Source organism: Cetobacterium sp. (assembly GCF_051653945.1).
Lineage (GTDB): Bacteria > Fusobacteriota > Fusobacteriia > Fusobacteriales > Fusobacteriaceae > Cetobacterium_A.
Map to the genome: position 1 here is coordinate 1 of NZ_JBOFXD010000060.1, position 46,497 is coordinate 46,497.

Here is a 46,497-nt window from a genome sequence, read left to right on the forward strand (position 1 = left end):
CAGCCCCCTGGGAGGATAGGAAGTTGCCAATCTTAAAAAAGTGCTTCTTTAGCTCAGTTGGTAGAGCACACGACTGTTAATCGTGTTGTCGCTGGTTCGAGCCCAGCAAGAAGCGCCATTTTTTTATTTTTTGTAAAAATAATTTTAAGGGGAGAATTTAAATGGAGAATACAACTAGACAATTTTTTCAAGAAAATTTAAAAAATCAACAACAAAAAATTAAAAATAGAATAATTAAATTAAAACAAAGACGATTTTCATTGTTCTTTATAATAGTAATATTGATGGTTTTAAGTTCAATTAATATGGTTAGTGCGGCTTTTTATATGAAACCTGAAAATATAAAAAAACACTTTGTATACATATTAATTTTTTTTATAATATATCTTTTTATTGGCAGTGCTGGAAAGATTAAAAAATTAAAATTGACCTATAAAATTTTAAGTAATAGGAAAGTAAATGGATTTATTTTTTTAACAAGTATTTTTATTTTATTAGGAATGTATATTGGAGGAAAAATGAACTTACCATTTATTCCCAAAATAAATGGAGCTTATGGTTGGATAAATTTAGGGCCTGTTTCTATTCAACCAGCAGAAATTTTAAAATGTGCATTTGTTATAAACATGGCAAATTGTTTAGCAAGAGCGGAAGACAATGATTTGAGTGAAAGTGTGATAATAATTAATGCTTTAATATATTTAAGTGTTTATGGTGTTTTAATTTTAGCTCAAAAAGATATGGGAACGGCGATACACTATTTAGCAATTTGGTTATTTATGATATTTATGAGTAAATTAAAAGATAAGTGGATTTTAAGAGTTAGTTGTTTAGGAGGAGTATTTGGTCTAGGTGGATTAGCAGCAGTTTATAAGTATGCTAGTGAAGAAGGAGCATCCTATAAAATAATGAGAATAAAAAGCTATATAGATGGGTTGTTTTTTGGAAATTATTCAGATGATTATGGTTATCAAGTAAAACAATCTGTTTATGCTTTTGGTAGTGGAGGTTTATTTGGAAAAGGGTATGCTAATGGTGTGCAAAAGTATAGTTATCTTCCAGAGATACATACAGACTTTATAATGGCAACTTTTGGAGAAGAGTTTGGAATAATGGGAATGTTTGTAGTTGTTGGATTATTTTTTGCATTATACCACTTTATAATGGTTACAGGAAGAGAGTGTAAAAATTATTTTGGAAAATACTTAGCCTTAGGAATGGGAGCTCAAATAATAACTCAAGTAATAATAAATATATTTGTAGCTGTTGGATTATTACCTGTTTTTGGATTACCAATGCCATTTTTTAGTTATGGAGGAAGTGCTATGGTAACTATGGGGATTGCTTTAGGTTTAATTCATAATATGAATGTTGAATAAATATATTTTGATTTTTATATGTAAAAATGATATACTTTAATGTAAGAATATAGAGGATAAATATAAGGTAAGTAGTAAGAGATTAAAGCTAAAATCTTTAGTTTTAGTTCCTTATTATTTGCTATATTTATCCTCTACCAATTTAAAAGGAGGAAACTTAATGTTTAATGAAGTAAGCTTAAGCTTAGAAATAGGTGGAAGACAATTAACGTTAAAAACTGGTAAAATAGCAAGACAATCAAACGGGGCTGTAATGGTTCAATATGGTGATACAATTTTATTAAGTACAGTTAACAGAAGTAAGAGTGCTAGAGAGGGAATAGATTTCTTTCCTTTAACAGTAGACTATGTAGAAAAATATTATGCAGCTGGGAAATTCCCAGGAGGATTTAATAAAAGAGAAGCTAGACCATCAACAAATGCTACACTGTTAGCTAGATTAATAGATAGACCAATAAGACCAATGTTCCCAGAAGGGTTTCGTTATGATGTTCATATTGTAAATACAACACTTTCTTATGATGGAGTATGTGCTCCTGATTTTATGGGAATTGTTGGATCATCAGTAGCTCTAACAGTATCTGATATTCCATTTATGGGACCAGTAGCTGGAGTAGTAGTTGGAATGATAGATGGAGAGTTCATTTTAAATCCAACACCAGAGCAATTAAAAGTAAGTGAATTAGATTTAACAGTAGCTGGAAGTATGGATGCTATTAACATGGTTGAAGCGGGAGCAAAAGAGATCGATGAGGAAACAATGTTAAAAGCTATAATGTTTGCTCATGATAATATAAAGAAATTATGTCAGTTCCAAATGGAGTTCCAAGCTTTAGTTGGTAAAGAGAAAATAGAATTCCAAGCACCTGAAGTAATGCCAATAGTAAAAGACTTTATTGATCAAAATGGAGCTGCTAAATTAAAAGAAGCTGTTTTAACAACTGGAAAAAAAGCTAGAGAAGACGCTGTAGATCAATTAGAAGAGGTTCTATTTGAAGAGTTTGTAAATGCAAACTTCGGAGAAGAGGAAGTACCTGCAGAAGTAGTTGCAGAGTTTGCAAAATACTATCACGATTTAATGAAAGAGCAAGTTAGAGATGCTATTTTATACAATAAACATAGAGTAGATGGAAGAGCTACAACAGAAATTAGAGATTTAGCAGCAGAAATAGATGTTTTACCAATTGTACATGGATCAGCTCTATTTACAAGAGGAGAAACACAAGCATTAGTTGTAGCTACTTTAGGAACTAAAGAGGATGAGCAGTTAATAGATGGATTAGATGAAGAGTATTTTAAAAAGTTCTACTTACACTATAACTTCCCTCCATACTCAGTTGGAGAAACAGGAAGAATGGGAGCACCAGGAAGAAGAGAGTTAGGACATGGATCTTTAGCAGAGAGAGCACTAAGCTATGTAATGCCTTCAGTAGAAGATTTCCCATATACAGTTAGATTAGTTTCAGAAATAACAGAATCTAACGGATCGTCATCTCAAGCGTCAATCTGTGGAGGATCATTAGCATTAATGCATGCAGGAGTACCTATTAAAGAGCATGTAGCTGGAATTGCAATGGGTCTAATCAAAAAAGATGATGATTATGTTGTATTAACAGATATAATGGGTCTAGAGGATCACTTAGGAGATATGGACTTTAAAGTTGCAGGAACTAAGACTGGAATAACTGCTTTACAAATGGATATGAAAATTGCAGGAATATCAGAGGACATCATGAGAATAGCTTTAAAGCAAGCTTTAGATGCTAGATTACAAATATTAGAGTTAATGAACAGTACAATATTAAATACAAATGAGTTAGCACCAACTGTTCCAAGAATTCACCAAATGGTAATTCCAAAGGATAAAATTGCAGTTTTAATAGGACCTGGTGGAAAAAATATAAAAGGAATCATAGAAGCAACAGGTGCAACTATTGATATAGAAGATGATGGAAGAGTATCTATATTCTGTAAAGGATTAGATGTTTTAGAGGACACTATAAAGTTAGTAAATGGATATGTTAAAGATGTTGAAGTAGGAGAGGTATATTTAGGAAGAGTAGTAAATATAGCTAAGTTCGGAGCTTTCATGGAAATATTACCAGGAAAAGAGGGGCTTCTTCATGTATCAGAGATATCTTTAGAAAGAGTAGCTAATGTTGAAGATGTATTAAAAGTTGGAGACACATTTGAAGTAAAAGTAATTTCTACAGAAAATGGAAAAATCAGTTTAAGTAGAAAAAAATTATTACAAGAAATGGCAGCTGAATAATTTTAAAATTAAGGGGGATAACACAGAGGACTTCAACCTCTGTGTTATTTTTCCGTATAGAAATAGTAACAAAAAATGAAGGATGGTAAAAAATGAAATTAGGTTTAATAAGTTTAGGTTGTAGTAAAAACTTAGTTGACAGTGAGCACTTAATTGGGCTAATGGTAGCTAGAAAAGGATTTGAAATAACAAATGATTTAGAAGAAGCAGATGTTGTTTTAGTAAATACATGTGGTTTTATTGGAGATGCAAAAGAGGAGTCGATTCAAGCAATATTAGAAGTTGCAGAAAAGAAAAACTCTGGAAAAGTAAAAAAGATAATTGTTGCAGGATGTTTAGCACAGAGATATGCAGATGAATTAATTTCAGAAATTCCTGAAATTGACGCTGTAGTTGGTACAGGTGAAATCCACAAAATAGAGGAGATAGTAGACACGATTTTAGAGGATTCTAAAATTGTAAGATGTGATTCTTTTGAATTCTTAGCAGATGCAGGAACAGAAAGAATTTTAACAACAAATCCTCACACTGCTTACTTAAAAATAGCAGAAGGATGCAATAGAAGATGTACTTACTGTATTATACCTCAACTTAGAGGAAATTTAAGAAGTAGAACAATAGAGGATATTGTAGAAGAAGCAAAAGCTTTAGCAGCAAATGGAGTAAGAGAGATAAATCTATTAGCTCAAGAAACAACAGAGTATGGAATTGATTTATATAAGAAAAAAGCTTTACCTGATTTATTAAAAGAGTTAGTAAAAGTAGAGGGGATAGAGTGGATTAGATCATATTATATGTTCCCTAATTCATTGACAGATGAGTTGGTTGAAGTTATAAAAAATGAGCCGAAAGTTTGTAAATATTTTGATATTCCAATTCAACATATCTCAGGAAATATATTACAAAATATGGCTAGAGCAAAATCAGGAGATCACATAAAATCAATTTTAAACAAAATAAGAACTGAAATTCCTGAGGCAACAATTAGAACTACTGTAATTGTTGGATTCCCTGGAGAAACAGAGGAAGATTTTGAAGAGTTAAAAGAGTTTGTAAAAGAGTTCAAATTTGATTATGTAGGTGTATTTAAGTACTCTAGAGAAGAGGGAACTGTTGCACATGATTTAGAGAATCAAGTTCCAGAAGAGATAAAAGAAAAAAGATGGGCAGAGCTAACAAATTTACAAGCTGAAATTGCAGAGATAAAAAATAGAGCAATGATTGGTAAAGTTGTTGAAGTTATGATAGATGGTATTTCTTCAGAGAGTGAGTTTATGTTAGAGGGAAGAACTAGAGGACAGGCCTTAGATATAGATGGAAAAGTTTTAACAAATGACGGAACTGCAAAGCAAGGAGAAATAGTAAAAGTAAGAATAGAACAAAATTTTGAATATGACTATATAGGGGCAATTGTAGAAAACGAAATTAAATAGTCTTAAAATAAGGAGGAGTCAGTCTTGAATTTGCCAAATAAACTTACAGCAATTAGATTAATATTAGCAATACCTTTTATATACTTTTTACAAGAATCAGCAGGAACTACACATCATACTTCATATAGAATGATAGCGTTTGGTATATTTGTTTTTGCATCGCTGACAGATTGGTTAGATGGATATATAGCAAGAAAATATAATTTAATAACTGATTTGGGTAAGATAATGGATCCTTTGGCAGATAAAATACTTGTTATCTCAGCATTGGTAATCTTTGTAAAGTTAGATTATATTCCAGCATGGATGTCTATTGTTGTTATAGCAAGAGAATTTTTAATTAGTGGGATAAGAACTATAGCTGCGGCAAAAGGGGAAGTGATTCCTGCAGGAATTTTAGGGAAATATAAAACAACAACTCAAATGATTGTAATTATAATTATGCTGTTCTTTGGGCTAGGAAATACTCCTGAAAAAGAAACTTTGTATAAAGCAATTTATTTTTATATGACATTAATTCCAGTTATTTTAACAATTTGGTCTGGATGGGAATATTCAGTAAAAGCAAAACATTACTTTTTAGGAGAGAAATAAGGAGAAAATATGGGTTTAATTTACAGAATTATAAATTTAGCTTTTGAAATTATGAATATACTTATATTAATAAGAATAGTAATCTCTTGGTTAGCTCCATATTCAAGAAATGACTTTACAAATCTTGTATATGCTTTAACAGAGCCAATTTTAAAACCTTTTAGGACTTTAATACCTATGGGAAATGTTAGAATGGATTTGTCACCAGTACTGGCTTACTTTGCTTTGAAGATTCTAAGATATATTATTTTTTATTTATTATAATAGAATAGAGAGGCCAATGGCTTCTCTATTTTTTGTAGGAGGAACAAAAATGCACGAGATAGAAAGTGAATACCACATACCAGTTTTATATTATGAAACATTAGAAAATTTAATAACAGATAAAGATGGTATATATGTAGATTGTACTTTAGGAGGAGGAGGACACTCTGAAGGTATATTAAAAGAAATTAGCGATAAAGGAAGATTGATTTCTATAGACCAGGATGACCAAGCAATAGAATTTGCAAAAAAAAGGCTTGATAAATATGGGAAGAAATGGTCTGTATATAAAAGTAACTTTGAAAATATAGAAACAGTTTTATACATGGCTGGAGCTAATGAGGTTACAGGAATTTTAATGGATATTGGAGTTTCATCAACTCAACTGGATGATCCAGAAAGAGGATTTTCATATAGATATGATACAAAACTTGATATGAGAATGAATAGAGAAGAAGCATTGTCAGCTTATGAAGTTGTCAATGAATATGAAGAGGGAGAACTAGTTAGAATTTTCTTTGAATATGGAGAGGATAGATTCTCTAGAAAAGTAGCTAGATTAATTTGTCAAAGAAGAGAGGAAAAACCTATTGAAACAACTGGAGAGCTTGTGGAGATAATAAGAAAAGCTTATCCCCCAAGAAGTGAAAAACATCCAGCTAAAAAAGTTTTCCAAGCTATTAGAATTGAAGTTAATAGAGAGTTAGATGTATTAAAAAATGCGATAACAAAATCGTTCAATAGTTTAGAAAAAGGAGGACGTTTGGCAATAATAACGTTCCATTCTTTAGAAGATAGAATTGTAAAAAATATGTTTAGAGATCTTTGCACAGGATGTAAATGTCCAAAAGAGATTCCAATATGTGTATGTAACGAAAAACCTAAAGGAAAATTGGTGAATAGAAAGCCTATAACTTCAGGACAAGATGAGTTAAAATTTAATAACAGAGCACATTCAGCTAAATTAAGAGTTATCGAAAAATTATAAAAATAAAAGGAGGACCTGATGAAGAGAAAAAAAGTTTTATTGACACTTGTTGGTATAATTTTAATCTGGTCATTTTATGGGTACCTTATAAGAACAATCTCATATTTAGAAAAAAGTAATTTGAAGATTGAAAGAGAGTTAAAAGAGCTTGAAAAAGAGAGAAGTAAAAGAATATACGAATATGACTTACTCATGGATTTAAGTAAAATAGAGAAAGAGATGAATAAACAAAAAAATATGATTATTTCTGAAAAGATAAATTTCTTTAAAATAGATGATAGCTCTTTTTAAAAATAAAGGAGAGTATTTATGAAATTAGAAAAAGGACAAATAGTTGAAATTAAGATAGAAAAAATAGTCTATGGTGGAGAGGGATTGGGTTATTATAATGGCGAGTTTGCTATGTTTGTACCCATGTCTGTGCCTGGCGATATTTTAAGAGTTGAGATAATTTCTTTAAAAAAAAGTTATGGAAGAGCTTTAATAAAGGAGATTATAACTCCTGGAATTGAGAGAATTAAAGATTTAAATCATGTAACTTTTGAAGATTTTCAAGGGTGTGACTTTGGAATGCTAGATTACACTGCTCAGTTAAAATATAAAAAAGAGATGGTAGAAGATGTAGTGAGAAAAATAGGTAAAAATAGTGATGTTTTAATAGAAGATACCTTAGAATCGCCTATAGAAAAAAACTACAGAAATAAAGTTATTGAACCATTTTCTTTTAATGGAAAAGAAATTATAACTGGGTTTTTTAAAAGAAAAAGTCATGATGTATTCCAAGTAGAAGATAATATGTTAAACTCAGTATTAGGAAATAAAATAATTACAGAACTAAAAAATATTTTGAATAAAAATAAAATAACTGTATATGATGAAAAAAAGCATACAGGAATATTAAGACATGTAATGGTTAGAACAAACTCTTTTAATGAGGCTATGTTAGTTTTAATAGTAAATGATACAAAAGCTTCTGAGAAAATTAAAAGTATTTTAAAAGATGTAATGGATAAGTTTAAAGAGATTACATCAGTTTATATTTCGTTAAATGATAGAAAAACGAATGTAGCTTTAGGTCATAAGAATCTATTTGTTTATGGAGAAAAAACAATTAAAGAGGATATTGATAATATTCATTTTAATATATCTCCAACATCTTTTTTTCAAATAAACTTAGAACAAACAAAAAGATTGTATAGTTTAGCTATAAGTATGTTTGAAAATATAGAAAATAAAAAAATTGTAGATGCTTATGCAGGAACTGGAACGATAGGAATGATTCTATCTAAAAAAGCAAAGAAAGTTTATTCAATAGAAATTGTAGAATCAGCCGTAAAAGATGGGATTCAAACTGCAAAAGAAAATAATATAGAAAATGTTCAATTTATATGTGGGGATGTAAATAAAGAACTAGGAAAATTAATAAAAGCAGAAAAAGTGGACTCAATAATTTTAGATCCACCAAGAAAAGGGATTGATGAGGAAAGTTTAATAAATATATCTAAAGTTGGAATAGAAGAGATTGTATATATATCTTGTAATCCATCGACTTTTGCTAGAGATATAGAAATTTTAGAAAGAGAAGGATATAAGTTAGTTAGAGTAAAACCAGTAGATATGTTTCCTCAAACAAGTCATATTGAAGTAGTGGGAAGATTAGTTAAAAAATAAGGAGGACTTTATGATAAAGTTTTTAATATTCGCAGTAATTGCATATGTATTTGGTTCGCTTCCTTGTGGTGTTTGGTTAGGAAAGGGAGTTAAAAATATTGATATAAGAGAGTATGGAAGTAAAAACTCTGGTGCAACAAATGCTTATAGAATTTTGGGACCAAAGTATGGTATAATGGTTCTAATATTAGATGCTTTAAAAGGATATATTCCACTTTATATAGCAAGTTTATTTGATATTGGTGGTATATATATTATATTATTAGGTTTGGTAGCTATATTAGGTCATACTTTTTCATTCTTTTTACAATTTAAGGGTGGAAAAGGGGTAGCAACAAGCTTAGGTGTTTTTCTTTTCTTAATGCCAAAAGTGGTAGGTATTTTGGTATTAGTATTTATACTAGTGGTAGGAATTAGTAAATACATATCTTTAGGATCAGTTATATGTGCAGGATTATTACCAATTTTAGCATATTTTCTGCCTGTAAGAGATGATGTAACTAGAATTCCATTAGTGATAATATCTCTATTAGTTGGAATATTTGTAATTTATAAACATAAAGCAAACATTCAAAGACTTATGGAAGGAAAAGAGAATAAATTTAATTTAAAGTAAGGAGATAAATTAAATGGAAAAAGTAGTTGTAATAGGAGCAGGAAGCTGGGGAACAGCTTTAGGAATGATTTTAGCAAAAAAAGGTTATGAAGTTGTAATGTGGGAGCATAACAAAGAGATTGCTGAAAAATTAAATTTAGAAAAAGAAAATAAGAGATTACTTCCAGGAGTAAAATTTCCTGATAATCTAAAAGTTACATGGGAGTTAGATGGACTTTTGGCTAATGTTAAATATGTCATTTTCTCTGTGCCATCACAAGTATTAAGAGGTGTAATGGCAAGAGTATCTTCACAAATTGAAGAGGGTATGATATTAATAAATACAGCAAAAGGAATAGAAGTTTTAAGTGGAGAAACATTATCTCATGTTATGAAAGATGAGATAAAAGGAAAATACCATAAAAATATAGTGATTTTATCTGGTCCAACTCACGCTGAAGAGGTAGCTCAAGAGCTACCAACAACTATAGTTGCTGCTGGAGAGTTAGAGAAGGCTAAAAAAGTTCAAGAGCTATTCAATACAGAGAACTTTAGAGTTTATGTAAGTGAAGATATAGCAGGTGTAGAACTAGGAGGAGCGGTAAAAAACTGTTTAGCAATAGGAGCAGGAATCGCAGATGGACTAGGTTATGGAGATAATGCAAAAGCTGCCTTAATAACAAGAGGAATCGCAGAGATGATAAGATTTGGAAAAGTTATGGGAGCTGATGAAAGAACGTTTTCAGGATTGACTGGGATTGGGGACCTAGTTGTAACTTGTGCTAGTCAACATAGTAGAAATAGATATGTTGGTGAAAGACTTGGAAAAGGTGAAAAAATAGAGGATATTTTAAATAGCATGGTTATGGTTGCTGAGGGTGTGCCTACAGTTAAGGCTGTATACGCTAAAAAATTGGAATTAGGAATAAGTATGCCAATAGTTGAAGCAATTTATGAGATAATATACGAGGGAGCAGATACAAAAGAAAAGGTTAAAGAGTTGATGACAAGAGAATTAAAAGAGGAATTTTATTAAAAATAAGATTTGTAAGTTATACTTAAATTATTAATTACATTAAAAAAATTCATAAATAAAACAATTAAATAAGCAACACGGAGATTCAAAATAGAAAAAGATAACTAATGAGGGTATGGGGTGTGTATGACAGAAAAAGATTTAGTTTCATTTTATCTAGATGATATAAAAGTGTATGAAGTGTTAGGAAAAGATGAAGAGATATCACTTTTAAGAAAAGCAAAAAATGGTGATATTGAAGCAAGAGAAAGATTAATTTTATGTAATTTGAGATTAGTAGTTAATGTGGCTAAGAAATATGGAAGTAAGGGTATGAGTTTTATAGACTTAATTAGTGAGGGTAACTTTGGTTTGATTCATGCAATCGAAAAGTTTGATGTGGAGAAAGGTTATAGATTCTCAACATATGCTGTGTGGTGGATCAAACAGGCTATAAGTAAAGCTATAATAAGTAAGGGAAGAGAGATAAGAATACCATCGTATAAACATGATATGTTGAATAAAATAAATAAATTTATAATGGATACTGTTATGTTAAAAGGGGATTATCCAAGTATATATGAAATATCAGAGGGATTAAATATAAATTTAGAAAAAGTTCAAGATTTGATGATGGAGTTTCAAGAAACAATCTCTCTTAGCTCTCCAATAGGGGAAGATATATGTTTAGAAGATACTATAGCAAGTGAGATGCACAATGATTTAGAAGATAATCTGATCAGAGAGATGAGTACATCTCAGATAAAAGAGATACTAAATAAGTTAAATGATAGAGAAAAACAGATATTAAAACTTAGATTTGGATTTGATGGAAATCAAATTCATACTTTAGAAGATATTGGGCAAAGTTTTAGTATAACGAGAGAAAGAGTAAGACAGATTGAACAAAAAACATTAGAAAAATTAAGAATACGTTATAGTGACTTACTAAAAGGAAACTATTACTATTAAAAGCAAGGAGGTTAAATTGATTTTAAAAGTTAATAGATTAGAATTTCTAAAAAAGATAAAAATAGTAGAAAAAGCAATCAATGAAAATAAAATTAGACCCATAATCTCTTATGTCTATATGGAAACAAGAGAGAATAGATTATGGTTTTGTGGAACAAATTTAGAGTTAACAATATCAACACATATGGAATGTGATGTGATAGCAGAGGGAAAAGCTGTTTTTCAACATAATTTAGTAGAAGAATATTTAAAAGAAATCAAAGACGAAGAGATTACTTTAAATATAAACGAGGATGTTTTAACAATAGAAACATCTGATTCAGCTTCTGAGTTTATGTTAATGAATGCAGAGGAGTTTCCTAAAATTCAGGAGTCAGAGTTAGAGGATAAAGAGTTTGAATTTAAATTAAAAAAATTAGATTTAGCTGATTATTTTGATAAAGTAAAGTTTTCAGCCTCAATGTCTAGTGATAATCTATCAATAAATTGTATAAGAGTAGAGATTGAAAATAAAAAAATAAAGTTTATATCTACAGATACTTACCGTTTAACGTATTTAGAGCACGATTACTTGGAAAGTGATGGAACTTTTAAAGTTAGTATTCCTATAAATACGATAGACGCAATCTCTAAGTTATTAAGAAATGGTAACGAAGAGGAGATTGCATTTACGCAGAAAAATAAGCAATTATACTTTAAGTTAGGAAATATATCAATAATAAGTAGAGTTATTGATTTACCATTTCCAAACTATAAAACAATATTAGAAGCTAGTGGATATAACAAAAAATTACAAATAAGTAGAGTTGAATTCGAAAAAATGTTAAAAAGAATTCAAATTTTTGTAAAAAATAATTCAGAATCAAAGTTTGGAGCAATATTTACCTTATCTGGAAATGATATTGAAATTGAAGGAATAGGTGAGATTGCAAAGGCTAAAGAGATTGCAAAAGTAAATTATGAAGGAGATAATCTTAAGATTTCTTTAAATGTGAAGTTCTTATTAGAGTTTGTTCAATCAAGTGATAAAGATATTATCACATTGGAGTTTACAACATCAAATAGTGCTGTAAGAACAAGAAATATACAAGAAGATAATTATACTTATATAGTAATGCCTTTAGCTTTGAAAGACTAGATCATAAAAACTAGCTTACAGAGTGAGCTAGTTTTTATTTTGCAAAGATAAATTCTTTATGGTATAATTTGGATAATATTTTTTCATTTAAGGAGAAATAATGAGCAAATTTTATATACTAAAAATTATATATGAACTTCAGTACTTCAGGTATTTACTACTAGAATACATAATTAAAAATCCATATGATAATAATAGTGCAAAAAAATTTATAGATTTTAATAATAAGAGAGTATTAAAAAAAATAAATAGAGAGAAAATAAAAAAAATAGCAATATTATTACCTCATTGTATACAAAAGTATGATTGTAATCTAAAAATAACAAACAATATAGAAAACTGTAAAATGTGTGGATTGTGTGATATATCTGAAATTATAAGATTAAAAGATGAGTTTAATCATATTAGCATAAAAGTAGCTACTGGTGGGACATTGGCTAGATTATACTTAAAAGATGAAAGACCTAACTTAGTAATAGCTGTAGCTTGTAAAAGGGATTTAACTTCTGGAATTAGAGATTCCTTTCCAATATCAGTTTACGGAGTTTTTAATGAAATTATAGATACGCCGTGTAAAGATACTAGGGTAGCTGTGGATGAGATAAGAAAGGTATTGAGAGAGGTGGGGACAACGTGAGAAAATTAAAACTATTTATTGCTGGACTTTTAATATGTTCTGGGTTAATTGCCTCAGAAAAAGAGGATATTAAATTTTTGGATGAGCTATTTATTCAGAGAAAGTATTCTATGGCACTTCAAGAGTCTAATAATTTTATAACAAAATATCCACGTTCTAAATATATAAAAAATATAAAAATAAGAATGGGACAAGTTTATTACGTAGAAGGAAGATATCAGGAAGCAATCAATACTTTAAATGGGTGTTTAAAAGAATTAAAATTAAACCAAAGTGAAAGTAATAATATCTATTTGTATTTAACTAAATCTTATATAGGACTAAAAGACTTTGATACTGCATCTAAAGCAGCAAATCTAATAGTCAAAACTAGTTCCGAAGGAAAAGATGACTATGAAGAAGCTTTGTTGTCAATAGGAAAAGGTTATATGGATAATAAAGATTATATTAGAGCTCAAAGAGAACTTACAAGTGCTTTAAGCGTACAGGGGAAGAACTATGAAGATGTTGTATTAAATCTTTCTCTAGCAGCATACAATAACTCTCAGTATATAAAAACTATAGTTTATTTAGATGAGTATTATAGAGGGGCAAAGGTTGGTACAAATAAAGATTTAGTAAATTATTTATATGGTTCATCTTATTACAAAACAAATGAAACATCAAAAGCTTTAGATTATTTCAAAAAGGTAAAAAATAGCAGCACTAATTCAGAGTATAAAACATTATCAGTTTTAACAATGATAGAGATTTATTTGAAGCAAGGAAATGCTAGAGAGGCAGAAAATATACTATCTAGCTTATCATCAGAACCTAAACTTTATAATACAGCTCTGAAAAGTTTCGGGGATTTTTATTTAGTTAGGGGATCAAATGATGTTGCATTATCTTATTATAATAAGATAACAAATAAAGATGTAGATACATGGTATGGAATAGCCCTATCTCAATATAGATTAAAAGATTATAAAAGTTCTTTAGAAAACTTTAGAAAATTATATCCAACAAAATATAAAAATGAGAGTATTTATTACCAACTGTCTATTGAATATTTAAATAAAAATTATAAATGGGTTTTAAATAATAAAAATTTAGTTGTAGGACTAAATTTAAATAGAGAAGAGGAGATAGCTATAAATAATCTAATTGGAACATCAGCTTTCCAAGAGGGAGATTTTAAAACAGCAGAAGAATACTATGCTAAAAATTATAATATAGCTCCTAATAAAGAATCTCTATATAAAATGATTGTAACACTGAGCAAAACAAAGGATAGAGTAAAACTTAATAATCTGATAAAAGAATATAACACAAAATATCCAAGTGATCAAGAGTATAAGAAAAATATAACTATAATAACTTCAGATAATTTATTGGCAGAAGGAAAAGGAGAACAAGCTATAAATCTTTACAAAGAATATTTAGCAGTAAATAGAGATCCAGAAATTGTGTCTAGTTTAATAGAAGTTATGATAGCACAAAAAAAATACAGTGATGTGATGCAATATTTAAACATTCAAGATGCTTCTTTAGAGAATACATATCAAAAAGGAATAGCAACTATGGGAATGGGAAGATATGATGAAGCAGAAATGTATTTTAATCAAATTTTAAATAGTGGAGACAATGTTGATAAATCTCTTTATGAAAAATCAAAATATAACGTAATAAAAAATTATTTTTTATGGGAAAAATACTCAGATGCAATAAATTCAGGAGAAGCTTATATAGCTGGAGATAATTTGTATGCATTAGAGGATGTTGTTGATAAAGTTGCAATTAGTTACTTTAGATTAGATAATCCAGAAAAAGCAAGAGAGTATTTTGAAAAATTAAAATTAGTTTCAAATATGGGGGATTATGCACAGTTCCAAATAGGAGAAACTTATTATAGTGAAAAGAGATATCAAGATGCAATAGACGCATATAAGATAAGTGCACAAAACTCAAAAAATATAGAGTATAAAGAAAAAGGATTATACTGGGAGATTTCATCTTTATATCTATTAAAAAATACAAATGAGTTTGATGCTAAAAGTAAAGAGTTTTTAGAACTATATCCAAACTCAAAATTAAAAGATAATATTCTTTTAATGGAGGGGGAACTATATGGAATACAAGGAAATAATACAAATAGTTTAAAAACTTATGAAAAATTATATGGGGAAACTAAAGATGATGTTTTAAAAGAAAAATCTATTATGAAAATAATAGAGCTATCTGAAAATACTAAAAATATTCAAAAAGAATTAGAATGGATAAATAAAATAACTAATGATAACAAAAAAAGTTACTATATGGCAAAGCATCTTCAAAGAGAGAAAAAACAAGATGAAGCAAAAGTTGAGTTTGAAAAATTAATAGTAACTGATGATTATAAAGATTTTGGGGCATTAGGATTAGGAGATTATTACTATTCTAAGAAAGACTTTTTAAAAGCAAAAGAATATTATGAAAGTATATTAGTTTTAGAAAATAGTGCATATAAAGATAAAGCACTATATCAAGTGGCTAACATTGAAAAAAACACTGGGTTAATAAAAGAAGCCGTTAGAAACTATACTAAACTTTATGTTTTATATCCTACAAGTGAATATGCATTAGAGTCAAAAATAAGATCAGCAGAGGGATATGAAAATTTAAATAATTTTAAAGATGCGATAGCTCAATATGATGAGCTGTTAAGAACAGAAAGTAAAAATAAAGATTATTTCTTAGAAAAATTAATATTTTTAAATTTAAAAATTGAGAAAAAAGATTTGGCAAAAGTATATTACGAGCAGTTAAAAAGAGAGAATTTAAAACTTTCTGAAAAATATAAAGATTTTTTTTACGGAGGAGAGAATATATGAAGAAATTAGTTATTACAGGTTTAATAGTTTTATCTTTAGGGGTTTTTGCTAATGAGGATGTAGTTATTGATAAGCAAGTAACTGGTGTAAATAAAGAGCAACTAGAGAGTTATCCAAAAGAAAGTAATGTACAATTAGAAAAAAAAGTTATAAAAATTGATGATAAAAATATAACAGCAGATAAATTTAAAGATCAAAAACAAGTTATTCAAATAAATGAAACAAATGATTCAATGAATAAGAGTTTAACTGAAACTGACAGTGGAACTCCAATCTGGAAGTACATAATAGGAGTAGTTGCATTAGTTACATTGGGAATAGCATTATAATTTAAATTACAACACAAAAGATTAGGAGGTATATGGAATGTACTGGTTAGTTAATGGTGGAATACTTATGTATTTTATAGTTTTTATGTCAATATTAGGGCTGTATGTAATAATAGAAAGAGCAATTTACTTTAGAGTGAATGAGAATATAGATATGTCTAGAATAAGACCTATATTACGTAGTGCAATTGAAAAGAATGATATTAAAGGAGCAATTACAACTTTAGGAAATCAAAAAAGTTCAACTGCTAAAGTTATAAAAGAGGTTTTGATCTATTGGTATAAAACAAGAAGTACAAATGTAGAAACATTAGAAGAGAAAGCTAGAGAAGTAGCTTTAGCTCAAATTCCAAAATTAGAAAGAAATATGTGGCTTTTATCAGTAGTTGCTCATACAACACCATTAATAGGTTTACTAGGAACAGTTACAGGTATGATAAAAGCATTCCAAGCTGTATCATTACATGGAACAGGAGATGCTTCTGTATTAGCAAGTGGAATATCTCAAGCTCTATTGACAACTGCAGGAGGATTATTTGTTGCTATTCCATCAATTATTTTATATAACTATTTTAATAAAAAAATTGATGATCAGATCAATGATATGGAAAAGGGTAGTGCAGAGTTAATAAACTACTTTAGAAAATAAAGGAGGGGGAGCATGAAACTTAATAGAATTAAAAGAAGATCAGGTAATTCTTTAATACTTGAATTAACTCCCTTAATAGACGTAGTATTTCTGTTACTAATATTCTTTTTAGTTGCTACAACTTTTGAAGATGTTAATAGTAGTATAAAAATAGATTTACCTACATCTACAGTAAAAAGTACTAAGCCAGTTAATGAGTTACAAGTTATTGTGACTAAAGATAAAGAATTTTTTATAAGTTATAAAGATAAGGGAAAAAGTAAGAGGGAAAAAGTAAGTGCTAAAGATCTAAAAGAGGAACTTGCACAAAAGCTTATTGAATCAGAAGATAAAAATGTTATCATTAGTGCTGACAAAAGTGTTAATCATGGTATAATTGTAGATACGATGACAGCAGCTAAAGAGGCAGGAGCTATTTCTTTAGATATAGATACAGCTTCGCCTGGAAAGTAGGTGCAAATCTATGAATAGACAAAATAGTGATTTAAAAATATTTATAGCATCGGTAATTATAAACCTTCTTATTTTATTTCTAATTCCAGGAATTAAAATAGATGAAATAGTTGATAAAAAGTTAAAGGTTGGTTTAGTTTCTCTTGAAACAAATACTAAAAAAACAACAACAAAGCCAGAGCCAAAGAAAAAAGTTACTCCTGTAAAAGAGGAGAAAAAAGAGGAAAAGAAAGTTGTTAAAAAAGAGGAACCTAAACCAGTAGAACAAAAACAAGAGATAAAAGAAACTAAAAAACTTTCGTTAGATGATTTAGCAAAAAGTATTTCAAAGAGAGAAACAGAGTTCTTAGCCATTGATAAACCTTCAGCTAGAGAGATAGATAGTGATTTAAAAAATGAGTTATTAAATAAAAAAGATTTGCAAGAAGCTGAAAAAAAATCTTCAATAGACCCAACTAAAAATATAACAATATCTAAAGATGATACCATTTTAGATAAGAGTATAGATTATCAGTTAGATGAAAGTAGTAAAGATTTAGCTTTTCAAGGAGAGGGAGAAGAGGAGCTAGGATTTAAAACTATGGTAGAAAAAAATGGAGCTGATGGACTTCCAAGTGGTTATAGATTAGGAGTAGAAGATGGAGATGTAGTTGCTAAATGGGATCAAGGAAATAGAGAACCTAGATATCCAGAAGCTGCTCAGCTAAGAGGGATGCAAGGTAAAGTATTATTAAAAATACAAATAGATGAAACAGGCAAAGTTACATCAGTATTTATAGAAAAGGGTAGTGGAGTTCCAGAAATAAATATGGCTATAGAGGAGATTGCAAGAACTTGGAGAATCTATTTAACAAAAAATGGGTTAAATATAAAAGGGAATGTAAGTTTAGAATATAGTTTTAAACTTTTAGGGGCTTCATAAATAGAAGTAAAAATTAGAGGATGGTGAAGAGATTTGACTCTTTTAGGATTTAGATTAGAAAATGAATTAAAAGATGAGTTAGAAAGTAATTTTGAAAATGAATTAAGGTTTGCAGAAAATATTAGTTCTTTTATGGAGTTATTAAAAGAAAGAAAATACGAAGCTGTTGTAATTGATGAAACAAATTTACAACAAGATGCATTGGTAAACCTTGTTAAAAAAATTACAGAAACACATAAAAGATCAGTAATTATAATAATGGGGGAAACTTCAAATTTGAAATTAGTTGCAGGTGTAATAAAAGCAGGTGCATATGACTATATTTTAAAACCAATTAGTCCAAAAGATGTTAATAAAATCTTAGAAAAAGCGGTAAAAGATCATAAACTTTTAGCTGAAAGAGTAGATAGAAATAAAAATACTGGGGATAAATTAATAGGGCAAACAAAAGAGATTGTAGAAGTGTATAAGATGATTGGTAGAGTTGCAAATAGCAGGATTCCAGTTCTAGTAGTAGGAGAGAAAGGAACTGGAAAAAGTAGTGTGGCAACAGCAATACATCAATTTAGTGATTGGAATACAAAGCCATTTTTAACAGTAAATTGTACATCTTTTCAAAACAATCTCTTAGAAAGAAAGTTGTTTGGTTATGAAAAAGGAGCCTTTGAAGGAGCAGCGTTTCTACAGATAGGAGATTTAGAAAAAGCTAATGGAGGAACGCTACACTTAGGAAATATAGAGTCTTTAAGTTTAGATATGCAATCAAAGATTTTATATTTACTACAAGAGGGAGAATTTTTTAGAATGGGTGGATCTGAACCTATTGAAATGAATATAAGAATAGTGGCTACTACAAGTGAAAATTTGGAAGAATTAATTAATAAAAAACTATTTATTGACGAATTATATAATAAATTGAAAATATTAGAGATTAATATACCGCCATTAAGAGAGAGAAAAGATGATATTCCATTTATAATAGATCATTATTTATCTAGTTGCAATGAGGAGTTACATAAAGCTGTAAAAGGTGTGAGTAAACCTGCGATGAAAAAAATAATGAGATATGATTGGCCAGGAAATGTAAATGAGTTAAAAAATGCTATAAAGTCAGCAGTAGCTCTTTGTAGAGGAAGTTCTATTTTAGTTGAAGAATTACCAGGAAATGTAACAGGAAATAAAATATCTAAAAGAAAGGGAGATAACCAAAGTTGGGTATTAACTGATTGGATAGAGGGAGAGCTTTTAGGATTAAAAAATAATAAACAAAATAACTATTATGGGATAATAATATCAAAAGTTGAAAAAGAGTTAATACGTCAGGTTTTAGAGATAACAAGTGGTAAAAAAGTTGAGACAGCAGAACTACTTGGAATAACAAGAAATACATTGAGAACAAAGATGAATAACTATGGCTTAGAGTAAAACTCTAGGCCTTAGGAGGAAAAAAAATGCACGTAACATTATATAGAAAATATAGACCAAAAGGTTTTGAAGAGATTGCAGGAGAGCAAGAGATTGTTCAGACTTTAAAGAACTCACTAAAATCTAATAGGTTGGCACACGCTTATTTATTTACAGGACCTCGTGGTGTAGGAAAAACATCTATAGCTAGACTTATGGCAAAAGGTTTAAACTGTTTAACAAATGGTATAACAGATACACCTTGCAACATATGTGAAAATTGTAAAGAGATTTCTATGGGAAATTTTTTAGATTTAATTGAAATAGATGCAGCTTCAAATAGAGGGATTGACGAAATAAGACAATTAAAAGAAAAAATAAATTATAGTCCTAGTAAGGGAAGAAAAAAGGTTTACATAATAGATGAAGTTCATATGTTAACCAAGGAAGCTTTTAATGCTCTTTTAAAAACTTTAGAGGAGCCTCCAGAGCATGTTCTATTTATTCTAGCTACAACAGAGCCTGATAAAATTTTACCAACTATCATCTCAAGATGTCAGAGATATGATTTTAAAAGTGTTAATTATAGAGATATGAGAGGGAAACTATTATACATAGTAGATAGCGAAGGATATAAAATAGATGAAGCTAGTTTAGTCGCTATTTATGAAGCCTCTGGTGGAAGTATGAGAGATTCAATATCAATTTTAGAAAGACTTATGATAAATACAGAGGAAAAAAACATTGTAATTGAAAAGACCGAAGATGTATTGGGAATAACGCCTATAAAAACTATAGATTTATTCATAGAAACTATAGAGAATAAAAACCAATCTCAAGGAATTGAACTTTTAGAAGATATCTGGAAAAACTCTATAGATATAGAGTTGTTTTTTAAAGATTTAGCAAAAAGAGCTAAAGATAGAATTATTAAAGGTGACTTAGAAACTGAAAAAGGTCTAGAAATAATTGATACAATTTATGATATTTTATCTAAATTTCGTTATGAAGAGGATAAGCGTCTAATTGGATATGTTATTTTAAATAGATTAACAGAGAGAAAAGAAAAAGAGATTATAGTTGAGAAAATTATAGAAAAAGTTCAAGAAAGTGATAAGGATACATCAGATATTTTAGAAAATAATATTGGGCAAGAGGTTGTATCTAAAGTAACTTATGATGAGGTAAAAAAATCTTGGAATAAAATAATTGAAGAGTCTAAAAAAGTAAAAATGACATTTGGTGCATTTTTAATTAAAGCATATTTCAAAGATTTTTCAAACAACACTTTAACTATTGGGTTTCCAGAAGATCAAGGGTTTGCAAAAAATATGATGGAAACAGAGCCATATAGAACGTTGTTCTTAGATGTAGCAAGAAAAGTTCTTAAATCAAAAATTATGATAAAATATGAATTGCAAGAGGTTAATAAAAATAAAGATAGAGCAGAAAATGAGGATTTTTCAAAAAAAATAATAGATTTTTTTGGAGGAGAAATAATATAACTTAACAAAACTCTACCTTTATGGTATAATTATCCTGATAAAGTTTTAGGAGGATTAATGTTTTTAATAACAGGAATAATAATAGCAGCACTATTTTTAGTTTCTACCTCAATGCCTTTTCTAAGTTGGATTTTACCATATTATAAAATTAAAAAATTAGAAAATGCAGATTTAAAAACTAAAATTATAGCCAATATAGTTGCTTTAGCTGCTATAGGTTGGATAGATATACATTTTTTAGTAACTTATATTGGAGTTTTTGTTTCGATAGAAGTTCTTTACTATGTATTAAAAAAATATGGTAAAAAAATACAATGTTTTGATAGAATATTTATAACAAGTTTATTAGTAGGTATTGGAGTTTGTGTATATATATATTTTAATAGAGTTGGTTTAAATATAGGTTTCGAACAATTAAAGAATTTGTACTTACAAAAAACAACATTTACTCAATATGAAGTTGATATGGCATTTAAGTATATCAAGGACAATTTCACATATTTAGTATTTGCATATTTAAATATGACAGTATTTTTAACATATTACTTTTTAAACAAAGAGGATTTCTTTAAATGGGAAACTTCATATTTATGGTTAATTCCTTATATAGTTGTATTTTTCATAGAGAAATATAGCTCTTTTGGTGGAAATTTAACAAGTAATATATTAGAAATTTTAAAAATAGTTTATATAATGTATTTCATGAAGATAGTTGCAAGTATTTTAAATGAAAAAGTAAAAAAACAATCTTTATGCTTTACAGTAGGAGTATTTTTAGCGTTAATATCTCCAGAGTTTGCATTTATTTTTGGAGCATTAGCAAGTGGAATAAAAATTAAAATAGTAAAATCATAAAATAATTAGGAGGAGTTTTTATGTCAAAAATACAAGTAATTTTAACAGCGGATGTGGCAGGACAAGGAAGAAAAGGAGAGATTGTAAGTGTTTCTGAAGGGTATGCAAAAAACTTCCTATTAAAAAATAACAAGGGAATCATAGCAACTCCAGAGGAGTTAAAAAAGATAGAGAATAAAAAAATAAGAGATAGTAAAAAAGCTGAAGAGGAAAAGAAAAAAGCCATTGAAGTAAAAGCATTATTAGAGAGTAAAAAATTATCAATAGTTGGAAAAACAGGAGATAATGGAAAACTATTTGGAGCAATAACAAACAAAGAGGTTTCATCTGAATTAAAAAAAGAGTTTGGATTAGATATAGATAGAAAAAAAATAGAGTGCACTATTAAAAGCTTAGGAGAACATAAAGTAATTGTAAAGTTACATACAGATGTAAAGGCTGAGGTTTTAGTAGTTATAAAAGGATAGTGAAAAATGGAAGATATAGAAAAACTTAGAAAAATTCCAAGTAGTTTAGAAGCTGAAAGATCAGTTCTAGGTGGTATTTTTTTAAAGCCAGATATTTTTAGTGAGGTAATAGAGATTATTACTTCAAGTGATTTTTATAAAATGGCTCACAAAATAATTTTTGAAGTTATGCAAGAAGTATATGGTTCTGGAGAATCAATAGATCCAATAATAGTTATGGATAGACTTAAAAGAAAAGATAAATTTGATGATATTGGTGGAGAAGCTATATTTTATGAAATTATAGAAGAAGTACCAACAGCAGCAAATATCTTAACTTATGCAAGAATTATAAAAGAGAAAGCAACTTTAAGAAAGCTTGGAGATATAGGAACTAAAATAGTAGAAATGACTTATGAAGGATATGAAGATGTGGATACTATATTAGATAAAGCTGAAGGAATGATATTTAAAGTTGCTGAGAGTAAAGAATCAAAAGACATTGTTAGTTTAAAAGAGGTTGTTACAAATGAATTTGAAAGATTGGAACAACTTTTACAAAATAAAGGTGTAACAACTGGAATATCAAGTGGATTTAAACATTTTGATGAAATGACAAGTGGATTTCATCCATCAGATTTAGTAGTTCTAGCTGCTAGACCATCTATGGGAAAAACAGCCTTTGCCTTAAACTTGGCTTTAAATGCAGCTATGAAGGCTGACAAAGGAGTTTTAGTATTTAGTTTAGAGATGTCAAGCTCACAGTTATTACAAAGACTTTTAGCTATAGAGGCTGGTATAGGATTACAAAAGATTAGAAATGGATTTTTAGGAGAAGATGATTGGGGAAAATTAGGAATTGCCAGTGGTAAATTGGCAAATGCTGAAATAAATATTGCAGATGTTCCCAATGTAAATGTTTTAGAGATTAGATCTATAGCAAGAAGATTAAAAGCGGCTGGAAAATTAGATATGATTTTAATTGACTATTTGCAACTTATAAAAGGAACAAGTGGAAAATCAGATAATAGACAGCAAGAAATCTCAGATATCTCAAGATCATTAAAAGGGATAGCTAGAGAGTTAGATATACCGATAATTGCACTATCACAGCTTTCTCGTGCTCCAGAACAAAGAGCTGATAGAAGACCAATGCTATCAGACTTAAGAGAATCAGGAGCAATTGAGCAAGATGCTGATATGGTTGTATTTTTATATAGAGATGATTATTATAATGATGAATCTGAACAAAAAGGTATAACAGAAGTTATCATAGGAAAGCAAAGAAATGGACCAGTTGGAACTGTAAACTTGAAGTTCTTCCATGAAATTACCAAGTTTGGAGATTACACAACTAAGGTTGAATAGAAAGGTGAGAAAAAATGAAAAGAGCAGAATTATTAGCTCCAGCAGGAAATATGGAAAAGTTAAAAATGGCTTTCCATTATGGAGCAGACGCAGTATTCTTAGGAGGAAAAATGTTTAACCTAAGAGCTGGAAGTCACAACTTTAATGATGAGGAGTTAAAAGAGGCTGTTGAATATGCACATTCAATGGAAAAAAGAGTGTATGTAGCTCTTAATATAATACCTCATAACAATGAATTAGAGTTATTACCAGATTATGTAAAGTATTTAGAAGAGATTGGGGTAGATGGTGTAATAGTTGCTGACTTAGGAGTATTCCAAGTGGTAAGAGAACATACTGACTTAAATATAAGTGTAAGTACTCAAGCAAGTAATACAAACTGGCGTTCAGTAAAAATGTGGAAAGATTTAGGTGCTAAAAGAGTAGTTTTAGCAAGAGAGATATCTTTAGACAATATAGCTGAAATAAGAGCTAAAGTCCCTGATATAGAGTTAGAGGTTTTTGTTCACGGAGCTATGTGTATGTCAGTTTCAGGAAGATGTTTACTAAGTAACTATATGACTGGAAGAGATGCTAATAGAGGCGATTGTGCTCAGTCATGTAGATGGAAGTACAATTTAGTTGAAGAAACAAGACCAAATGAGTATATGCCTGTTTACGAAGATGAAAGAGGAACATATATATTTAACTCAAAGGATTTATGTACAATAGAGATTATAGATAAAATTCTTGATTTAGGAGTAGATTCTTTAAAAATTGAGGGTAGAATGAAAGGTATTTATTATGTTTCAAATGCTGTAAAAGTATATAAAGAGGCAATAAATAAATATTATGCAGGAGAGTATGAGTATGATCCAACTTGGATGGAAGAGATTCAATCAACATCTAATAGATCATATACTCAAGGATTCTATCATGGACAACCAGGAGCGGAAGCTAATAACTATAACGATAGAAACTCTTACAGTCAAACACACCAATTAGTTGCTAAAATAGAGGAGAAAATTGGTGAAAATGAATATGTTTTAGGAATTAGAAATAGAGTTCTAGCAGGAGAATCTTTAGAGGTTATAACTACTTCAGGAAAGCCTAGAGTGATTGTAATGCCTAAGATGACTTTAATAACTAAGGCTGGAGAAGAAGTTGTAGAAGCAGCTAATCCAAATTCAATTGTAAAGGTAGTTTTAGAAGGTGGATTTGAAGCTATGGATATGATTAGAAGAGTTAAGGAAACTCAAGAGTAATAAAAAAAGAGGCATCGCCTCTTTTTTTATTAGTTATTTCTTGAATCTTTTATTTTTTTCTCAGTAGCTCTTATAAATCTAGGAATAAACCACTCTTTTTCTTGCTCTTCTTTTTGATCTTTCTTTGTATAAATTCTTTGAAGTTCATCATAGTATGCTTGAGCTTCTCCACTGAATTCGTTTTTATCCTTTATGGGATATTTTTTTAGATTTGGAAAATTTTGATCTAATGTAGAGTTCCACTCCTCTACTTGTGTTTTATGTAAAGATAAGAATAAATCGACATCTCCAGTAAATTTAATCTCTTTAATAACATCTCCAACTTCTAATTTTTTGATATTATTGAAGTCTTTTTCTTCAATATATTCTCCAAATAGAGTATGTTTATTGTTTAGCCAATCAGCAGGATAAAGAGTAAAGAAGAATTGAGATCCTCCTGTTTCAGGTCCTGTATTTGCCATTGCTAACATTCCTGGTTGATAGAAATCTAGCCATTTAGAGAATTCATCAGGAATAGAATAACCAGGTCCTCCATCTCCTCTTCCAGTCGGGTCTCCACCTTGAACCACAAAATTTTCTACAGCTCTATGAATTTTTGTATTGTCATAGAACCCTCTTTTTGCAAGGTTTATAAAATTAGCTACAGTTACTGGGGAAGCCTCTGGGTATAAATAGAAACTAATATCCCCTTGTGTTGTTACAAAAGTAGCTCTAATATCGTTATATTTTACTGCTTGAGTTTTACTAGTAGATGAACAACTCACCATTACAGCTAACATCACTACTAGAGATAGTAATTTAATGATTTTTTTCATATATGCCCTCCTGTTTTTTCTGCTAGTATTATACTATATAAAAACCTATTTTACAAAGTACTTTTGTAAACTTTTTGTAGATAGGGTTAAGCCTATGGATAAAACAATAAGTAATACAGACAATGCATTTACAACTGGAGAAACCCCTAACCTAATCATAGAGTATATTCTTAATGGTAGTGTAGAAGATCCAGGTCCAGCAACAAAGAATGTTGTAACAAAATCATCAAATGATAAAGTTAAAGCCATTAAAAATCCAGATATTATAGCAGGCATCAACATTGGTAGAATTACCTTTTTTAATGTTTGAAACTCATTGGCACCAAGATCATAAGCAGCCTCAACAATAGAGTAATCAAATTCTCCAAGTCTAGATAAAACAATAAATAAAACAAAAGGTATATTAAATGTTGTATGGGCTATAAAGATACTAGTTAATCCTAATTCTAATTTCATAGTAGCAAACATTATTAAAAGAGAAACTCCTAAAATTATATCAGGAATAACTAAAGGTAAAAAAGTAATAACTTTTAAATAATTTTTATGTTTAAAATTATACCAATGTATTCCAATAGCTCCTAAAGTACCAATCAATGTCGATATTGTGCTAGATAAAATTCCTATTATTAAACTATATTTAAAAGCTTTCCAAATGTTATCAGAATATAAAAATAGCTCTTTATACCATTTCATTGAGAACCCTTGCCAAGTGCTAGATCTACCTTCGTTAAAAGAATACATAACAAGAATTACTAGTGGTAAATAAAAAAATATCATAGAAAGAATAAAGAAAAATAAAGATGTTCTTCTTCTATTCATCACTTACCTCCTTAGATTTTTTTTCAGCTCTCATAAAAATTAATAGAGCAATTGATGTAACTAAGATAAGCATAGCAGATATAGCAGAGGCTAAAGGCCAGTTTCTTGTTACAGTTAAATGCTGAGCAATGATATTTCCAAGCATAGTAGCTTGAGTACCACCCACAAGCTTAGGGATTGCATATGATCCCATAGCAGGAATAAAGGTAAATAAAATAGCTGTAATGATACCAGATTTAATATTTGGTAAAAAAACTTTTCTAAAAGCTTGACTATTAGTAGCTCCCAAATCTCTTGCAGCCTCAACTAGAGAAAAATCAAATTTTTCAATAATTGCATAAAGTGGCAATATAGCAAAGGGTAAACTAGTATAAACAGTTATTAGAATAACCGACCCAGTATTATATAATAGCTTTAATGGAGTTTCTATTATTCCTAATTTAATTAAAAATGTATTTAAAAATCCATTCGAACCTAAGATTGATATCCAAGCATATATTCTAATTAGAAAATTAGTCCAAAATGGAATAATAACAAGGATAAGTAGCTCTTGTCTAAATTTAGACCTAGCAATAAAATATGCAGTAGGGACAGCTAAAAGTACTGTTATAAAAGTTACAGCTATAGATATATATATTGTTCTAAATAATATTTTCAAAAATATAGGCTCAAAAAATACATTGAAATTTTTGAGAGTGAAGATCATTTGAACTCCACCGTAAGTTCCTTTTGTTAAAAAAGCATAACTTAGAACAATAAGCATTGGAATGACAAAGAATACAGACATCCAAAGAGTTAAAGGAATACTGTAAAAACTTCCAGAAGATATTTTTTTCAATTATATCACCTCAACTAAGAAGCTATCATCAGCATGCCAAGATATATAGGCATCTTCATCCCAGTGTATTGTATCATTGTCTTCTTCATCAAAATAAACAGCGTGCTGTTTAAAGGCTTTAAATAGAATATTTTTATCACCATTTACCCAAACAAAATATTTACTTTGGAACCCTGAATAGATAAGTTCATCCACATAAACTTTTAAAGTGTTATGTTTATCCGAAAGTCCTGTGGGTATATGTTTAGAAACTCTAATTTTTTCAGGTCTTATTGAAACTCTGATTTTATCCCCAATTTTAATAGGTTTATCTAATTCAAAAATTAATTCACCTAGAGATTCGCTTTGAATTTTTCCATATGTTTTATCAAAAATTTCAGTCACAACACCTTCAAAGAAATTATTTTCACCGATAAAATCTGCTACAAATGAATCAGCGGGAGCTTCATAAACTTCAGCAGGAGTTCCTACTTGTAAAATTTCGCCCTTATTCATAACTGCAATACGATCAGAAATAGATAGTGCTTCTTGCTGATCATGTGTAATAAAAATAAAAGTTATTCCTACTTCATCATGAATATTATCAAGTTCAATTAAAAGATTTTGTCTTAATTTAGCATCTAATGCTGATAATGGTTCGTCTAACAGTAAAACACCAGGTTTATTGATAAGAGCTCTGGCAATTGAAACTCTTTGTTGCTGTCCACCAGAAAGTTGATTAGGTTTTTTGTACATATGATCTTTTAAATCAACAAGCTCGATGAATTTTCTAACTTCAGCATCAATTGTTTTCTCATCAACTTTTTTTAACCTAAGAGGAAAAGCTACATTTTCATAGACTGTTAAATGAGGAAATAAAGCGTATTTTTGGAAAATTGTATTTACGTTCCTTTTATTTGGGGCTAACTCAACTATATTCTCATCTCCTAAATAGATTGCTCCACTATCAGGAGTTATAAATCCTGCAATCATTCTTAAAAGAGTAGTCTTACCACATCCAGATGGACCCAAAATAGAAAAAAACTCTCCATCTTTAATATTTAAGTTAATATCTTTTAAAACATCAACTCCGTCGAAACTTTTTTTAATATCGACAATTTTAATATCTGTTTTTTTCAATTTTACCTCCTAATATATAATAAATTTGTTCACAATAATAATATTCTATCATATTTAACAAATAAAATAAACCAGTTTATTTGGTATAAATAAAAAAGAATCCTAGCTGTACTAGGATTCTTAAATTTTCTTAGAAATGAGCAGGTTCTACGTGACCGTAATCTCCACTTCTTTTTTTATAAACGATATTCATATCTCCAGTTTCCGAGTTTGTAAAAACGTAGAAATCTTTATTTAAAGCTTCTAATTGTAATATAGCTTCTTCTACATCCATAGGTCGAGGATTAACTGTGATACTCTCAATTTTTTTTGTAGATTCTACAGTAATTGAGTTATCAGAAGATTCGAATGTAATTTTTTTAGCAGTAGGAATATTAGGTGATGAGTGATTATTATCTCTTAATTTTTCCTTGTGCTTTTTAATCTGTTTTGCTAAAATTTCAGTTACACGATCTATTGCATTATAAAGGTCGTCATCTGTATAAACACCCTTAATCACATTTCCGTTCACATGAACTCTGGCATCGACTCTTTGTAGAGGTCCTGTTTTTGATTTTGTAGCGGATAAAGTAACGTTTACAGTTAAGATGTTATCAAAGAATTTTTTTAATTTAAAAAAGTTCTTTTCACAATGACTTTTGATGGCGTCAGTAATAACAAGATCTCCGTTAGTATTATAGTTTATTCTCATACAAACCACCCCTTATGGATATTTATGTAGCTTTCTTACTCTATCTATACCTTTATTCTGAAAGAATTCCTTTTTTTAAGAATAATTTTTTGTTAGATATCTCAGCAAGCTCTCTTGAATGTGTTACTGTTATAATTGTTTGACGTTTTTTGCCGTTAATTTGTTTGAAAATATTAAAAATTTTTTCACTTGTCTCATTATCTAGATTCCCAGTAGGTTCATCTAAAAGTAAAATTTTAGGGTTATTTATTAACGCTCTTGCAATAGCTACTCTTTGTTTTTCTCCACCAGAAAGTTCAGTTGGTTTATGATTAGCTCTATGGTCAACTCCGACCTCTTTAAGAAGTTCAAGAGCTCTTTTCTCAATCTCCTTTTTTTTAGAATAATCTTGAGTTAGAGCTGGAATCATAACATTTTCGAGAGCTGTAAATTCAGGTAAAAGATAATGGAATTGAAAAACAAAACCAATTTTTTTATTTCGTACTAAGTCGATATTAGAGCTATTTACAGATATATTTTCATTATCAATATAAATATTTCCTGAAGTAGGAGAATCTAAAAGACCAATTAAGTTTAATAAAGTAGTTTTCCCAGAACCAGATTGTCCAAGAATAGAGATAAAATCCCCCTCTTCAATTTGTAAATTTAAGTTTTTAATAATCTCTAAAGTTTCTGTCTTAGTCGAATAGTTTTTACAAATATTTTTTAATTCAAGTACAATATTTTTAGTCATGTCTTAAAGCCTCCACAATTTTTAATTTTCCAGCCCTATATGCAGGAAATACACTGGATAAAAATATCAACAGTATATTAGCTCCTACAATAGTTGATAACTCTTTTAATGATAACTCTATTGGAACTTTTGTCAAATAATATATGGAAGATATACCAGGAAGAGAGTATGTTTTAATATACCAAAGTAAAAATAAAGATATAGCAACTCCAAAAATAATTCCAGTTAGCCCCAGCATTATTCCCTGAATTAAAAATATCTTAATAATAGAGCTATGAGATATTCCAACAGATCTCATAATTCCTATATATCTAATCTTCTCTCTCACCATTGTGTTCAAAATTACCCAAACTACAAAACCAGCTATAATAACAATTAATGAAAAACCTATAATCATTACTGTTTTTTCAAGAGTAAGAGCTTTCAAAAGATTTTGATTTAAACTTCCCCAAGTTCGATTGTAAAGGCCTGTATCAGAATAAATTTTATTAGAAATTTTATCAGCATCATATGGGTTTTTCAAAATTAAATCGATTGAACTAATTGTTCCATCTCTTTCTGTTATATATTGGGCAGTTTGAATAGGTAAAATAATCATTGATAGATCATAATCATAATAACCACTTTGAAAAGTTCCCATAATTTCCAATTGTAACTCTTTATTATTTGCAGAGATTATATTAATAGGGTCCCCAATACTACCTCCAATTCTATTTAAAAGTTCCTCTCCAATTAAAACCCCTTTTTTATTTGATAAATCAATACTTCCTCTTTTGATTTTACTTTCTAAATTAAGAGCAGGAATAGCTTTTTTTAAATCTAGTCCATCTAGTTTAACTCCAGAAACATAAGTTCCTAAAATCCCATTATATTTAACAATCCCTTGACTAGAAACTTTAGGAATTACTCCTTTAACTTCTGGGTATTTTTCAAAAGTACTTTCTAGAGAATCATAATTTTTTAAGTTTTCATTACCGATAACAGTAACGTGACTAGATAGAGAAAGAATACTATCAATCATATTTTTATTTAAGCCATTTGAAATACCAATAGATACAGTAAGAACGATAATACCAATGGCAATACCAATAATTCCAATAAAACTTTGTTTTTTATGTTCGAAAATATGTTTTTTAGCTATAAAAAATTCAAATAACATTAATTCACCTCGCAGTTAGTTAGTAAAAAGAGTTTTTATTAAAATCTCTTTCAATTCATCAGTTGTAATTTTAGTATTTAAAGCTTTTTTTAATTCTGTAAGTTGCTTGTCACCTAAATATTTTTCATCAATAATATTGTCTACATAAAGCATATCAATCTCTTGAGGAGAAAGTTTATTAATTGTCTTTAAAAAAAGATCTCCATAATTTTTAAATTTTTGATTACCAATTCCTCTAATTTTTAACATTTCCCAACGATTTTGAGGTTTTTTTTCAGCCATTTCCATAAGAGTTAAATCAGAGAAAATAATATAGGGAGGAACTCCCTCTTTTTGAGCAATCTCTTTTCTTAAATTGTTTAATGTTTCAAAAAGTGGATCTTCAAAATAATCAAATGTTACAGATTCATTTACCCTTCTAAATACAGCTTTGATATTTTTTAAAACTTTAAAGGCTTTAGAAGTTAATTTTAGTGTAGGAAAACTCCCAGCACTTTGTTCTAAATAGTTTTCAGATATAAGATAATATATAAACTCTTCGAGATTAGTTCTATTATAAGAGGACATAATCCCAAATGTAGTAAGTTTAAAATATTCTTTTCTTTCAATTTTTGTATCAATTTTTCCCATTAAAATATTAGTCAGAGTAGAGATACCAATGCTTTCTTTTGTACGACCAATGCAGGAAAAAACTTTCTGTGCGTCTAAAGTAAAAGATTTTACATCTTTAAAATTTTTACAATTACCGCAATTACCACAGTAATTTTTAATTCTTTTATCGCCAAAATATTTTAAAATATACTCTCTATAACAACTTTCTAAGTAAGCATAGTCAATCATTTGATCGAGTTTTTTTCTTTTGGTATTTTTTAAATGTTTTGAACTCTCCTCATTTTGTTCAATTAGAAACTCTTGGGTAGACACATCCTCTTCAAAGAAAAGAAGTATTGCTTCAGAAGGTGCACCATCTCTTCCAGCTCTGCCCGCTTCTTGATAGTAACTTTCCAAATCTTTTGGGATATTTCGATGTATGACATATCGAACATTGGATTTGTCAATACCCATGCCAAAAGCATTAGTAGCAATCATAACCTTAACGTCATCTCTTAAAAATTTATCTTGAAACTCTGTACGTTCTTTTTCATCTAAACCAGCATGATATTTTCCAACACTAAATCCTTTAAGTTGTAAATAACCATATAAATTGTCAACTTCTTTACGGGTAGCAGCATATATTATTCCAGATTTTTTTGAATTTCTTTTTAAATATTCACTGATAAATGCTTCTGGAACAACACCTTTTTCAACTTTAAAAGTAATATTTTCTCTATCGAATCCATCGACAGAAACTTTTGGATTTTGTAAATTAAGTTTTTCAATTATATCTTGTCGAACTTTGCTTGTGGCAGTGGCAGTAAGTGCTAAAATTTGTGGTCGTTGATTGATTTTAGTTAAAAAATCTGGAATCTCCAGATAGCTTTTTCTAAAATCATGTCCCCATTGAGAAATACAGTGAGCTTCATCAACAGCAATCATAGATAGTTGTATATTTTTTATAAAGTTTATAAATTTTTCATTTGCTAGCCTTTCTGGTGCAATATAAAGAATCTTTATACTTTTATTTCTAATTCCCTGAACTAATTTAAGATATTCCTCCTTACTCAATGTAGAATTTAAAAATCCAGCTCTTACACCTAAATATTTTAAAGAATCAACTTGATCTTTCATTAAGGAGATAAGAGGGGAGATAACAATAGTAAGGTGAGGATAAATTAAAGCTGGGATTTGATAACAGATAGATTTTCCTCCACCAGTAGACATAACACCTAAAGTGTCTTTTTTAGAAAGGATATTATTAATAATTATATCTTGTCCTTTTCTAAAATTTTCATATCCATAAATAGTTTTTAGTAACTCTTTTGCTTTTGTTTTCATAACTTCCTTTCTTTTTAAAAGTTAATTTCTGAATAGATTTTATCATAATAAAGATATTTTTTATATAAATAATATTCAATTTTATTAAAAATCATAGTAGAATATAATAAGCATAAAAAATGGAGGAAAAAATGATTTTAGTAAAATATGAGGATTTGTTGAAGGAGAAGAACTACACTTTAATAGATGTAAGAACTCCAAAAGAGTTTAAAGAAGAGCCTATTCCAGGAGCTATAAATATACCATTACTTTTAGATGAAGAGAGAGTTGATGTTGGAACTGCTTATAAACAGGTTTCACCTGAAAAAGCTAAAGAGTTAGGTGTTGAAGCTATTGCTAAAAGATTACCCGATATATTTAGAGAGGTTCAAAAACATGCTAAAGGTAGATTAGCATTTTATTGTGCTCGTGGTGGAATGAGAAGTGGATCTATGTCAGCACTATTTGAAGCTTTAGGGTATACAACTTGGAAGTTAGAAGGAGGGTATAGAGCTTATAGACAGTATATTTTAGAAAATATAAAAACTTATAATAAAGATGTAAAATATATTGTTTTACATGGAAAGACTGGTATAGGAAAGACGAAAATTTTACAGCAATTAGAAAAAAAAGGATACTCAGTTTTAGATTTAGAAAAAATAGCTAATCATAAAGGTTCGTTTTTTGGTGGAGTTTGTGAGAAAGAGGAGCAGAGTCAGAAAAAATTTGATTCTTTAATATTTGATTATTTTTATAAAAATAAACCAGAATACGTAATTGCAGAAAGTGAAAGTAAAAGAATTGGAAATGTATATGTTCCTGAAGATATATTCAAATCTTTAGGTAATGGAGTACATTTATCATTAGAAACAACAATAAAAAATAGAGTAGAAGTAATAAGAGAAGATTATGCAGGAGCAACAACAGATGAACTTCAAAGATGTTTAGATAAAGTGGGAAGATATATTGGTGAAGAGAAATATGAAGAGTACTCACAAATGTTAAAAGATAATAAAATAGATGAGCTTTCAGAAGTTTTAATGCTAGACTATTATGATCCTCTTTACCAAAAGAGTATTGAAAAATATATCTATGATTCAGAGATTTTTTATGAAACTATAGATGAGGGAGTAGAGAAAGTGGTGAGATATCTAAATGAAAAAGGTATTTTTGGAAAAGAGGTCACTGAATAAAATATTTATAGTTTTACTATCATTTGCCTTAGCAGTTTTAATATACTTACTTTTTAGAAGTAGAAATCTTTTTTACTATCAAATTATAGAATTGCTGAGTTTAGATTCATATGTTAGGTCAGTAAGAAAGGTAGTATGGGTTTATAGAAAACATATACCTAATTGGGTAATATACTCTTTGCCTGATGGGTTATGGTTATTCTCAATGGGTGTATCTATTTTACATAATAGAGTTTTTTATAAAAAGGCTCAAAATATATTTAATATAATATTTTTTACTATGATTGGAATAGAAGTATTTCAAGGGATCTATGGAGGGCATGGTACTTTTATAGGAACCTTTGATGGAGCTGATGTAATATGCTATACAATAGGATATATAGTGGCCTCTATATTGGGGTATTTAAATTGGGTTAAAAATTCTAAAGAGAAGATAATACAAAATGAAGATGGGATTTTAAAAAAAGAGAGAAAAAAAATCCTAATAATTGTAATTGTATTTACAATATTAGGATTTTTTCCAGCCTTGGTGACTTAATTATCTTAAAGTAATTATATTATCTTCTAAAGATTCAATAATAGCAAGGGATTCAAGATGGATTCCTTGCTCTTTTAATACACTTCCACCTGGTTGGAATCCTTTTTCAATAACAATTCCAACACCTTCTAGAGAAGCTCCAGCTTGATCAATTATATTTTTAAGTCCAATAATAGCATTTCCCATAGCTAAAAAATCATCAACAACGAGAATACGATCTTCAGGTGATAAAAACTCTTTGGAAACAGTTATATTGTAGTCTTTTTTCTTTGTAAAAGAGTGAACATTAGCATTATACGCATCCCCCATAGTAGAAGGCTTCTTTTTTTTAGCAAAAACCATAGGTACTTTAAGTGCATAAGCAGCAGCAATACCGATAGCAATACCAGAAGCTTCTATTGTAAGAATTTTATTTATATTCTTTCCTTCAAAACGTTTTTTTAATTCTTCTCCAATCTCTATCATTAAAATAGGATCAATTTGGTGATTGATAAAGCTATCTACTTTTAAAATAGACCCATCAGTAACTGTCCCGTATTTTTCAATATATTCTTTTAATAATTTCATTTTTGTTCCTCCGACATTTCTAATTTTTTTAAATCATTTTGTGTATCTATATCAAAAAACTCCAAAGAGTTTTTAAAATTACATTTTATAAAATTTTCTTTTTTTAAAATCTCACGTCCTCCACTATCCCCTTTAAGCTCTATGAGTTCACCACGATAACGTTTTGGAAAAAGCACAGGAGCTTTTTTACTTCCATCTATAATTGGAACTATAATTTGATTATATTTTTGAAATTCATATATCAATTTTAGTAGAGTACTCTTTGTCAGAAAGGGCATATCTCCTGGAATAAATAGATAACCAGATAGAGAGGCGTTTAAAGTTCCCAATATTACAGAGTAGCTTTGACCAAGTTCTGGATTAGGATTGTTTACATAAGAGTAGTTATATTTATAACTTAGTTCATTATGAAAAGGAATTTTTCCAACAAGTATTTTTTCTTTAAAGTTTATTTGAGATATATTTAAAAGAGTTTCCTCCAATATAGTTTTTCCATTGATTAATTTAAAACTCAGTTTATCGCCTAAAAATCTTTTTGAAAAACCTGCTGCTAAAACAATTGGAGTGATATTTTTAAAAGAGAAAAATTCATCTTTAAAAATAGACCCAAAATAGATTTTAGAGGTAATATTAATACTATTTGCAATATTAAAAAAATCTTCAAATAAATCAGTAGATTCAATTTTATTAAAAAATAGTATTTTTTCATTTGAAGTTCCTTTAAAAAAGGTATTGGAATTAATATAACCTATATAATCATTTTTTTCAATAGTTTTATTAGAATTAAAATATTGTTTTTGAAAAAGGTCAAATCTATGGATAGTATTTTCATTTTTTTCTTTATATAGGGCTGTTATATCAACAATAGCGATAGTTTTAGTAGAGTCTGGATAAATTACAGGCTCGTTACTCTTCCAACCTTTCAGAGCTTTATTAGCACTTCCATCAGCTTCTATTAAAATAAAGTCAAAATGATTTTTAAATTTATTTAACTCTTCAAAAGAGGCACTATCAATTTTACCATTCTCAATTTTTGGACAAAAAATGTGTATAAAATTATCCTGAGGAGATATAAAATCTATCTCCTCAGGATATATGAAAATAAAACTATTATTTTCTGTGTTTTCTGGTTTAAAAATTTTAGTGGTTGTAGCTATTAAGACAGTTCCTCTTTTTTTTAGTTTATTTGCCAGATGGAACATCAATGAAGTTTTACCACCAGCTCCAGTAATAGATATAATATCTCCTTTGACGATATTAAAAAGTTCTGACATAAAAATCTCCTCCCACTTTGAATAGTTTTAGATATCTAAAATTCCCATTAAAACTTTTTCAGATGTTACAGGCAAATTTCTAACTCTAACTTTAGTTGCATTATATACTGCATCTACGATGGCAGGAGCAGGAGTATTTACAACAACTTCACCAACAGATTTAGCTCCAAAAGGTCCTGTTTTTTCATAAGAGTTTGAAAATTCAACTCTTATATTTTTACAATCAAGTCTAGAAGGAATTTTATATTGCATTAAAGAGTCTGTTATAACTCTTCCCTTTTTATCATACTTAATATCTTCAAAAAGAGCAAGTCCTATTCCTTGAGCAGCTCCACCTTCAACTTGAACTTGAACTAAGTTTGGATTAATTGGAGTTCCACAATCTACAACAGAAAGATAATCAGTAACTTCAACTTCTCCTGTTAAAGTATCTACTTCAACTTCAGCAAATCCTGCAATAAATGGTGGTGGAGAACTTTCTCCTCCCCAAGTTCCAGTTGTAGTGATTTGATTCATTCCTTCAAAAGAGATAGAACGTTGTGCAAACTCTTCTAAAGAGATAGTTTTATCAGCTATTTTTAACTCTGTCCCAAGATAGTCAATATCATTAATTTCAACATTGAACATTTTAGATGCACCTTTTAAAATCTCCTCTTTCATATTATTTGCAGCAATAATTACAGCATTTCCAGTGACATAAGTACCACTAGATGCATATGCTCCAGGATCATATGGAGATAAATCAGTGTCTGCTGAGTGAATAGAGATTCTATCCATAGGAACTTCTAAAACTTCAGCGGCCATTTGGGTAAGAACAGTATCGCACCCTTGCCCCATATCAGTTACTCCTACCATAAGGTTGAAATCGCCTCTATCTCCAAGCTTTATTGTTGCAGCAGCAGTATCAATACCACCAATTCCAGATCCTTGCATTGTAACAGCCATTCCAGCAGCTCTAACTTTATTAGGAGCTACTTCCCTAGGGATTGATTTTTCTGCCCAATTAAATTTTTCTTTACCAATTTCAATACATTTTTTAATGTCCCCACTTGTAATATACTTTCCTTCCCCTGGTTCAACAAGATTTTTCATTCTAACTTCAGTAGGATCAAGATTTAGGTGATGAGCTAATTCATTAATAATAGACTCTACAGCAAAAGTTCCTTGAGTAGCTCCATATCCTCTAAAAGCACCAGCATTCATAGTGTTTGAATAAACAATATTAGCATTAAATCTCATAGGTACAGTTTCATAAAGAGGGAAAGTTTTATATGAAACAAGAGAGGTAACTGTAGGTGCATGTTCGCCATAAGCACCAGCATTCGATAAAACATTTATATCAATGGCTTTAATATTTCCATTTGTGTCTGAACCTATTTTAACATCAAGCTTCATTGCATGTCTTGTAGTTGTACAAGTATGAGTTTCTTTTCTATTGTATACTATCTTAGATGGCTTTCCTGTTTTTAAAGTGACAAAAGCTGAATAGATTTCACAAACAGCTGTTTGTTTACCACCAAAACCGCCCCCAATTCTAGGCTTAATAACTCTTATTTTACTGCTAGGCATCTCTAAAGCTCTAGCTAAATGTCTTCTAACATGAAATGGAATCTGTGTTGAGCTTATTGTTGTTAATCTGCCATTGACATCAAAATAACTATAAGATCTATAAGTTTCCATCATAGCGTGCATTTGTGGTTGAGTATAGTATGTTCTTTCAAGAATAACATCACTATTTTCAAATCCTTCGTCAACACCAGGTTTTTCATCATAGGCTTTAGAGGCTATATTTCTTTCTCTTTCGTATCCTATTTCAAAATTAGTATGAACTTCCTCTGGATGAATAACAATATTAGAGTCAATCGATTTTTCAAAATCTAAAATTGGTTCTAAAACTTCATATTGAACTTTAATTAGTTTCATAGCTTTATCGGCAGCTCTTTCGTCTTCAGCAGCAATAATAGCTACAGGATCTCCAACATATCTAACATATTCGTCAAGAATCCTTCTATCGTATGGAGAGGGTTCAGGAAAACCTTGTCCAGCTAAAGTAAATCTAGTTTTAGGAGTATCATCATGTGTAAAAATAGCTTCAACACCAGGAACCTTTAAAGCTATTGATGTATCAATAGCTTTAATTTTAGCAAAAGGATGAGGTGATCTCAATAATTTTATAGTTAAAACATTATTATTTAAAATTAAATCTTCAGTATAAGCAGGATTTCCTGTAACAACTCCTATACCATCAACTTTTTTAACTGATGTATTAACAATTTTCATTTTTTATCTCCTCCATAAAATTTCTAATTGCCCTAAGTTGAGACATGTATCCACTGCATCTACAAAGATTTCCATTTAAATAATGCATAATTTCATCATCAGTAGGATTTTCTAATTCTTTTGTCATTGCAATAACGGTTAGTGTGAATCCAGGAGAACAAAAACCACACTGCTCAGCCCCTTCGCTAGTCATGAAAGAAGCAAATTTTTTAGCTTCTACTGGAAAATGCTCAATTGTAGAAATTTGTTTTCCTTGTGCTCTAGCTGCAAGAGTACTACAAGAAAGTATAGGAGAACCGTTTAAAAGAACTGTACATAAACCACAAGCTCCAGTATCACAACCTCTTTTAACACTTAGGAACCCCTCTTTTCTTAAAACATCAAGTAGATAATCGTCATCTTTTATAAGAATCTCTTTTTTTCTACCATTTATAGTAGTTGTTAATAACATTAATTTAAAACCTCCTGAATTCCTTTTCTAAGTAATGCTGTTAGAAGGAGCTCTCTATAAGATTTTGAACCCCTCATATTTGAATCTAAAGGAATCTCATTTCCAATATATTTCATAGCGTTGATAATTTCTTTTTCAATATTGTCACTGTGGTTAAAAATATCCATAGTTTTTCTAGCTAACATAGCTCTTCCAGGTCTTGCCCCAACAGCAATAGTTACACTATTATCAAATTTACAAATAGCTAAATTTATAATAGAATAATCAGTTTTACTTTTTCTTACACACTGAAAAGATGTCTTACAAACTTTTTTAGGTATTAAAATCTCTACTAATATATCTTTTCTAATATCTGTTTCATTTAAAAAAGACTCTAATGTTAAGATGCCACCATTGAAAAGTTTAACTTTACTATCTAAAGCAAGTAAAACTGGGATTAAATCAGAGAAACCATACTTGCTAAAAACTGTTGCTCCAACAGTTACATTTGTTCTAAATTGTACACCAATAATATCCTTTAAAGCAGTATTAAAAATTTCTCCAAAATAGTTTTTTAAAAGAGAGTTTTTTTCAAGAGCTCTAAAATTAGTCATAGCTCCTATTGAGATAAAATCCTCTTTTTCTAAAATATAATTTAGGTTTAAATTAGATAAATCAATAGCTGTATTCCAAGAGGCGTTTCCCATTCTTAAATAAGAAGTTCCACCTAGAATAATATTTTTTTTATTTTTTAAAAGTTCTGAATAAGCTTCTTCAAGAGAAGAGGCTAGAAAAAATTTGGAAAAAGAAAACAAGTTAAAACCTCCAATTAATCTTATTTATTAAGCAACTTTTTTAGCTAGTTTAGCTTCTTCAGTTACTTTTTCTTCAACTATTTCATTCTCTGGAGGTAAAATTATATTTAAGAATACGGCAATTGTACCTGAAACAACAATTCCAGATCCACCAAATATAAGTTTTATACTCTCAGGGAAAACAGTTAGAGCTTCAGGAACATTTCCAAGTCCATATCCAAGTCCTAACGAAACAGCTAATATAACAGAATTTCTACCTTTTAAAGGTTCTTTAGTAATTAAATTGATACCACTTATTGAAATCATAGCAAAGACCATAACTAAACTTCCACCAATAACACTAGCGGGGATAATTGTGAAAAGAGCACCTATTTTAGGGATAAAAGCTCCTACAACTAGGAACATAGCTCCAGTTGCAACAACAAATCTACTCATAATACCAGTCATAGCAATAATACCAGTATTTTGGCTAAAAGATGTAGTAGGTAAAACAGAAAATACTGCAGCTAAAGCACTTCCAAGTCCATCAGCAAGAATTCCACCTGATAGTTCTTTATCAGTTGTTTCTCTACCAGCACCTCCCATAGTAACTCCAGACATATCTCCAACAGTTTCAACAGCAGAAACGATAAACATTAAAATCATAGCTAAAATAGCATCAAAATGAAATGCAAATCCAAACATTAAGGGTTTAGGTATAGTAAGATAGTCTGCTTGAATAAGTGGTTGTAAATTTACTTTTCCAAACATTAAAGCTACTATGAAACCAACAATTGTTCCAATAAAGATAGAGCCAGTGCTTAAAATCCCCTTTGTAAATTGTTTAAAGAAAACAACTGTAATAAGAACAACAGTTCCAATAAGTAAGTTTTCAATAGAACCAAAATCTGGAGCACCAACACCACCTGCAAAACTTTTAATACCAACTGGTAAAAGTGAAAGGCCAATTGAAAGAACAACAACGCCTGTAACAATAGGTGGAAAATACTTTCTTACTCTTTTTATAATAAGACCTAAAAGTCCTTCGAAGATTCCTCCAATTAAGGCAGCACCCAATACTCCTTCAAAACCATATCTTGTTCCAATAGAGATAGCAACAGGAACAAAAGCAAAACTAGTTCCAACAACAATTGGCAGTTTAGCTCCAATAGGACCAAGAGTGTATGCTTGGATTAAAGTATTTAAACCTGCAACAAACATAGAAGCTTGAATAAGAAGTGTTTTTTGCTCAGGTGAAATTCCTAAAACGCTAGCAACAATTATGATAGGTGTGATGTTACTAACAAACATTGCCAAAATATGTTGCAAACCTAAAGGTAAAGCCGTTTTTAATTCTGGAACTCCATCTAAGTGATAAGGCGATCTGTTTTTGTTCATTGATAATCCTCCTAAAATTCTTTTTTGAATTTTACTCAAATATATAGTTGGGATTAAACTATTGTAGAAAATAAAAAAAGATTATCTTTTTTCATCTTCTACAAGTGAAAAATAGATAATCTAAAAAAACTAGACTAAAAAATCTATTTATTTCACCCATAGTGGCTAATTTAAGGTTAGCCGTAGAAACTTCCGACCGTATTACGGATATATATGAGTAATTCTTTAATTTCCATTGAAAAACCTAAAAGATCAATGGGTGGTGCACTTAAAATGCTCTTAAAAATTCACTAATTAAATCTTAGTGAATTTAAGAATGTTTACTTAGGAAAAATAATATCATAATTTAGCTGACTTTTCAATACTTTTTTACCAAATCGATAAAGGTGGATTATACAAAGTCAAAACAAAAATAACGATAGTCAAATTATTAATAATAAAAAGTTTGACAAACAAATTACTTTGGTATAAAATATCAAAGTAAATGCTGTTATTTACGCCAACCAAAAAATTAGTTAAGAATTGAAGACCCTTCCCAAGGTCTTCTTTTTTTATATTGATTTATTTGTTGTTTGTTTTGACAATTATATATTTTAAGAATATACTAAGTGTAACCAAAACTAATATAAGGGGGCTTTTTATGAACTATATACAGTTAAGTGAAAAATTAAAGATGTCAAAAATAGCATTAGGATTCTGGCGTTTAAATGATTGGGGAATGTCAAAAGAAGAGTTGCTAGAGTATTTAGAAAAAGCAGTTGACTTAGGTGTTACAACATTTGATCATGCAGATATTTATGGTCGTTACACTTGTGAAAAAATTTTTGGAGAGGCCTTAGCTTTAAAACCAGAATTAAGAGCAAAAATGCAATTAGTAAGTAAAGTTGGAATAAAATTAGTATCAGAGAATATGCCTGAAAATAGATATCATTGTTATGATACAAGCTATGAACATATAGTTAAAAGTGTAGAAAAATCTTTAAAAAATTTAAATATAGATTATTTAGATTTAGTATTGATTCATAGACCTGATATGTATATGGATGCTGATGAGACAGCAAGAGCTTTAACTGATTTAAGAGAAGCTGGAAAAGTTTTAGAGTGGGGAGTTTCTAATTTTTTACCATCAGATTTTAATCTTTTACAAAGTAGATTGGATTTTAAACTTGTTACTAATCAAATAGAGTTATCACCACTAAAAACACAACATTTTTATGATGGAACAATAAATTTAATGCAGGAAAAAAGAGTTCCTATAATGGTTTGGTCGCCTTTAGCAGGAGGAGATATTTTTATTTCTGGAGATGAAAATGCAGTGGAGTTAAGAAAAGTTTTAGAGAGATTATCTAAAAAGTATGGTTGTAAGACTGATACAATAATCTATGCTTGGCATTTATCTCATCCTGCCAATTTAGTACCAATTTGTGGAAGTGGAAAGATAGAAAGACTGGAGTCTGCAGTGAAAGCGTGTAATATAAAGTTGACAAGAGAAGAGTGGTTTGAAATACTAGTAAATGGAATGGGAAATGATATTCCATAAAAAATAGATAAATAAAAAAGCCTCACTTTTTGGTGAGGCTGAACTTTTAAAATTGGCGGAAGCGTATAGGAATCGAACCTACCAGCGATTTAACTCGCCAAGACAGTTTTGAAGACTGCTGAGTACACCAGTAACTCATCCGCTTCCAATTTCATATTTATTATATCATAAATTTTTAAAAATTAAAAGTAGAAAAATTCTTTTTAAAACCATTTTTTTCACAAAGATAGAAATTATATATATTTTTATCTATATTATTTTCAATTAAAAGTTCTATTATTTTATGTGCATCTTCAATATTTGCTTTTAAAGAAAGACCACAACTAGCTTTTAATTCACCAGGTAATGGTATGATTCGAACATCTATTCCACTTTCAACTAAGAATTTTTCTACCTTCATAACTAAATGAGTTGAATCGATTGTTATAATTAAAAATTTTTCTGAACTCATTATGGTCTAATCACCTTATTTGCTTTCATTTGCTTTTCTATTATATTATACATATTTGTGGCACTTCCAACAGCAATATTATTTTCTAAATGATAGAAATTAAGACAAGCTCCACAAGATAGGATTTCAACCCCTCTTCCTTCAAGAATTTTTAAATCTTTTATAGTAGTTTCATTAGAAGCTGTTAAGAAAACACCTTTATTATAGAAGAGAATAGCTTTTGGTAGAGTTTCCATTTCAGTAAGGGTATATATAAATCCTTTCATTAAAGTTTCCCCAAGAGCAACGTCCCCATCTCCCATTTTATCAGAAGCAATAACTATAATAGTGTTATTTTCATCATTAGGTGTATTAGAATTTGATGAAGTTTCATTAATTGTTTTATTTATTTGAATAAAAAATATTCCATTTTCTTCCTTAGTAGTAAAAGAAAATCCCATCTCTTTTGAAAATTTTTCAATATTTTCCTTAGAAATTTTATTATCTATAGAAACTTCAATTGAACCTTCTGTTATTTCTTTTAAAGCATTTTTTGTCATAATAACTGGTATAGGACAAGTTTGTCCAATAGCATTAACTTTTATCATTGTTTCACACTCCTTAAAAAATTATACTTTTTTTAATTATACAATATTTATACAAAAAATTATACTTTAAAATTGACATAAATAGACAATAAAAAAATTGATTTTTTTTAGTAAAGGTGTTATTATAAAAACTGTTTTAAATATAATACATTACGAGGAGTTGAGAATGAAAAAGAAGTATCTATCTGTGTCATCACTAGTAATGATGATATTCTTGGGAGTATTTGGATTTGGAAATATTGCCAATAATTTTAAGGAAGTAGGAATGTCATCCGCCACAATGCTGGTAATAGGAATATTATTTTATTTTTTACCACTTTGTTTAATAATGGCAGAATTTGGAGCGTATGCTCAAGATAGAACAAGTGGAATATATTCATGGATAGAGATAGGATTAGGAAAAAAGATGGCCTATTTTGCAATTTGGTCATATTTTATAGCAAATATATTTTATTTACCAACATTAGCAACAAGAGTACCAACATACTTTAGTTTTGGATTATTTGGAGATGCGAATATATCAAATATACAAACGGCTACTTTATCTTTATTAGCACTGGTTATATCATTAATTATTGGTGTGAAGTATCAAAAAGCTATAGGAGCTCTTTCAAAGCCTATAGGATATGTTTCACTCTTTACAGTTTTAATGTTCTTAGTAGCAGGAATATATCTTCATTTAACGGGACAAGGAGCTACAGACTTAACAACTGAGATGTTTGTAATAAAGGTTACATCTAAATCAGATTTAGCTAGGTCTTTAGGAACATTTTCATGGATACTATTTGCATTTGGTGGAGGCGAGGTAGTAGGACCATATGTAAATCAAGTTGAGAATCCAGAGAAAAACTTTGTAAAAGGATTACTTGTAGCCTCAATGTTAATAGGGATACTTTATGTTTTAGGAATTGTTTCAGTTTCAGCATTTGGAACTCAAGAGGATTTTTCAAAAATATCTTTAATAAATGCAGTTTTAGCAGGGTTTAAATTTATGGGGGATAAGATAGGATTAGGAATTTGGTTTGTTAAATTAATGGGAATAGCTTATTCACTAATAACGTTAGTTGCTCTTATTCTTTGGGGGACTTCCCTAGCAGCTGGAGTATTTAGTGAAGCACCTAAAGGGACTTTTCCAGATTGGTTAACAAAGAAATGTGATAAAAATGGAATTTTAAGAAATGCTTTAATATTTCAAACAATATTAGCATTTTTATTTATAGCTCTTACAACTTTTGGTGGAGAGGCGGCAGGAGAGTTATATTATAGAGTATATGATATGACAACAATGGCTTTAATTGTACCGTATTTTTGTTTAGGAATTAGCTATATATTCTTTAGAAAAAGAGGGTATATATCTCCTTTTCAAATATCAAAAGGGAATTTAATACCTATTTTAGCAGGAGTATCAGTTTCAGCAATGACATTTATAGCTTTTATTTTTGCAGGATATGATTTTACAGTACCAGTGATAAAGCAGTTAGATAAAATGAAACTGTACTATGGTGGTCTATTGATGTTTATGTTAATAGGTGTGGTAATTAAATTTTTAAGTGGAATAAATCATAAATCTAAAGAGGATAAGAAAAAATAGATTAAACAAAAAATGGAAGAACGTGAAAGTTCTTCCATTTTTGTTATATTGTTTTCTTAAATTCAGTTTCAGCAACAACTTTTAATCTAGTTAATTGATTCTCTAGAATTTTTTTATTAAAAACATTGAAAAGTTTATGTAATGAAGTTCCTTTTAACGTCCAAGCAGTTAGCATTAAATGAGTTTTAGTTGGGTTAACCTCTTCAAAATCATATTCAAGTTTAAAGTCTACCCATTTATCCCCTACTTCAATTTGGTACATTTTACCATCTTCATAAGCTAAAACCTTTCCACAATACTCCTCTTTAAAACCGTACATTTTTATTTTTTCACAGAAAGTAGAACCAGTAACCTCTGGTGTATCTGTATGCTTCTCATCCTCTAAACCTGTAATCCAAAGAGCGTGCTTACTGTAATCAGATATAAGTTTAAATACAAAATCTTTTGGGGCTTGAATATCAATCCCTTGAACAAAAAATGGTATTTTTTCATTTAATTCTTTTAGTTCCATACAAATCACTCCCATTTAATAGAATATAATATATTATTAAGTGATTTTGTGAAATTTCCTTTAAGATTATATATTATTTTTTATTCGATAGCTCTCAATTTTTTTAGTAACTTTTTTTTCATCAAAAGTTTCAAGATATATGAGAGCCATTTTACGACTAGTTTTAAGAAGATCTCTAAACTCTGCCAATGTGATTTGAGTATTTACTGCAAGGAAGTGTTCTAATCTATTTAAAGCTTCTTGATAAAAACCTTTTAAAAGAAAATATTC

General features: G+C 29.3%; 46 protein-coding genes, 2 tRNA genes and 1 riboswitch. Of the genes, 29 read left to right on the plus strand and 19 right to left on the minus strand.

Annotated features, from left to right (window positions below; translation table 11 throughout):
* The first annotated feature begins 42 nt into the window (after nucleotides 1-42).
* From ACRC8M_RS06580 to ACRC8M_RS06700, 25 genes are all read left to right on the plus strand, one after another.
* Nucleotides 43-118 (plus strand) — tRNA-Asn (locus ACRC8M_RS06580).
* A gap of 43 nt (nucleotides 119-161) precedes the next feature.
* Nucleotides 162-1,379, plus strand: a complete 1,218-nt coding sequence (locus ACRC8M_RS06585) for an FtsW/RodA/SpoVE family cell cycle protein (RefSeq protein WP_438528404.1) — start codon at nucleotides 162-164, stop codon at nucleotides 1,377-1,379.
* 160 nt (nucleotides 1,380-1,539) lie between these two features.
* The gene (gene pnp, locus ACRC8M_RS06590; protein WP_438528405.1) at nucleotides 1,540-3,651 is read left to right on the plus strand and encodes a polyribonucleotide nucleotidyltransferase; all 2,112 of its coding nucleotides are present in this window, start codon (nucleotides 1,540-1,542) and stop codon (nucleotides 3,649-3,651) included.
* A gap of 92 nt (nucleotides 3,652-3,743) precedes the next feature.
* Nucleotides 3,744-5,084, plus strand: coding sequence for a 30S ribosomal protein S12 methylthiotransferase RimO (gene rimO / locus ACRC8M_RS06595; protein WP_438528406.1), 1,341 nt, complete (start codon nucleotides 3,744-3,746; stop codon nucleotides 5,082-5,084).
* A 24-nt stretch (nucleotides 5,085-5,108) separates the two neighbouring features.
* Complete coding sequence (pgsA, locus tag ACRC8M_RS06600; protein WP_438528407.1) at nucleotides 5,109-5,678, plus strand: CDP-diacylglycerol--glycerol-3-phosphate 3-phosphatidyltransferase; 570 nt, start codon at nucleotides 5,109-5,111, stop codon at nucleotides 5,676-5,678.
* 9 nt (nucleotides 5,679-5,687) lie between these two features.
* A complete protein-coding gene (locus tag ACRC8M_RS06605) occupies nucleotides 5,688-5,942 on the plus strand; it encodes a YggT family protein (protein WP_438528408.1) in 255 nt (84 codons plus the stop codon).
* A gap of 49 nt (nucleotides 5,943-5,991) precedes the next feature.
* Complete coding sequence (gene rsmH / locus ACRC8M_RS06610; RefSeq protein WP_438528409.1) at nucleotides 5,992-6,930, plus strand: 16S rRNA (cytosine(1402)-N(4))-methyltransferase RsmH; 939 nt, start codon at nucleotides 5,992-5,994, stop codon at nucleotides 6,928-6,930.
* Nucleotides 6,931-6,948: 18 nt separating this feature from the next.
* Entirely contained in the window at nucleotides 6,949-7,221 is a 273-nt protein-coding gene (locus ACRC8M_RS06615) for a hypothetical protein (protein ID WP_438528410.1), read from the plus strand.
* Nucleotides 7,222-7,239: 18 nt separating this feature from the next.
* Complete coding sequence (gene rlmD, locus ACRC8M_RS06620) at nucleotides 7,240-8,601, plus strand: 23S rRNA (uracil(1939)-C(5))-methyltransferase RlmD (protein ID WP_438528411.1); 1,362 nt, start codon at nucleotides 7,240-7,242, stop codon at nucleotides 8,599-8,601.
* A gap of 13 nt (nucleotides 8,602-8,614) precedes the next feature.
* Nucleotides 8,615-9,217 carry a glycerol-3-phosphate 1-O-acyltransferase PlsY gene (gene plsY, locus ACRC8M_RS06625; RefSeq protein WP_438528447.1) on the plus strand — a complete coding sequence of 201 codons (603 nt, stop codon included), beginning with the start codon at nucleotides 8,615-8,617 and terminating at the stop codon, nucleotides 9,215-9,217.
* A gap of 13 nt (nucleotides 9,218-9,230) precedes the next feature.
* Complete coding sequence (locus ACRC8M_RS06630) at nucleotides 9,231-10,232, plus strand: NAD(P)H-dependent glycerol-3-phosphate dehydrogenase (protein ID WP_438528412.1); 1,002 nt, start codon at nucleotides 9,231-9,233, stop codon at nucleotides 10,230-10,232.
* A 126-nt stretch (nucleotides 10,233-10,358) separates the two neighbouring features.
* Complete coding sequence (locus ACRC8M_RS06635; protein WP_438528413.1) at nucleotides 10,359-11,183, plus strand: sigma-70 family RNA polymerase sigma factor; 825 nt, start codon at nucleotides 10,359-10,361, stop codon at nucleotides 11,181-11,183.
* A 16-nt stretch (nucleotides 11,184-11,199) separates the two neighbouring features.
* Nucleotides 11,200-12,321: a DNA polymerase III subunit beta gene (gene dnaN / locus ACRC8M_RS06640; protein ID WP_438528414.1), complete on the plus strand. Its 1,122-nt coding sequence runs from the start codon at nucleotides 11,200-11,202 to the stop codon at nucleotides 12,319-12,321.
* Nucleotides 12,322-12,421: 100 nt separating this feature from the next.
* On the plus strand, nucleotides 12,422-12,958 hold the full coding sequence (locus tag ACRC8M_RS06645) for a DUF116 domain-containing protein (RefSeq protein ID WP_438528415.1): 537 nt from the start codon (nucleotides 12,422-12,424) through the stop codon (nucleotides 12,956-12,958).
* Nucleotides 12,955-15,810, plus strand: coding sequence for a hypothetical protein (locus ACRC8M_RS06650; RefSeq protein WP_438528416.1), 2,856 nt, complete (start codon nucleotides 12,955-12,957; stop codon nucleotides 15,808-15,810). The genes ACRC8M_RS06645 and ACRC8M_RS06650 overlap by 4 nt, the downstream gene beginning before the upstream one ends.
* Complete coding sequence (locus tag ACRC8M_RS06655; RefSeq protein WP_438528417.1) at nucleotides 15,807-16,139, plus strand: hypothetical protein; 333 nt, start codon at nucleotides 15,807-15,809, stop codon at nucleotides 16,137-16,139. Before ACRC8M_RS06650 ends, ACRC8M_RS06655 begins: the two co-directional genes overlap by 4 nt.
* Before the next feature lie 37 nt (nucleotides 16,140-16,176).
* Entirely contained in the window at nucleotides 16,177-16,788 is a 612-nt protein-coding gene (locus ACRC8M_RS06660; RefSeq protein WP_438528418.1) for a MotA/TolQ/ExbB proton channel family protein, read from the plus strand.
* 12 nt (nucleotides 16,789-16,800) lie between these two features.
* Complete coding sequence (locus tag ACRC8M_RS06665; RefSeq protein ID WP_185891736.1) at nucleotides 16,801-17,241, plus strand: ExbD/TolR family protein; 441 nt, start codon at nucleotides 16,801-16,803, stop codon at nucleotides 17,239-17,241.
* A 10-nt stretch (nucleotides 17,242-17,251) separates the two neighbouring features.
* The gene (locus ACRC8M_RS06670) at nucleotides 17,252-18,163 is read left to right on the plus strand and encodes an energy transducer TonB (RefSeq protein WP_438528419.1); all 912 of its coding nucleotides are present in this window, start codon (nucleotides 17,252-17,254) and stop codon (nucleotides 18,161-18,163) included.
* 33 nt (nucleotides 18,164-18,196) lie between these two features.
* Nucleotides 18,197-19,588, plus strand: coding sequence for a sigma-54-dependent transcriptional regulator (locus ACRC8M_RS06675; protein WP_438528420.1), 1,392 nt, complete (start codon nucleotides 18,197-18,199; stop codon nucleotides 19,586-19,588).
* 26 nt (nucleotides 19,589-19,614) lie between these two features.
* Nucleotides 19,615-21,072, plus strand: a complete 1,458-nt coding sequence (gene dnaX / locus ACRC8M_RS06680; RefSeq protein ID WP_438528421.1) for a DNA polymerase III subunit gamma/tau — start codon at nucleotides 19,615-19,617, stop codon at nucleotides 21,070-21,072.
* 57 nt (nucleotides 21,073-21,129) lie between these two features.
* Complete coding sequence (locus tag ACRC8M_RS06685; protein ID WP_438528422.1) at nucleotides 21,130-21,927, plus strand: hypothetical protein; 798 nt, start codon at nucleotides 21,130-21,132, stop codon at nucleotides 21,925-21,927.
* Between the two features lie 20 nt (nucleotides 21,928-21,947).
* A complete protein-coding gene (gene rplI / locus ACRC8M_RS06690; protein ID WP_438528423.1) occupies nucleotides 21,948-22,394 on the plus strand; it encodes a 50S ribosomal protein L9 in 447 nt (148 codons plus the stop codon).
* A 6-nt stretch (nucleotides 22,395-22,400) separates the two neighbouring features.
* Nucleotides 22,401-23,741 carry a replicative DNA helicase gene (gene dnaB, locus ACRC8M_RS06695; RefSeq protein WP_438528424.1) on the plus strand — a complete coding sequence of 447 codons (1,341 nt, stop codon included), beginning with the start codon at nucleotides 22,401-22,403 and terminating at the stop codon, nucleotides 23,739-23,741.
* Between the two features lie 14 nt (nucleotides 23,742-23,755).
* Nucleotides 23,756-24,985: a peptidase U32 family protein gene (locus tag ACRC8M_RS06700; protein WP_438528425.1), complete on the plus strand. Its 1,230-nt coding sequence runs from the start codon at nucleotides 23,756-23,758 to the stop codon at nucleotides 24,983-24,985.
* Between the two features lie 29 nt (nucleotides 24,986-25,014).
* Here the strand turns inward: ACRC8M_RS06700 and ACRC8M_RS06705 are convergent, their stop codons facing one another.
* From ACRC8M_RS06705 to recQ, 8 genes are all read right to left on the minus strand, one after another.
* The gene (locus ACRC8M_RS06705) at nucleotides 25,015-25,800 is read right to left on the minus strand and encodes a peptidylprolyl isomerase (RefSeq protein WP_438528426.1); all 786 of its coding nucleotides are present in this window, start codon (nucleotides 25,798-25,800) and stop codon (nucleotides 25,015-25,017) included.
* Nucleotides 25,801-25,845: 45 nt separating this feature from the next.
* Nucleotides 25,846-26,619, minus strand: coding sequence for an ABC transporter permease (locus tag ACRC8M_RS06710; protein ID WP_438528427.1), 774 nt, complete (start codon nucleotides 26,617-26,619; stop codon nucleotides 25,846-25,848).
* Nucleotides 26,612-27,457: an ABC transporter permease gene (locus ACRC8M_RS06715; protein ID WP_023049582.1), complete on the minus strand. Its 846-nt coding sequence runs from the start codon at nucleotides 27,455-27,457 to the stop codon at nucleotides 26,612-26,614. The genes ACRC8M_RS06710 and ACRC8M_RS06715 overlap by 8 nt, the downstream gene beginning before the upstream one ends.
* Nucleotides 27,458-28,576, minus strand: a complete 1,119-nt coding sequence (locus ACRC8M_RS06720; protein ID WP_438528428.1) for an ABC transporter ATP-binding protein — start codon at nucleotides 28,574-28,576, stop codon at nucleotides 27,458-27,460.
* A gap of 130 nt (nucleotides 28,577-28,706) precedes the next feature.
* Entirely contained in the window at nucleotides 28,707-29,267 is a 561-nt protein-coding gene (gene hpf, locus ACRC8M_RS06725; protein ID WP_438528429.1) for a ribosome hibernation-promoting factor, HPF/YfiA family, read from the minus strand.
* 52 nt (nucleotides 29,268-29,319) lie between these two features.
* Nucleotides 29,320-30,000 carry an ABC transporter ATP-binding protein gene (locus tag ACRC8M_RS06730; RefSeq protein ID WP_438528430.1) on the minus strand — a complete coding sequence of 227 codons (681 nt, stop codon included), beginning with the start codon at nucleotides 29,998-30,000 and terminating at the stop codon, nucleotides 29,320-29,322.
* On the minus strand, nucleotides 29,993-31,159 hold the full coding sequence (locus ACRC8M_RS06735) for an ABC transporter permease (RefSeq protein ID WP_438528431.1): 1,167 nt from the start codon (nucleotides 31,157-31,159) through the stop codon (nucleotides 29,993-29,995). Before ACRC8M_RS06735 ends, ACRC8M_RS06730 begins: the two co-directional genes overlap by 8 nt.
* A gap of 15 nt (nucleotides 31,160-31,174) precedes the next feature.
* The gene (gene recQ / locus ACRC8M_RS06740) at nucleotides 31,175-33,094 is read right to left on the minus strand and encodes a DNA helicase RecQ (protein WP_438528432.1); all 1,920 of its coding nucleotides are present in this window, start codon (nucleotides 33,092-33,094) and stop codon (nucleotides 31,175-31,177) included.
* A gap of 131 nt (nucleotides 33,095-33,225) precedes the next feature.
* Between recQ and mnmH the strand changes: the two genes are divergently transcribed.
* Nucleotides 33,226-34,266, plus strand: a complete 1,041-nt coding sequence (mnmH, locus tag ACRC8M_RS06745; RefSeq protein WP_438528433.1) for a tRNA 2-selenouridine(34) synthase MnmH — start codon at nucleotides 33,226-33,228, stop codon at nucleotides 34,264-34,266.
* Nucleotides 34,229-34,804: a hypothetical protein gene (locus ACRC8M_RS06750; RefSeq protein WP_438528434.1), complete on the plus strand. Its 576-nt coding sequence runs from the start codon at nucleotides 34,229-34,231 to the stop codon at nucleotides 34,802-34,804. The genes mnmH and ACRC8M_RS06750 overlap by 38 nt, the downstream gene beginning before the upstream one ends.
* Here the strand turns inward: ACRC8M_RS06750 and ACRC8M_RS06755 are convergent, their stop codons facing one another.
* From ACRC8M_RS06755 to ACRC8M_RS06780, 6 genes are read right to left on the minus strand one after another with little or no spacing between them, the layout of a single operon-like run.
* The gene (locus ACRC8M_RS06755) at nucleotides 34,805-35,371 is read right to left on the minus strand and encodes a xanthine phosphoribosyltransferase (protein WP_438528435.1); all 567 of its coding nucleotides are present in this window, start codon (nucleotides 35,369-35,371) and stop codon (nucleotides 34,805-34,807) included.
* Nucleotides 35,368-36,645, minus strand: a complete 1,278-nt coding sequence (gene yqeC, locus ACRC8M_RS06760) for a selenium cofactor biosynthesis protein YqeC (RefSeq protein ID WP_438528436.1) — start codon at nucleotides 36,643-36,645, stop codon at nucleotides 35,368-35,370. The genes ACRC8M_RS06755 and yqeC overlap by 4 nt, the downstream gene beginning before the upstream one ends.
* Nucleotides 36,646-36,672: 27 nt before the next feature.
* Entirely contained in the window at nucleotides 36,673-38,925 is a 2,253-nt protein-coding gene (locus ACRC8M_RS06765; RefSeq protein ID WP_438528437.1) for a xanthine dehydrogenase family protein molybdopterin-binding subunit, read from the minus strand.
* A complete protein-coding gene (locus tag ACRC8M_RS06770; RefSeq protein WP_438528438.1) occupies nucleotides 38,912-39,376 on the minus strand; it encodes a (2Fe-2S)-binding protein in 465 nt (154 codons plus the stop codon). Before ACRC8M_RS06770 ends, ACRC8M_RS06765 begins: the two co-directional genes overlap by 14 nt.
* Nucleotides 39,376-40,170 carry an FAD binding domain-containing protein gene (locus tag ACRC8M_RS06775; protein ID WP_438528439.1) on the minus strand — a complete coding sequence of 265 codons (795 nt, stop codon included), beginning with the start codon at nucleotides 40,168-40,170 and terminating at the stop codon, nucleotides 39,376-39,378. The genes ACRC8M_RS06770 and ACRC8M_RS06775 overlap by 1 nt, the downstream gene beginning before the upstream one ends.
* Nucleotides 40,171-40,197: 27 nt before the next feature.
* Nucleotides 40,198-41,547 (minus strand): uracil-xanthine permease family protein, encoded by a 1,350-nt coding sequence (locus ACRC8M_RS06780; RefSeq protein ID WP_438528440.1) that lies wholly within the window; start codon nucleotides 41,545-41,547, stop codon nucleotides 40,198-40,200.
* 139 nt (nucleotides 41,548-41,686) lie between these two features.
* Nucleotides 41,687-41,784, minus strand: a riboswitch (purine riboswitch).
* Nucleotides 41,785-42,187: 403 nt separating this feature from the next.
* Here ACRC8M_RS06780 and ACRC8M_RS06785 point away from each other — a divergent pair.
* Nucleotides 42,188-43,087 (plus strand): aldo/keto reductase, encoded by a 900-nt coding sequence (locus ACRC8M_RS06785; protein ID WP_438528441.1) that lies wholly within the window; start codon nucleotides 42,188-42,190, stop codon nucleotides 43,085-43,087.
* 53 nt (nucleotides 43,088-43,140) lie between these two features.
* On the opposite strand, the gene ACRC8M_RS06790 is transcribed toward ACRC8M_RS06785, so the two are convergent.
* The 3 genes from ACRC8M_RS06790 to yedF form a co-directional block, all read right to left on the minus strand.
* A tRNA-Sec gene (locus ACRC8M_RS06790) sits at nucleotides 43,141-43,234 on the minus strand.
* A 28-nt stretch (nucleotides 43,235-43,262) separates the two neighbouring features.
* A complete protein-coding gene (locus ACRC8M_RS06795; RefSeq protein ID WP_438528442.1) occupies nucleotides 43,263-43,538 on the minus strand; it encodes a DUF3343 domain-containing protein in 276 nt (91 codons plus the stop codon).
* Complete coding sequence (yedF, locus tag ACRC8M_RS06800) at nucleotides 43,538-44,125, minus strand: sulfurtransferase-like selenium metabolism protein YedF (RefSeq protein WP_438528443.1); 588 nt, start codon at nucleotides 44,123-44,125, stop codon at nucleotides 43,538-43,540. The genes ACRC8M_RS06795 and yedF overlap by 1 nt, the downstream gene beginning before the upstream one ends.
* Nucleotides 44,126-44,291: 166 nt before the next feature.
* On the opposite strand from yedF, the gene ACRC8M_RS06805 reads away from it, so the two are divergent.
* The gene (locus ACRC8M_RS06805) at nucleotides 44,292-45,716 is read left to right on the plus strand and encodes an amino acid permease (protein WP_438528444.1); all 1,425 of its coding nucleotides are present in this window, start codon (nucleotides 44,292-44,294) and stop codon (nucleotides 45,714-45,716) included.
* Nucleotides 45,717-45,759: 43 nt separating this feature from the next.
* Here ACRC8M_RS06805 and ACRC8M_RS06810 read toward each other — a convergent pair whose 3' ends face one another.
* Both ACRC8M_RS06810 and ACRC8M_RS06815 read right to left on the minus strand, forming a co-directional pair.
* Nucleotides 45,760-46,227, minus strand: a complete 468-nt coding sequence (locus ACRC8M_RS06810; RefSeq protein ID WP_438528445.1) for an SRPBCC family protein — start codon at nucleotides 46,225-46,227, stop codon at nucleotides 45,760-45,762.
* A gap of 66 nt (nucleotides 46,228-46,293) precedes the next feature.
* Nucleotides 46,294-46,497, minus strand: a 204-nt coding sequence (locus tag ACRC8M_RS06815; protein WP_438528446.1) for a SelB domain-containing protein, incomplete at its 5' end; no start/stop codon positions are given.

What these genes read in the sequence shown, in the direction of transcription:
- ACRC8M_RS06585 (WP_438528404.1), top strand. Translation starts at nt 162, where the DNA reads ATGGAGAATACAACTAGACAATTTTTTCAAGAAAATTTAAAAAATCAA.
- pnp (WP_438528405.1), top strand. Translation starts at nt 1,540, where the DNA reads ATGTTTAATGAAGTAAGCTTAAGCTTAGAAATAGGTGGAAGACAATTA.
- rimO (WP_438528406.1), top strand. Translation starts at nt 3,744, where the DNA reads ATGAAATTAGGTTTAATAAGTTTAGGTTGTAGTAAAAACTTAGTTGAC.
- ACRC8M_RS06605 (WP_438528408.1), top strand. Translation starts at nt 5,688, where the DNA reads ATGGGTTTAATTTACAGAATTATAAATTTAGCTTTTGAAATTATGAAT.
- rsmH (WP_438528409.1), top strand. Translation starts at nt 5,992, where the DNA reads ATGCACGAGATAGAAAGTGAATACCACATACCAGTTTTATATTATGAA.
- ACRC8M_RS06615 (WP_438528410.1), top strand. Translation starts at nt 6,949, where the DNA reads ATGAAGAGAAAAAAAGTTTTATTGACACTTGTTGGTATAATTTTAATC.
- rlmD (WP_438528411.1), top strand. Translation starts at nt 7,240, where the DNA reads ATGAAATTAGAAAAAGGACAAATAGTTGAAATTAAGATAGAAAAAATA.
- ACRC8M_RS06630 (WP_438528412.1), top strand. Translation starts at nt 9,231, where the DNA reads ATGGAAAAAGTAGTTGTAATAGGAGCAGGAAGCTGGGGAACAGCTTTA.
- ACRC8M_RS06635 (WP_438528413.1), top strand. Translation starts at nt 10,359, where the DNA reads ATGACAGAAAAAGATTTAGTTTCATTTTATCTAGATGATATAAAAGTG.
- ACRC8M_RS06645 (WP_438528415.1), top strand. Translation starts at nt 12,422, where the DNA reads ATGAGCAAATTTTATATACTAAAAATTATATATGAACTTCAGTACTTC.
- ACRC8M_RS06655 (WP_438528417.1), top strand. Translation starts at nt 15,807, where the DNA reads ATGAAGAAATTAGTTATTACAGGTTTAATAGTTTTATCTTTAGGGGTT.
- ACRC8M_RS06660 (WP_438528418.1), top strand. Translation starts at nt 16,177, where the DNA reads ATGTACTGGTTAGTTAATGGTGGAATACTTATGTATTTTATAGTTTTT.
- ACRC8M_RS06665 (WP_185891736.1), top strand. Translation starts at nt 16,801, where the DNA reads ATGAAACTTAATAGAATTAAAAGAAGATCAGGTAATTCTTTAATACTT.
- ACRC8M_RS06670 (WP_438528419.1), top strand. Translation starts at nt 17,252, where the DNA reads ATGAATAGACAAAATAGTGATTTAAAAATATTTATAGCATCGGTAATT.
- dnaX (WP_438528421.1), top strand. Translation starts at nt 19,615, where the DNA reads ATGCACGTAACATTATATAGAAAATATAGACCAAAAGGTTTTGAAGAG.
- ACRC8M_RS06685 (WP_438528422.1), top strand. Translation starts at nt 21,130, where the DNA reads ATGTTTTTAATAACAGGAATAATAATAGCAGCACTATTTTTAGTTTCT.
- rplI (WP_438528423.1), top strand. Translation starts at nt 21,948, where the DNA reads ATGTCAAAAATACAAGTAATTTTAACAGCGGATGTGGCAGGACAAGGA.
- dnaB (WP_438528424.1), top strand. Translation starts at nt 22,401, where the DNA reads ATGGAAGATATAGAAAAACTTAGAAAAATTCCAAGTAGTTTAGAAGCT.
- ACRC8M_RS06700 (WP_438528425.1), top strand. Translation starts at nt 23,756, where the DNA reads ATGAAAAGAGCAGAATTATTAGCTCCAGCAGGAAATATGGAAAAGTTA.
- ACRC8M_RS06705 (WP_438528426.1), bottom strand. Translation starts at nt 25,800, where the DNA reads ATGAAAAAAATCATTAAATTACTATCTCTAGTAGTGATGTTAGCTGTA.
- ACRC8M_RS06710 (WP_438528427.1), bottom strand. Translation starts at nt 26,619, where the DNA reads ATGAATAGAAGAAGAACATCTTTATTTTTCTTTATTCTTTCTATGATA.
- hpf (WP_438528429.1), bottom strand. Translation starts at nt 29,267, where the DNA reads ATGAGAATAAACTATAATACTAACGGAGATCTTGTTATTACTGACGCC.
- ACRC8M_RS06730 (WP_438528430.1), bottom strand. Translation starts at nt 30,000, where the DNA reads ATGACTAAAAATATTGTACTTGAATTAAAAAATATTTGTAAAAACTAT.
- ACRC8M_RS06735 (WP_438528431.1), bottom strand. Translation starts at nt 31,159, where the DNA reads ATGTTATTTGAATTTTTTATAGCTAAAAAACATATTTTCGAACATAAA.
- recQ (WP_438528432.1), bottom strand. Translation starts at nt 33,094, where the DNA reads ATGAAAACAAAAGCAAAAGAGTTACTAAAAACTATTTATGGATATGAA.
- mnmH (WP_438528433.1), top strand. Translation starts at nt 33,226, where the DNA reads ATGATTTTAGTAAAATATGAGGATTTGTTGAAGGAGAAGAACTACACT.
- ACRC8M_RS06750 (WP_438528434.1), top strand. Translation starts at nt 34,229, where the DNA reads ATGAAAAAGGTATTTTTGGAAAAGAGGTCACTGAATAAAATATTTATA.
- ACRC8M_RS06755 (WP_438528435.1), bottom strand. Translation starts at nt 35,371, where the DNA reads ATGAAATTATTAAAAGAATATATTGAAAAATACGGGACAGTTACTGAT.
- yqeC (WP_438528436.1), bottom strand. Translation starts at nt 36,645, where the DNA reads ATGTCAGAACTTTTTAATATCGTCAAAGGAGATATTATATCTATTACT.
- ACRC8M_RS06765 (WP_438528437.1), bottom strand. Translation starts at nt 38,925, where the DNA reads ATGAAAATTGTTAATACATCAGTTAAAAAAGTTGATGGTATAGGAGTT.
- ACRC8M_RS06770 (WP_438528438.1), bottom strand. Translation starts at nt 39,376, where the DNA reads ATGTTATTAACAACTACTATAAATGGTAGAAAAAAAGAGATTCTTATA.
- ACRC8M_RS06780 (WP_438528440.1), bottom strand. Translation starts at nt 41,547, where the DNA reads ATGAACAAAAACAGATCGCCTTATCACTTAGATGGAGTTCCAGAATTA.
- ACRC8M_RS06785 (WP_438528441.1), top strand. Translation starts at nt 42,188, where the DNA reads ATGAACTATATACAGTTAAGTGAAAAATTAAAGATGTCAAAAATAGCA.
- ACRC8M_RS06795 (WP_438528442.1), bottom strand. Translation starts at nt 43,538, where the DNA reads ATGAGTTCAGAAAAATTTTTAATTATAACAATCGATTCAACTCATTTA.
- yedF (WP_438528443.1), bottom strand. Translation starts at nt 44,125, where the DNA reads ATGATAAAAGTTAATGCTATTGGACAAACTTGTCCTATACCAGTTATT.
- ACRC8M_RS06805 (WP_438528444.1), top strand. Translation starts at nt 44,292, where the DNA reads ATGAAAAAGAAGTATCTATCTGTGTCATCACTAGTAATGATGATATTC.
- ACRC8M_RS06810 (WP_438528445.1), bottom strand. Translation starts at nt 46,227, where the DNA reads ATGGAACTAAAAGAATTAAATGAAAAAATACCATTTTTTGTTCAAGGG.